Origin of the sequence: Candidatus Methylomirabilis sp. (assembly GCF_028716865.1) — a bacterium.
Lineage (GTDB): Bacteria > Methylomirabilota > Methylomirabilia > Methylomirabilales > Methylomirabilaceae > Methylomirabilis.
The window spans coordinates 1-52,203 of record NZ_JAQUOY010000019.1 but is presented as its reverse complement, the minus strand read 5'-3'; the positions used below and the strand labels follow the sequence as shown (position 1 = coordinate 52,203).

General features: G+C 59.1%; 52 protein-coding genes and 2 riboswitches. Of the genes, 44 read left to right on the top strand and 8 right to left on the bottom strand.

The window, feature by feature from the left end; genetic code table 11:
• The first annotated feature begins 163 nt into the window (after positions 1 to 163).
• The 8 genes from PHV01_RS08920 to PHV01_RS08885 all read left to right on the top strand — a co-directional run bounded on the left by PHV01_RS08920 (position 164) and on the right by PHV01_RS08885 (position 7,733).
• Positions 164 to 937 (top strand): FtsQ-type POTRA domain-containing protein, encoded by a 774-nt coding sequence (locus PHV01_RS08920; RefSeq protein WP_337290808.1) that lies wholly within the window; start codon positions 164 to 166, stop codon positions 935 to 937.
• The gene (gene ftsA, locus PHV01_RS08915) at positions 934 to 2,169 is read left to right on the top strand and encodes a cell division protein FtsA (RefSeq protein WP_337290807.1); all 1,236 of its coding nucleotides are present in this window, start codon (positions 934 to 936) and stop codon (positions 2,167 to 2,169) included. The genes PHV01_RS08920 and ftsA overlap by 4 nt, the downstream gene beginning before the upstream one ends.
• A 39-nt stretch (positions 2,170 to 2,208) precedes the next feature.
• Positions 2,209 to 3,384, top strand: coding sequence for a cell division protein FtsZ (gene ftsZ / locus PHV01_RS08910; protein WP_337290806.1), 1,176 nt, complete (start codon positions 2,209 to 2,211; stop codon positions 3,382 to 3,384).
• Between the two features lie 279 nt (positions 3,385 to 3,663).
• Positions 3,664 to 4,362 (top strand): YggS family pyridoxal phosphate-dependent enzyme, encoded by a 699-nt coding sequence (locus PHV01_RS08905; RefSeq protein WP_337290805.1) that lies wholly within the window; start codon positions 3,664 to 3,666, stop codon positions 4,360 to 4,362.
• Between the two features lie 148 nt (positions 4,363 to 4,510).
• Positions 4,511 to 5,320 carry an IclR family transcriptional regulator gene (locus tag PHV01_RS08900; protein ID WP_337290804.1) on the top strand — a complete coding sequence of 270 codons (810 nt, stop codon included), beginning with the start codon at positions 4,511 to 4,513 and terminating at the stop codon, positions 5,318 to 5,320.
• A gap of 96 nt (positions 5,321 to 5,416) precedes the next feature.
• Positions 5,417 to 7,087 (top strand): acyl-CoA synthetase, encoded by a 1,671-nt coding sequence (locus PHV01_RS08895; protein WP_337290803.1) that lies wholly within the window; start codon positions 5,417 to 5,419, stop codon positions 7,085 to 7,087.
• A gap of 47 nt (positions 7,088 to 7,134) precedes the next feature.
• Positions 7,135 to 7,371 carry a DUF433 domain-containing protein gene (locus tag PHV01_RS08890; RefSeq protein ID WP_337290802.1) on the top strand — a complete coding sequence of 79 codons (237 nt, stop codon included), beginning with the start codon at positions 7,135 to 7,137 and terminating at the stop codon, positions 7,369 to 7,371.
• An 8-nt stretch (positions 7,372 to 7,379) separates the two neighbouring features.
• A complete protein-coding gene (locus PHV01_RS08885) occupies positions 7,380 to 7,733 on the top strand; it encodes a DUF5615 family PIN-like protein (protein WP_337290801.1) in 354 nt (117 codons plus the stop codon).
• Here the strand turns inward: PHV01_RS08885 and PHV01_RS08880 are convergent.
• The gene (locus tag PHV01_RS08880; RefSeq protein ID WP_337290800.1) at positions 7,723 to 7,908 is read right to left on the bottom strand and encodes a hypothetical protein; all 186 of its coding nucleotides are present in this window, start codon (positions 7,906 to 7,908) and stop codon (positions 7,723 to 7,725) included. The genes PHV01_RS08885 and PHV01_RS08880 overlap by 11 nt on opposite strands.
• Positions 7,909 to 8,013: 105 nt before the next feature.
• Between PHV01_RS08880 and PHV01_RS08875 the strand changes: the two genes are divergently transcribed.
• The gene (locus tag PHV01_RS08875; RefSeq protein ID WP_337290799.1) at positions 8,014 to 8,268 is read left to right on the top strand and encodes a type II toxin-antitoxin system HicA family toxin; all 255 of its coding nucleotides are present in this window, start codon (positions 8,014 to 8,016) and stop codon (positions 8,266 to 8,268) included.
• Complete coding sequence (locus PHV01_RS08870) at positions 8,265 to 8,477, top strand: type II toxin-antitoxin system HicB family antitoxin (RefSeq protein WP_337290798.1); 213 nt, start codon at positions 8,265 to 8,267, stop codon at positions 8,475 to 8,477. The genes PHV01_RS08875 and PHV01_RS08870 overlap by 4 nt, the downstream gene beginning before the upstream one ends.
• Before the next feature lie 261 nt (positions 8,478 to 8,738).
• On the opposite strand, the gene PHV01_RS08865 is transcribed toward PHV01_RS08870, so the two are convergent.
• Positions 8,739 to 9,149 (bottom strand): hypothetical protein, encoded by a 411-nt coding sequence (locus PHV01_RS08865; RefSeq protein ID WP_337290797.1) that lies wholly within the window; start codon positions 9,147 to 9,149, stop codon positions 8,739 to 8,741.
• 391 nt (positions 9,150 to 9,540) lie between these two features.
• Here PHV01_RS08865 and PHV01_RS08860 point away from each other — a divergent pair, with 391 nt between their 5' ends.
• From PHV01_RS08860 to PHV01_RS08820, 9 genes are all read left to right on the top strand, one after another.
• Positions 9,541 to 10,143 carry a toll/interleukin-1 receptor domain-containing protein gene (locus PHV01_RS08860; protein WP_337290796.1) on the top strand — a complete coding sequence of 201 codons (603 nt, stop codon included), beginning with the start codon at positions 9,541 to 9,543 and terminating at the stop codon, positions 10,141 to 10,143.
• 113 nt (positions 10,144 to 10,256) lie between these two features.
• Positions 10,257 to 10,538 carry a hypothetical protein gene (locus PHV01_RS08855; RefSeq protein ID WP_337290795.1) on the top strand — a complete coding sequence of 94 codons (282 nt, stop codon included), beginning with the start codon at positions 10,257 to 10,259 and terminating at the stop codon, positions 10,536 to 10,538.
• 386 nt (positions 10,539 to 10,924) lie between these two features.
• Positions 10,925 to 11,206 carry a type II toxin-antitoxin system RelE/ParE family toxin gene (locus PHV01_RS08850; protein WP_337290794.1) on the top strand — a complete coding sequence of 94 codons (282 nt, stop codon included), beginning with the start codon at positions 10,925 to 10,927 and terminating at the stop codon, positions 11,204 to 11,206.
• A 20-nt stretch (positions 11,207 to 11,226) separates the two neighbouring features.
• Positions 11,227 to 11,541, top strand: coding sequence for a HigA family addiction module antitoxin (locus tag PHV01_RS08845; RefSeq protein ID WP_337290793.1), 315 nt, complete (start codon positions 11,227 to 11,229; stop codon positions 11,539 to 11,541).
• A 162-nt stretch (positions 11,542 to 11,703) separates the two neighbouring features.
• Complete coding sequence (locus tag PHV01_RS08840; RefSeq protein WP_337290792.1) at positions 11,704 to 12,525, top strand: formate/nitrite transporter family protein; 822 nt, start codon at positions 11,704 to 11,706, stop codon at positions 12,523 to 12,525.
• Complete coding sequence (locus PHV01_RS08835) at positions 12,512 to 15,214, top strand: cation-translocating P-type ATPase (RefSeq protein ID WP_337290791.1); 2,703 nt, start codon at positions 12,512 to 12,514, stop codon at positions 15,212 to 15,214. Before PHV01_RS08840 ends, PHV01_RS08835 begins: the two co-directional genes overlap by 14 nt.
• Before the next feature lie 10 nt (positions 15,215 to 15,224).
• Positions 15,225 to 16,157, top strand: coding sequence for a peptidase U32 family protein (locus PHV01_RS08830; RefSeq protein WP_337290790.1), 933 nt, complete (start codon positions 15,225 to 15,227; stop codon positions 16,155 to 16,157).
• A gap of 41 nt (positions 16,158 to 16,198) precedes the next feature.
• Positions 16,199 to 17,158 carry a peptidase U32 family protein gene (locus PHV01_RS08825; protein WP_337290789.1) on the top strand — a complete coding sequence of 320 codons (960 nt, stop codon included), beginning with the start codon at positions 16,199 to 16,201 and terminating at the stop codon, positions 17,156 to 17,158.
• Positions 17,155 to 18,126: a peptidase U32 family protein gene (locus tag PHV01_RS08820; protein WP_337290788.1), complete on the top strand. Its 972-nt coding sequence runs from the start codon at positions 17,155 to 17,157 to the stop codon at positions 18,124 to 18,126. Before PHV01_RS08825 ends, PHV01_RS08820 begins: the two co-directional genes overlap by 4 nt.
• Positions 18,127 to 18,270: 144 nt before the next feature.
• Here PHV01_RS08820 and PHV01_RS08815 read toward each other — a convergent pair whose 3' ends face one another.
• Positions 18,271 to 18,609, bottom strand: a complete 339-nt coding sequence (locus PHV01_RS08815) for a hypothetical protein (RefSeq protein ID WP_337290787.1) — start codon at positions 18,607 to 18,609, stop codon at positions 18,271 to 18,273.
• A 227-nt stretch (positions 18,610 to 18,836) separates the two neighbouring features.
• Here PHV01_RS08815 and PHV01_RS08810 point away from each other — a divergent pair, with 227 nt between their 5' ends.
• The 7 genes from PHV01_RS08810 (at position 18,837) to PHV01_RS08780 (ending at position 26,115) form a co-directional block, all read left to right on the top strand.
• Complete coding sequence (locus PHV01_RS08810) at positions 18,837 to 19,895, top strand: HlyD family efflux transporter periplasmic adaptor subunit (RefSeq protein ID WP_337290786.1); 1,059 nt, start codon at positions 18,837 to 18,839, stop codon at positions 19,893 to 19,895.
• The gene (locus PHV01_RS08805) at positions 19,888 to 20,880 is read left to right on the top strand and encodes an ABC transporter ATP-binding protein (RefSeq protein WP_337290785.1); all 993 of its coding nucleotides are present in this window, start codon (positions 19,888 to 19,890) and stop codon (positions 20,878 to 20,880) included. The genes PHV01_RS08810 and PHV01_RS08805 overlap by 8 nt, the downstream gene beginning before the upstream one ends.
• Positions 20,877 to 22,007 (top strand): ABC transporter permease, encoded by a 1,131-nt coding sequence (locus tag PHV01_RS08800; protein ID WP_337290784.1) that lies wholly within the window; start codon positions 20,877 to 20,879, stop codon positions 22,005 to 22,007. Before PHV01_RS08805 ends, PHV01_RS08800 begins: the two co-directional genes overlap by 4 nt.
• Before the next feature lie 254 nt (positions 22,008 to 22,261).
• Entirely contained in the window at positions 22,262 to 22,747 is a 486-nt protein-coding gene (locus PHV01_RS08795; RefSeq protein WP_337290783.1) for a tetratricopeptide repeat protein, read from the top strand.
• A 31-nt stretch (positions 22,748 to 22,778) separates the two neighbouring features.
• Positions 22,779 to 24,050 (top strand): M48 family metallopeptidase, encoded by a 1,272-nt coding sequence (locus tag PHV01_RS08790; RefSeq protein WP_337290782.1) that lies wholly within the window; start codon positions 22,779 to 22,781, stop codon positions 24,048 to 24,050.
• Positions 24,051 to 24,063: 13 nt separating this feature from the next.
• Positions 24,064 to 24,954 (top strand): isoaspartyl peptidase/L-asparaginase, encoded by an 891-nt coding sequence (locus tag PHV01_RS08785; RefSeq protein ID WP_337290781.1) that lies wholly within the window; start codon positions 24,064 to 24,066, stop codon positions 24,952 to 24,954.
• A gap of 27 nt (positions 24,955 to 24,981) precedes the next feature.
• A complete protein-coding gene (locus PHV01_RS08780; protein WP_337290780.1) occupies positions 24,982 to 26,115 on the top strand; it encodes an AI-2E family transporter in 1,134 nt (377 codons plus the stop codon).
• 129 nt (positions 26,116 to 26,244) lie between these two features.
• On the opposite strand, the gene PHV01_RS08775 is transcribed toward PHV01_RS08780, so the two are convergent.
• Positions 26,245 to 26,604, bottom strand: a complete 360-nt coding sequence (locus PHV01_RS08775; RefSeq protein WP_337290779.1) for an RNA-binding protein — start codon at positions 26,602 to 26,604, stop codon at positions 26,245 to 26,247.
• Positions 26,605 to 26,723: 119 nt separating this feature from the next.
• Positions 26,724 to 27,005 carry a 30S ribosomal protein S21 gene (gene rpsU / locus PHV01_RS08770; protein ID WP_337290778.1) on the bottom strand — a complete coding sequence of 94 codons (282 nt, stop codon included), beginning with the start codon at positions 27,003 to 27,005 and terminating at the stop codon, positions 26,724 to 26,726.
• Positions 27,006 to 27,312: 307 nt separating this feature from the next.
• On the opposite strand from rpsU, the gene PHV01_RS08765 reads away from it, so the two are divergent.
• Positions 27,313 to 28,008: a chlorite dismutase family protein gene (locus PHV01_RS08765; RefSeq protein WP_337290777.1), complete on the top strand. Its 696-nt coding sequence runs from the start codon at positions 27,313 to 27,315 to the stop codon at positions 28,006 to 28,008.
• A gap of 14 nt (positions 28,009 to 28,022) precedes the next feature.
• Positions 28,023 to 28,862 carry an MqnA/MqnD/SBP family protein gene (locus tag PHV01_RS08760; RefSeq protein ID WP_337290776.1) on the top strand — a complete coding sequence of 280 codons (840 nt, stop codon included), beginning with the start codon at positions 28,023 to 28,025 and terminating at the stop codon, positions 28,860 to 28,862.
• A gap of 156 nt (positions 28,863 to 29,018) precedes the next feature.
• On the opposite strand, the gene PHV01_RS08755 is transcribed toward PHV01_RS08760, so the two are convergent.
• The 3 genes from PHV01_RS08755 to PHV01_RS08745 are packed head-to-tail and all read right to left on the bottom strand — an operon-like array spanning position 29,019 to position 31,447.
• A complete protein-coding gene (locus PHV01_RS08755) occupies positions 29,019 to 30,185 on the bottom strand; it encodes an MFS transporter (protein WP_337290775.1) in 1,167 nt (388 codons plus the stop codon).
• A 13-nt stretch (positions 30,186 to 30,198) separates the two neighbouring features.
• A complete protein-coding gene (locus PHV01_RS08750; protein ID WP_337290774.1) occupies positions 30,199 to 30,705 on the bottom strand; it encodes an inorganic diphosphatase in 507 nt (168 codons plus the stop codon).
• Positions 30,706 to 30,742: 37 nt separating this feature from the next.
• Positions 30,743 to 31,447, bottom strand: coding sequence for a metallophosphoesterase family protein (locus PHV01_RS08745; RefSeq protein WP_337290773.1), 705 nt, complete (start codon positions 31,445 to 31,447; stop codon positions 30,743 to 30,745).
• Between the two features lie 399 nt (positions 31,448 to 31,846).
• Between PHV01_RS08745 and PHV01_RS08740 the strand changes: the two genes are divergently transcribed.
• From PHV01_RS08740 to PHV01_RS08665, 16 genes are all read left to right on the top strand, one after another.
• On the top strand, positions 31,847 to 32,551 hold the full coding sequence (locus PHV01_RS08740) for a helix-turn-helix transcriptional regulator (RefSeq protein ID WP_337290772.1): 705 nt from the start codon (positions 31,847 to 31,849) through the stop codon (positions 32,549 to 32,551).
• 321 nt (positions 32,552 to 32,872) lie between these two features.
• Positions 32,873 to 35,002, top strand: a complete 2,130-nt coding sequence (locus PHV01_RS08735) for a GAF domain-containing sensor histidine kinase (RefSeq protein WP_337290771.1) — start codon at positions 32,873 to 32,875, stop codon at positions 35,000 to 35,002.
• Positions 34,999 to 35,370, top strand: a complete 372-nt coding sequence (locus PHV01_RS08730) for a response regulator (RefSeq protein WP_337290770.1) — start codon at positions 34,999 to 35,001, stop codon at positions 35,368 to 35,370. Before PHV01_RS08735 ends, PHV01_RS08730 begins: the two co-directional genes overlap by 4 nt.
• 290 nt (positions 35,371 to 35,660) lie before the next feature.
• The gene (locus tag PHV01_RS08725) at positions 35,661 to 36,494 is read left to right on the top strand and encodes a LuxR C-terminal-related transcriptional regulator (RefSeq protein ID WP_337290769.1); all 834 of its coding nucleotides are present in this window, start codon (positions 35,661 to 35,663) and stop codon (positions 36,492 to 36,494) included.
• Positions 36,495 to 36,707: 213 nt separating this feature from the next.
• Positions 36,708 to 39,311 (top strand): TIGR03960 family B12-binding radical SAM protein, encoded by a 2,604-nt coding sequence (locus PHV01_RS08720; protein WP_337290768.1) that lies wholly within the window; start codon positions 36,708 to 36,710, stop codon positions 39,309 to 39,311.
• On the top strand, positions 39,308 to 40,840 hold the full coding sequence (locus PHV01_RS08715) for an Rne/Rng family ribonuclease (RefSeq protein ID WP_337290767.1): 1,533 nt from the start codon (positions 39,308 to 39,310) through the stop codon (positions 40,838 to 40,840). Before PHV01_RS08720 ends, PHV01_RS08715 begins: the two co-directional genes overlap by 4 nt.
• Before the next feature lie 68 nt (positions 40,841 to 40,908).
• Entirely contained in the window at positions 40,909 to 41,604 is a 696-nt protein-coding gene (locus tag PHV01_RS08710; protein WP_337290766.1) for a PD-(D/E)XK nuclease family protein, read from the top strand.
• Between the two features lie 54 nt (positions 41,605 to 41,658).
• On the top strand, positions 41,659 to 41,898 hold the full coding sequence (locus PHV01_RS08705; RefSeq protein WP_337290765.1) for a DsrE family protein: 240 nt from the start codon (positions 41,659 to 41,661) through the stop codon (positions 41,896 to 41,898).
• Positions 41,899 to 42,165: 267 nt separating this feature from the next.
• Positions 42,166 to 43,134 (top strand): quinone oxidoreductase, encoded by a 969-nt coding sequence (locus tag PHV01_RS08700; RefSeq protein ID WP_337290764.1) that lies wholly within the window; start codon positions 42,166 to 42,168, stop codon positions 43,132 to 43,134.
• 428 nt (positions 43,135 to 43,562) lie between these two features.
• Complete coding sequence (locus tag PHV01_RS08695; RefSeq protein WP_337290763.1) at positions 43,563 to 44,333, top strand: VacJ family lipoprotein; 771 nt, start codon at positions 43,563 to 43,565, stop codon at positions 44,331 to 44,333.
• Positions 44,334 to 44,996: 663 nt separating this feature from the next.
• Positions 44,997 to 47,000, top strand: coding sequence for a PBP1A family penicillin-binding protein (locus PHV01_RS08690; protein WP_337290762.1), 2,004 nt, complete (start codon positions 44,997 to 44,999; stop codon positions 46,998 to 47,000).
• Between the two features lie 352 nt (positions 47,001 to 47,352).
• Positions 47,353 to 47,607, top strand: coding sequence for a histone (locus PHV01_RS08685; protein WP_337290761.1), 255 nt, complete (start codon positions 47,353 to 47,355; stop codon positions 47,605 to 47,607).
• Positions 47,608 to 47,662: 55 nt separating this feature from the next.
• Positions 47,663 to 47,911 carry a histone gene (locus PHV01_RS08680; RefSeq protein ID WP_337290760.1) on the top strand — a complete coding sequence of 83 codons (249 nt, stop codon included), beginning with the start codon at positions 47,663 to 47,665 and terminating at the stop codon, positions 47,909 to 47,911.
• 116 nt (positions 47,912 to 48,027) lie between these two features.
• A riboswitch (cobalamin riboswitch) is annotated at positions 48,028 to 48,273 on the top strand.
• A gap of 213 nt (positions 48,274 to 48,486) precedes the next feature.
• A riboswitch (cobalamin riboswitch) is annotated at positions 48,487 to 48,688 on the top strand.
• Positions 48,689 to 48,718: 30 nt separating this feature from the next.
• Positions 48,719 to 50,770, top strand: coding sequence for a TonB-dependent receptor (locus PHV01_RS08675; RefSeq protein WP_337290759.1), 2,052 nt, complete (start codon positions 48,719 to 48,721; stop codon positions 50,768 to 50,770).
• Positions 50,767 to 51,660 (top strand): ABC transporter substrate-binding protein, encoded by an 894-nt coding sequence (locus PHV01_RS08670; protein ID WP_337290758.1) that lies wholly within the window; start codon positions 50,767 to 50,769, stop codon positions 51,658 to 51,660. The genes PHV01_RS08675 and PHV01_RS08670 overlap by 4 nt, the downstream gene beginning before the upstream one ends.
• The coding region (locus PHV01_RS08665) for an iron chelate uptake ABC transporter family permease subunit (RefSeq protein WP_337290757.1) at positions 51,657 to 52,203 on the top strand (547 nt) is incomplete at its 3' end. The genes PHV01_RS08670 and PHV01_RS08665, both read left to right, overlap by 4 nt.

The window sequence follows — 52,203 nt, the reverse complement described above, 5'->3', positions numbered from 1 at the left end:
AGAGCCCTAGTGATGGTCAAGACAGGAGTGGCGCTTGAACTGGAGATCCAGATTGTCGGATCGCCCATCGCGAGATGAGGATAGTGTTGGGTTTCGCCCAAATCGGCGCTTCCTGAGGTTGGAATCGGCGAAGTCGGGATGGCGACGGAGGGGTGTGACCCGCATGGGGCTACGGCTTGGTCCGCGCCTCAGACGGGGTGTGAAAGTGGCCGCCCTCTCTGCGTCGCTGATCGTGCTGGGATGGCTGGCTTGGCAGCAGGTTTCGCTCTCTACGCCCCTGCGCTATTTTCAGATCAGCAATCTCATCGTTGAAGGCAACGGACGAGTGCCTACAGCGGCAATTATCGACAGCCTGGCCCTACCCTCCAATGCGAGCCTCTTGCAGGTCGACTTGAAGGAGTTGGCGGCGGCCGTCTTGCGTAATCCCTGGATCAAAACGGCCAGGGTGAGCAGACGCCTCCCAACAACATTGTTGGTTTACGTGTCAGAGCATGTGCCGCACACGATTGTCGTGGCCGATCGCCCCTACCTCGTCAGTGAGGACGGGCTGATCCTGCAGGAGGCGTCACCGGCGGAGATATCCGATCTTCCGCTCCTGAGGCTCCACACCGACCACCCGTTCGGGACGGGGGAGCGGATCGATCCCGCTCGCATTGAACAGGGGGCGCGTCTGTGGCAGCGGTTTCATCAGGGCACATTAGGACCGGATGTGCAGGCGAGGGAGATCCGTCTGGAAGGCGACGGGAGCTATACCGTCTCACTGGGCTCCGGGTTGCCGTACCTGCGTTTCAGGGAGGAAGATGGCTTGCAGTGGCGGTTGGATCGGTTGGCGCGGGTGCTGAAGATGCGTGGAACCACCCTGCGCGAGTTGGAATATGCCGATCTTCGATTCGCTGATAAGGTCATTGTGAAGCCGCTTCCGAAGGGGGGCGCATGACCCGAAAGGGCGAGATCGTGACAGGACTCGATATCGGTACGACGAAGATCTGCGTCATCGTCGCTGAACTGACGGAGAATGGGATCGAAATCATCGGATGCGGGACCAGTCCCTCGCAGGGTCTGAAGAAGGGTGTTGTCGTCAACATCGATGTGACCGTTGAATCAATCAGACAAGCGGTCGAGGCAGCAGAGGAGATGGCGGGAGTCGCTCTGGATTCTGCATTTGTGGGAATCGCCGGAGGCCACATCAAGGGGATTAACAGCCGGGGGGTCATCGCCATTTCCGGCAAGAACCAGGAGGTCACGCAGACCGATGTAGATCGGGTCATCGAGGCGGCTAAGGCCATCACGCTACCCGCCGATCGCCGGGTGATTCACGTCATCCCCCAGGAGTTCATTATCGACGATCAGGGGGGAGTGAAGGAGCCGGTCGGGATGAGCGGCTGCCGGCTTGAGGCTGAGGTCCATATCGTGACAGGCGCCATTGCCTCGGCAGAAAATATCATCAAGTGTGCGACCAGGGCCGGGCTGGAGGTGCGGGACATCGTGTTGCAGCCGCTGGCCTCTAGTGAAGCGACGCTGACCGCGGATGAGAAAGAGCTGGGGGTAATTCTGATCGATATCGGTGGGGGGACCTCGGACATTGCCGTCTTCGTGGATGGGAGCATTCGCCACACCGCGGTGCTGCCGCTGGGCGGCGATCATCTGACCCATGACATTGCCATTGGACTCAGGACGCCCCCCCAGTGCGCCGAGGAGATCAAACGCCGGTACGGTTGCGCCCTGGCCTCGCTCGCGGGGGGTGAGGAGGCGGTAGAGGTCCCAAGCGTTGGCGGCCGTAAACCTCGCCTGCTCTCGCGGCAGATGTTATGCGAGATCGTTCAGCCAAGGGCGGAGGAGATCTTCACGCATGCAGGCCTGGAAGTGCGACGGGTCGGGTTGATGCAACAGGTAGCCGCTGGGATTGTGGTAACAGGCGGATCCTCGTCGATGGAGGGTATGCCGGAGCTGGCCGAGCAGCTCTTCGACCTGCCGGTGCGACTGGGGATCCCGTCGGGCGTCGGCGGTTTGAAGGAAGTGGTCAGCTCGCCGATGTATGCGACCGGCGTGGGCCTGGTGCTGTACGGCGCGGCGCATCTGGACCAGCATCAATTCAGCAGATCATCGGAGCGAAGCCTGATGGACAAGGTCATCAAGCGGATGAGGCAATGGTTCAGCGATTTCCTGTGAGATCCAACATCCAATAACCGCTTTTGAGAGGAGGTGGAGATGCCATTCGCGCTGGAGATCGATGCCGAGCACGCAGCCAAGATCAAGGTCATCGGAATTGGGGGCGGGGGGTCTAACGCAGTCAATCGGATGTCGACATCGGATTTCACCGGGGTTGAATTTTTTATCGTCAATACTGACACCCAGGCGCTTAGAATGTCTCCAGTGGACACCAAGCTTCAGATCGGCGCCAACATCACGGGGGGTCGGGGGGCAGGGGCAAACCCGGAGATCGGGCGACAAGCGGCGCTTGAGGATACCGACAAGATCCTGGCCCTCCTGGAAGGCGCGGATATGGTATTTATCACCGCCGGGTTGGGAGGAGGGACGGGAACAGGGGCTGCGCCTATCATCGCGAATCTTGCCAAGGAGTTGGGTATCCTGACGGTTGGGGTGGTGACTAAGCCGTTCGGCTTCGAGGGTAAGGTTAGAGAGGTTCATGCAGCCCGTGGGCTTGCTGCGCTGTGCGAGAGTGTCGATGCTTTGATCACTATCCCGAATCAGCGGCTGCTACAGGTGGTGGAGCGACAGACCTCCCTGACCGATGCCTTCAAGGTCGTCGATGACGTGTTGCGCCAGGCGGTGCAGGGGATTGCGGATCTTATCGTGGTGCCGGGTCTGATCAATCTGGACTTTGCCGATGTCAAGACCATTATGTCGGAGCGTGGAATTGCCATGATGGGCATCGGGGTTGCGTCAGGCGAGAGCGCCGCCTCCGAAGCGGCCATCAAGGCTATCAACAGTCCACTCCTGGAAAACGTCTCTATCGAGGGCGCCAGGGGCGTCCTCATTAACATCACCGGCGGTCCGGCGCTCTCGCTGTACGAGGTGAACGAGGCCAGCTCCACGATCTGTAAGTCGGCCCATCAAGACGCGAATATCATCTTTGGAGCGGTCATCGATGAATCGCTCAAAGATGATGTTTGCGTGACGGTGATTGCTACCGGGTTCGAGGCCGCTGCCCCGGTGAGAGAGGAGACGTCCTCAAACATGGTCGAAATGAAGGCGTACGCAGCCAAAGCTGCGGAGCGCGGGGGCTTTCTCAGGAAGCGCGTGGCGCAGGGGATTGAGACCTCCGATGAGCAATTCAATCTCCATGGCCTAGAGATCAGACCCCAGGACCTCGATGGGGACGAGTTGGATATCCCGACCTTTTTGCGGCGTCAAGCTGATTAACGATCACGGGAAAGCTCCTTATCGAGGCGTGCCAGGGAAGGGAGAATGTGTCATGAGACGACTCAGCACCCTATTCCGGCTGTTTGTATTTTCAAACAGATCGATGGCTGCGACTTGCCCACACTGCCTGTTGCCGATCGGCGAATCGGAGAATGTCTGCCCGAACTGTCGTCGGCTGTTGCGGTTTGAGGGAATTGCGGAGCTCCGGGCGAAGCGCCATCCTGATGGATCACGCCTTGCAGCGTTCCATGTAGGGGCAGGAGGCGAAAAAGGGCAAGCTTGGCGGAACGGGTAAAAGATCGGGTTGAGCAGGTATGGAAGCGGATGGCCGCGGCGGCCCGCCGCGGCGGTCGCGACCCTGGTGAAGTAGAACTGGTTGCCGTCACCAAGACCGTACCGGTTCCCCGTATTCGAGAGGCGGTCGATGCCGGCGTAACGACACTGGGTGAGAACCGGGTCCAAGAGGCGTCGGATAAGATTGCCCTCCTGAGTCCGCTCCCGGTCACATGGCATTTGATCGGTCACTTACAGACAAACAAGAGTCGGTCTGCCGCTGAGCTGTTTGACCTGATCCATTCGCTTGATTCTGTGAAGCTGGCTGCTGCGCTGGACCGACATGGGGCCGCTTTAGGGAAGCAGATACGGGTTCTCGTGGAGGTCAACCTCGGTGGCGAACCGAGCAAGACCGGTGTTCTCGAACACGACCTATTACCGTTACTTCATGCCTGCCGGCAGTTTACGCATCTGGCTATCGAAGGCCTGATGGCCATCCCACCGTATCGCAAGAATCCTCAGGATGTCCGCCCTTTTTTCCGAAGACTTAGGCAGTTACGAGATCAGGCGGCCAAGGCCTGTTTCGACTACCCTCTTCGTCACCTCTCAATGGGGATGAGTCACGATTACGAGATCGCCATCGAAGAGGGGGCCACGCTGATACGGGTCGGCACGGCGATCTTTGAGGAAAGACCGGTACTTTAGGCTGATAATTTTCCGTTGACAAAAATAGAACACCCTTCTATAGTCACACCAATTTTCCTTTCATCTTACATCGAATCCCAGGCAAAGTGATGCGAACGTGTACTGAGAAGGCGTTACCTTGCTTTGCCAAAGGGTGTGTGAGGGGTGTATGGACCATCAAAAGAAAGAAAAGGCTGATTATCTCGTCCAGTCCGTCGATCGAGCGCTTGATGTCCTGGAGTCGTTCGATTATCAGACAGGGGAGTTAGGCGTCACGGAACTCGCCGAAAAGCTTCATCTACCCAAAAACAACATCTTCCGACTTCTGGCCACCCTTGAGGTTCGGGGTTATATCGAGCAGGACAAAAAGACAGCCAACTACCGCTTGGGGATCAAGCCGTTCGAGGTCGCCAATGTCTTCCTCCATCATCTGGGCTTTCGGCGCCAGGCCAGGCCGATCATCGAAGAGTTGGTGGATCAGTGCGATGAAACGGCCTATCTTGCCGTTCTGGACGGATCGGAGGTCATCTACGTTCTCGTTCAGGACACTACTCAGATGGTTCGGGTCGCATCGTTTCCTGGACGACGTCTCCCGGTTCACTGCACTGCCGCAGGAAAGGCGCAACTGGCCTACGAGTCGGCCGACCGGTTAGACAGCATCCTTCAACATCAACCGATGCGCAAACTGACCGAGCATACGATTACTGACCCCCAGGCATTTCGAGAACACCTTCGTGAGGTGGCCAAGCTCGGGTTCGCTGTTGATGATGAAGAGTATGAGCCGTGGGTACGGTGTATTGCCGCTCCCGTGAGAGACTATTCTGGAAAGGTGGTGGCCAGCATCGGTCTGTCCGGCCCCATCTCCCGGTTCTCCCTTGAGCGGATCAAACATAAACTCGCTCCGCTTGTCAAGACAGCGACGATGAAACTCTCCGAACGACTCGGCTACGAAGCGAGAACAGTGCCGGCCGATCAGTAAAACATAGTTTGATTCTCTGACCATCACCATGTCTCATCTGCCCGCTTCGTTCTCCGAGAGGACATAGCGGGCGCTTCTGAATATATAGGAAGAGAGATGGGTCAGATTCCTACCGAATACCTGCCTCCAAAAGATCTCTGGCCACAGCGCATCTACACGCTTCCGGAGTTCGCGCACCTCCCTCAGCGGTTCAACAGCACAGAGGAATTACTGGATAAGACCGTTGCCGCAGGGAGGGGTGACCGAACGGCGCTCTACTTCGAGGACAAACAGATCCCGTACAAGGCACTCTTGGGCCAGGTCAACAGGCTCGGGAGCGCGCTCACGCGGCTGGGGATCAAGGAAGCGGATCGGGTGGTATTGCGCCTGCCGAATACCCCGCCGGCGATCGTGGCGAACTTTGCGGTCCTGAAGATCGGCGCAGTGATCGTTCCGACATCCGTCCTCTTTTCTAGGGCCGAGATTGCGCACATCTGCAACAGTACGGAGGCCAAGGCGATCATCGTTGCCGCCCCACTGCTGGAGGAGTTCGAGCAGGCCCGGCCCCTGCTTCACACGGTCAGCCATGTCATTGTCGTCGGTGGGGAGGGAGACGAGATCAAGCGGAAGGGATATCTAAGTTATCAGGAGCTGCTTGATGGGGGCGATCCGACGTGCGATCCGGTGCGGCGGGATCGGTTGGACGTCTCGGTCCTCCTCTTCACCTCCGGAACGACGGGGCCGCCGAAGGGGACGGTCCACTTCATGGAAGAGGCGTTGATCGTCCCCGACAGCTTCGGCAAATACTGCTGGCGCGTGACGGAAGAGGATGTCCTCCTCAGCCCGGCACCCCTGGCAATGGCGGCCGGTTACTCCGTTGCGGCTGCCATCCCGTATCGATTCGGGGCAGCCCTCTCCTTGTTACCGCGTTTTACGCCGGAGGCGGCATTCGAGACGATCGAACACCACAAGGTCACCATCCTCTCGGCCCTCCCAACCGCCTACCGCAAGATGCTCCAGGTGCCGGATACCCGGACGCGCTATAACCTGAGTTCGCTCAAGTTGTGTACAGGCGGCGGCGAATCCTTGACCGCACAGACCTACTTCGACTGGAAGGCGACGTTCGGCCTCGAGATCTTCGAGGGACTCGGGACGACAGAGCTGATGTTCGTGTTCGCCAGCTCAGCCGGGCCGAGAAAGGTCAAGCCGGGATCGATCGGCCCTGCCGTGCCCGGCTACCAACTCAGGGTAGTCAACGAAGAGGGAAGGGATTGCCGTCCCGGCAAAACCGGCGAGTTGCTGGTTAAGGGTCCAACGGGGACCGTCTACTGGCGCGACCCGGACGCGCAACGGCGTGTCGTGACGGAAGGCTGGAGTCGCGCCGGCGATATGGTCGGCATGGACGAAGAGGGCTATATTACCTTTCTCACGCGCGAGGACGACCTGATCAAGAGCTCCGGATACCGGATCGGTCCTGAAGAAATCGAAGATGTCCTGTTGACCCATCCGGCGGTAGCCGATGTCGGTGTAGTCGGCCTGCCCGACCCTATCATGGGCCAGCGGACGAAGGCGTTTGTCGCGCTCAAATCTGGCCAGCAGCCTTTCGAAGCCCTCAAGGTAGAGCTGATCGAGTTCTGCACGGGAAAGCTTGCCGTGTACAAACTGCCGCGAGAGGTAGAGTTCGTGGATCGGATGCCGCGCGCCACGGGGCCCGGCGGCCCCGGCACCGGCAAGCTCCTCCGTCGCCTCCTCCGCCAGCGGGAGCAGGACAAGGCGAAGGCGCCCTAATAAAATGTGTAGTGTGTGCTGAGAGAGGATAAACGGGAGGGCTGAAGATGGCAGCACAAAATTGGCTCGACTTCATCGTTGCGGATCCGGAGATATGCCATGGGCAGCCGTGCATCAAGGGCACACGGATCATGGTATCGGTAGTGCTCGACAACCTCGCAGCCGGTGTAACAGTTGAGGAGCTACTGAGGAGCTACCCATCTCTCAGTCGCGAGGCTGTTCAGGCGGCGGTCGCCTATGCCGCTGACCTGGCACGCGAACGGATTGTTCCAATGCCGGCATAGGGTGGCCGATGAAGGTGAAGATCGATGAGAATCTGCCTCGTGAGGTAGCCGACCTTTTCCGGCAGGCTGGCCATGACGCCGTGACGGTGGACGAAGAGGGGCTTGGCGGAAAGCCAGACACGACGGTCGCGTTGTTCGTCAAGCGAGAGGAGCGACTGCTCGTAACCCTTGATCTGGACTTTTCCGATATCCGGGCCTATCCGCCAGCACACTACGGCGGGCTGGTGGTCCTGCGGCTGAACAGTCAGGACAAACTGCACGTGCTAAGGATGGTCGGGCGGCTGATCCCCCTGTTTAGCAGGGAGGAACCAAGAGGGCATTTGTGGATCGTTGAAGAGGACCGGGTACGGATCAGGCCATGAAGATGTCGAAGCGGTCCTGTCCTGCCAGGGGAAGCTTGCCATGTACAAGCTGCCGCGAGAAGTGGAGTTCGTAGTTCGGATGCCCCGCCTCACCGGGCCCGGCAGCCCTGGCACAGGCAAGCTGCTCCGGTGACTTCTCCGCCAGCGGGAGCAGGTAGACTAGCGCTGTTTTCATCTGAGGCTGTACTGTACAGGTGGCTCGTGCGTAGCATATCATCATCCCGTTAGCCTTGCGGCCAGACGGGTTCACATGTAACCTCAGTTCGCGTAGAATGTGGGCATGACCAGGGAGAAGATCCTCCGATGTGTGCTGAGTGGCGCTTCTGACACGAACATCCAGTTCGACGATCTGTGCCACTTGCTCAGCAGCCTCGGGTTTGCCATGAGAGTGAAAGGGGGTCACCATATCTTTCGCAAGGCTGGGATCGAGGAGAAGCTTAATCTCCAGCGCGAAGGAAGTGAAGCAAAACCTTACCAAGTGCGCCAGGTCCGTGCCGTAATCCTCAAGTATCGACTGGGGGGTGAGGAGCCGTGAACAAATACGAGGTCATCATTTACTGGAGTGAGGAAGATCAGGTCTATATCGCGGAGGTCCCCGAACTGCCCGGTTGTCTCGCGCATGGGGTAACTCAGGAAGCCGCCTTGACAAGCGTCCAAGAGGCTATCGCACTATGGATCGAGACGGCTAAGGAGTTCGGCGATCCGATCCCAGTACCCAAGGGCAGACGTCTCATTTATGCTTGACGCGACAATCCCATTCGGCCCGTGCGACCCAGTGGTCCCCGGTACCGGCAAGTTCCTCCTCCAGCGAACGCCGAACCAGGCGAAGGCAAAGTAGTGTCCCGAGTCAGGTATTCACATATGAAGGTCGACCAGTATTTTTCGGCTGGGAAGTGTTCGAAAACTGTTTGACAAGTACCGGGCAAGCAAAGAGAATCCGCTCGGTCTTCAGAAATTCCCTGACCGTAATAGGCTGGTCGGTATATGTAATGGTTTGGCAAGCGCCTAGCGCGCCTCTGGGGGGGAGGCCTGACGATGTGGAGAGTCGTCGAAAAAATCGAGGAGGGCCGATGCTTCCCCGGCCTTCACCCGTACGGGTGGGAGAGGGTCATGTCGATTCGGCTCGATTGTGGGCACACTTACATCTTCCAGCCAGACGAACCGGCTTTCACGAACGCGCAGTTCGGGCCTCGCATTGGTGGGGATATTGACTGCATCTGGTGTGACTCCTGGCTCACCCGGGCTAGGAAGCGCCTTGCAGGTCATTACCTCGTCGGGCGTTATTTCGACGAGCGTAACGGGCGGCTGCGGTGACGAGATGCTGGTAGTCGGGTGCTTTCTAGCCTTCGTCGCCTCGGGCGTCAGGACCTGGGGCGCGTTGAACCACCAAAGGTCCCCTACCGAGCGCGCCCCCATATTCTGGAGTGTGTTCTTTGGAATGCTCGTCGCCCTTGGATCCGGGGCGCTGGGTATCGTTGGGTCAGTGCTAATCGGGATTTCCACAAGCGCGGTTATCGGCCTTGTCGCCTCCGTCGTCTTTTGGTTCTCGCCGCGGCTACTGGCACCGATTCTTGAGGCGCTAGGATTCTGAGTCGATAATGTTCACATCGCTATCCCTCCATATGCAGCTTTTGGGGGGCTCCCACTTCCCGGTACTGGCCGACGGCATTCTCCAGCGCTTATGGGACTGCTCTTTGAGCAGTGCGGAACAGTGCGATCGAGCGGACCGCGCAAGGGCGCGGCCGCTGATCGCTGGCGTTCGCCGGATACGGAGAGACTCACCGGAACCGCGGCGTGACGGCAAGAGATGCATTGCTTTCTGAGCTACAACAAAGCAGACAAGGAGGTAGCCCGTTCTATCGGAGCCCACATGTCTCTCACCGGGATCGACTTCTGGTTCGATCAGTGGGAGATCCAAGCCGGTGACTCTATCCCCGGCAAGCTCAGTGAAGGCTTGGAGGCGTTTGACGCATTCGTGCTGCTTTGGTCCGCCGACGCCAATCGATCCAACTGGGTGCGCCAGGAGCTGCATACCGCCATTATCCGAGCCGTCAAGGATGGTTCCGCGAAGATCATCCCATGTCTGCTCGACGAGACTCCGTTACCTCCCCTCATTTGTGATCGTCGCGGTATCGACTTCAGTGACGTACACCAAGGGATCGAGGATCTGCTGGGAGACCTCACGGGCTCACGCACACGCCGTCAGCGTCTACTGGCGATACAGGCTGCACTGCAGGAAATGGATGTAAGCTGGATCACGCACCCTGCGCTCCCCCCAATGGTCTGCTGTCCCACCTGTGGTGAGACAGACACCCTCATAGGCTGGGAACAGACCGACCGTGAGGGAGATGACGTCTACGCGGGTATGCGTTGCACAAACTGCGGTTGGTCCGATGGTGGCGAGATATAGCCTGAAAGGCGCAACATGGGACGGCTGCCGAACAAAGCGCTCAGCGGCCGGGCTTCGCCGGCCGCTGAAGCCGAGGGACCTCAGCGAGGCGATGGCTAGCATGAGAGGCTGCGATGACCGACGACTGGTCGAGCGGTTGGCTATGCAAGGGGTGCGGTCAATCCTTGGGTAGGCCGGTAAGCTTGCGTGGGCACTGGGAACCCGACGAACCACAGCAGATCCTTGAAAGCCGTGCCGATAAGGATGGCGCCTTTATCCGCTGCCTGCACTGCGGTGGGAAGCATTACTACTTACTGGACGAGAAGGGCGTAGCGACGTTTAAGCGCTTTACCCCTGGGACCCGCCTCTTCTATAGGCTCAGGAGAAAGCTGGGTCTCCTGGGACCGGATGACTGAGGGCAGTGACTCAGCGGAAGTTAACGAACCGCGTCCAGCCGCAACGACGGCACGTGATCTCGTCCCAGGTTCGGTGACCAGCCAGAACGTGAACGCTCCAGACCATGCGGTGATCGCAAGTAGTCTTATTCATGGCTTCATGATCCCTTCTCTCAAGAGAGAAATCAATACGATCTGCTATCGACCACGGTGTACAGCTAACCCCAAATTGCAGTTGCCCGGAACTCACTCTGCTCGCAGTTGGCCGCCTGCGAGGGCCGAACTGCTCGCTGGACCGAACTCGCTCAAGTGAGTACGCTAGCCCAGCAGCGAGTCAGCTCGCGGCTCTATTAGACGATGGGATAGTAACGCTTGACGACAATAACGACTAGCGTTATGCTACCTACGTGATCCGTAACTGTGCCGACCGAGACACCGAAAGACTATTCCGCCGGGAGGTCGTTCGGCGATGGTCCACTGATCTCCAACGCGCCGCCCTGCGAAAGCTCCTCGTTCTCGATGCGGCCGAAGCATTGGATGACCTTCGAATCCCGCCAGGGAATCGACTTGAGAAGCTGTTGGGCGACCGTGTCGGGCAATACAGCATTCGGATCAACGATCAGTGGCGTATCTGCTTTCGGTGGCGCGACGACGACGCCTACGACGTTGAGATTACGGATTATCACTAAGTGTGGTAGGAGGGGTTTTCATGGCCGCTAGAAAATTGTCGCCTGTTCATCCTGGTGAAGTGCTTCAGGAAGAATTCCTGAAACCTCTAGAGATCTCCCAATACCGGCTGGCGAAAGAGATCAGCGTGCCCGCGCGGCGCGTGAACGAGATCGTGCACGGCAATCGCGCCATTACAGCCGACACGGCGTTGCGGCTCGCTCGCTACTTCGGCACTACCGATCGGTTCTGGCTAAATCTTCAGACGCGGTACGACCTGGAGGTCGAGCGGGATCGACTGGGTTCGAGGCTGGAGCGCGAAGTCTCCGTATTGGTCGGTTCCGCCCGTGCCGTCTAATAAGCGGCTGAACGCGTCGACTCGCTTCGCGCCGGGTTCCCGACGAACTCGTTGCGCATTCCTGTTCTGCGGCCCGCGGATTAGTCACAATGTCATTGGGTAGCAGCACATCCTCAGGTTCCTCGATGTGGCGGCGTTGCTCCGTTAGCAGGGGCTAAGCGGATGGACAACGATCTACACTTTGGTGACGCCTATCCGCCGCGGGAGATTGCGCGGAAAGTCGAGGGCCTCGGTGTGGCGAAGGCACGCACCGATTCCCTCACACTACTCGTGCTGGCCGTGCTGGCAGGCGCCTTCATCTCGCTGGGGGCTCTCTTTTTCATCGTCGTGGTGACCAAATCCTCCCTTGGCTTCGGCATGACGCGGTTGGTCGGGGGCTTAAGCTTCTGCCTCGGGCTGATCCTCGTCGTGGTCGCGGGCGCCGAGCTGTTCACCGGGAATAACCTCATCGCCATGGCCTGGGCGAGCAAACTGATCGGCACTCGAGAGGTCATGCGTAACTGGGTCCTGGCCTATCTGGGCAATGTGGGCGGTTGCCTAGCCACGGTTCTGCTCGTTGTGTGGGCCGACGTTGCCGGTCTGGGCGGGGGCGCTGTCGGCGAGGCGGCCCTCAACATCGCTCGCACGAAGGCCGATCTCTCTATGACCGAAGCCTTTGCGCGCGGTGTGCTGTGCAACGCGCTGGTCTGTCTGGCGGTATGGCTCGCCATGGGCGGGCGCAGCATGACGGACAAGATTTTGGCAATTCTTTTTCCCATTACCGCATTCGTGGCCATGGGCTTCGAGCATTCGATTGCAAACTGGTTCTTCCTACCCTTCGGGCTTGCGCTGGATAGGGAAGGCGCGGTGTCGGTCGTTGGGGCCACGAGAAACATTGTCGCCGTGACCGCCGGCAACGTGGTCGGTGGAACTCTGCTGGTCGCCGGCGTGTACTGGGTGGCCTACCTACGAGGCGAGCGTCAGCCGAACGATGGGGCTTCCTGAATCCCGAGGAGGGTTCGACCCTTCTCTCTGGCATACCCTCTCCAGCGAAACCGTCTTCGCTCACCTGAAATCCACACCTACCGGTCTGACAGAAGTTGAGGCAGCCCAACGTTTGGCAGAATATGGGCCGAATGAACTGAAAGCTGCCCACCGCATCTCGCTGTGGACGATTCTCTTTGAGCAGTTCAAGAATGTGCTGATCGTCATTCTGCTTGTGGCGACTGCTCTCTCCGCCTTTCTTGGGCACGGGATTGAAGCCATCGCCATTGTCGTCATTGTGTTGTTTGCGGTGCTCTTGGGTTTTGCGCAGGAATACCGGGCCGAACGCGCGACCGAGGCATTGCGCCAAATGACTGCGCCGACTGCCACCGCCCTCCGCGATAGGGAGGAGGTTGAAATCCCGGCGCGCGCCCTCGTGCCGGGCGATGTCGTCCTGGTACGAGCCGGCGACAAAATCTCAGCCGATGTCAGATTGATTGAGGCCGTGAATTTGCAAGTCGAAGAAGCCGCGCTGACGGGCGAGTCGGTTTCGGTGGACAAACACGCCGCGCCGCTCACAAATGGTGAATTGGCCTTAGGTGACCGCAAAAATATGGCCTACGCCGGCACCGCCGCGACCTATGGCCGGGGTCGCGCGGTTGTCGTGGCGACAGGCATGCATACCGAATTTGGCAAGATCGCCCAAATGCTCCAGACGGTCGAAACCGGGCGGACCCCGTTGCAAGACAACCTGGATAAGGTCGGTCGCGTGCTGGCGTGGGCCGCCTGCGTGGTGGTAGCTGCCATCGTTGCCATCGGCCTGTATCGTGGACAACCCTTCATTGAGATGTTGATTTTCGGTATTGCGCTGGCGGTTGCCGTTGTCCCGGAGGCCCTGCCTGCTGTGGTCACGATCTCGCTCGCGATCGGCGTGCAGAGGATGGTCAAGCGCCATGCGCTGATGCGCCGCCTCCCGGCAGTCGAAACGCTCGGCAGCACGTCGGTGATCTGCTCCGATAAGACCGGCACACTGACGAAAGACGAGATGACAGTCCGTAAGATCTTTGTGGCCGGGCAAATGTTGGACGTCTTCGGGGCAGGCTATGAGCCGTACGGCCGGTTCTCGCACGATGGCCTCATCATTGAACCCTCCGGTCCGCTGATCCTGCTCCTGCGCGCTGCTGTGCTGGCCTCTGATGCGCATATCGTTCACAGCGAAGCCAATGGCCGCTGGCATGTCAAAGGCGACCCGACGGAGGGCGCATTGATTGCCGCCGCCGCCAAAGCTGGGTTGAATAAGGCCGAGCTTGACTCACAATCCCCTCGCGTGAATGAAATTCCCTTCACCTCCGAAACCAAACGCATGACCACGCTGCACAGGGAGCCGGAGGGCGTCGTGGCTTATGCCAAAGGCGCGCCGGAAGTTATCCTTGATTCGTGCGTCCGGCGCATGACGGCAGATGGAGAAACAGCTCTTGACACCGAGAGTCGGGAGATGATTGTGGAAACAGCCCGCCGGATGGCAAGCGAGGCATTGCGGGTGCTGGCGATAGCGTATAAACTACACGCAACACGAGAAAACGCCGAATGCGGCATGACATTTCTTGGTTTGGTGGGCATGATCGACCCGCCACGTCCTGAGGCGAAAGCTGCGATTGAAACGTGCGAACAGGCTGGGATTAAGCCGGTCATGATCACCGGCGACCACCCACTGACCGCGCAAGCCGTCGCGCGCGAATTGGGATTGCTCAAGACGGGCCGCATCGTGACCGGCGCAGAACTGGAGGCGATGAGCGAGGCCGAGTTTGAGCGTGAGGTCGAGAAGATCGATGTCTACGCTCGCGTGTCTCCGGCGCATAAGTTGCGTGTGGTCATGGCGTTGCAAAAGAAAGGTCACGTTGCCGCGATGACGGGTGACGGGATCAATGACGCGCCCGCGCTCAAGAAGGCCGACATCGGCATCGCGATGGGCATCACCGGCACGGACGTGACCAAAGAGGCCGCCGCCATGACACTTACCGACGACAACTTTGCGTCCATCGTTGCGGCGGTGGAGGAGGGTCGGGGTATCTTCGACAACATCAAGAAATATTTGATGTACCTGCTCTCGTGCAATATCGGCGAAATAGTCCTGATGGCCGGGGCGACTCTGCTGGGCCTGCCCCTGCCGTTGACGGCCGTACAAATCCTGTACGTCAATCTCGCCACGGATGGCTTGCCCGCATTGGCGTTGGCCGTAGACCCACCCGAACCCGACCTCATGCGCCGCAAGCCGCGTAACCCACGCACCGGTATCTTTACTCGGCCTGTCGTCACGGTGATGATGGTGGGTGGATTCTGGTCGGCGGCAGTCAACCTTGGCCTCTTTGCCTGGGTGCTCCACTCCGACCGAAGCATCGAAAAAGCCATGACGATGACGTTCGTTTCACTGGTGCTGATTGAGTGCGTCAAGGCCTACAATTTCCGCTCCGATCGCCATTCAGTGTTGAATCAGCCCTTTGCGAATAGGTGGCTGAATCTGGCGATTGTATGGGGGTTAGTGCCGTTAGTTATAATTGTTTATGCACCTTTCCTGCATGAGCCGTTTAGCACGGTTAGCCTGCCACTCGTGGATTGGGCTATCGTCGTCGTATTGGCTTCTACGGTTTCGCCCGTGCTAGAATTGGCAAAGTGGATGGAGCGACGCGGATGGTTCGGGGAAATGTGTTAGGAGTATTTCTGTGTCGACCGCCTATCGGGCCACTAAGCCCATTCTCCTGGCGCCGGCGGGCAGTCTGACGGCTGCGTGGGCGGCGTTAGGCGCCGGTGCCGACGCGATCTACGTCGGCCTCGAAGGCTTCAGTCGTGGCGGACCCAGGAACGAACTGGCCTCCCAAGCGCTTCGGGACGTATTGACGGCGGCTCATGCGCAGAGCCGCCATGTGCAGGTCGCGCTCAATACCATCCCACGCCAGGCCGAACGGCGAGACCTCGCGGAAAAGGTCGAGGAGTTGCTTGGGTGGGGAATCAATGGGGTTATCGTGAACGACGCCGGCCTTTTAGCTGAGCTCCGCAGCCGCTACCCCCGGCTTGGCATTACCGCCAGCATTGGTTGCGCCGTCATGAACGAGGCTGATGTCGCCTTCTACCGCGACCTTGGGGCCGATGCGGTCGTGCTCCCCGGCACCCTGACGCCTGATGAGATCGTCGCCTTCACGCAGGTTCCCGATGTGCAAATCGAGGTGATGGTTCATATGGTGCAAGAGTTCATCCTGTTGGGCAGATGCTGGATGCCGAGCTATTACCGGCTGCATTCGACTCCGCTGGCATCTCAGTGTGAGGATGTCAGTCGCCTGATAGGGAGCGTGAAGCGGGGAGGCGCCGGGATCTGCTTTAAACTCTGCGAGCAGCCATGGGAGCTGTACCGGAGCGAGCGATGCGTGGCCACACGGCTCCTGCCGAGCCGTCAGATCAGCGCGATCAATTACCTGGCCGATCTCCTTAATGCCGGCGTCGATGTTGTCAAGCTCCAAGGCAGAGGTCTCGCAGCCGACCTGCTCGCCCCGCTCGTGCAGCGCTATCGTCTGGCGATCGATGCCTGGATGGCGGGAGAGCCCTTGCCGGCCTTCGCAGAGCCTTGTCTGGAACCATCCTGGACGGTGATGCGCCGGTGACCTGTCTGCCGTCAGGCAGGGGTCAGGATGAAGGAGAGGCAGTGGCGCAGGCGTTTGAACTGAACACGACCATCTCGAATCTGCGGGATCTGACCGAGTCGGATCTGAGCCCCTATGATGCCGTCTACCTTGGCAACATCACCTGTCGGCTGTACGAGGGCAACCTGCTGGAGCGTCTCGATGACCTGCGGGAGGCGATCGCGATCGTGAAGGGCCGAGGGCAGAAGGCATACGTCACTACGTATGCCGCACCGCGCAACGACAGCCTGTCGCAACTCCGAAAGGTTGTGGCAGTAGCCGTAGAGACCGGGGCAGATGCCGTGGAGGTCCATAACCTCGGGGTCTTGAAGATCATCCACGAGGCGCACCCCGATCTTGTTGTCCATATCGGCGGCTTCGCGAATGTCTATACCGATGTTGGCGCTGCCGTCCTGAAACGATACGGGGCCGTTTGCATCACGCCAAACTACGAGCTGAGCCTGGAGGAGATCGGTGAGATCCATCGCCAGGTTGAGCTGCCGATGGAACTGCTGGTTCATGGCAAGATGCCGCTTGGTATGTCAGACGATTGCTTTCTGCTGGAGTATGAGCAGGCCTGGGGAGTGACATGCCCGACCCTGTGCCGGCAGGACCTGTTTCTGAAGCAGGGCGATTGGGCGATGAAGTCAATCGGGAAAGGGGTCATGAGCGGGAAGGATGTCTGCCTGCTGGAGCACCTGCAGCGATTGATGACCGAGGGGCATTCCTGCTTTCGGGTCGAGGCGGCTTCAGAGAGTCCGGCCTACCGACTGGAGATCGGCCAGGTCTACCGTGAGGCTCTGGAAGCTGCCCTGGCGGGGAGCGACGGCTTGGAAGAGCGGTGGTGGGACACGATCAAACGTCATGCGCGAATCGGCCTGTGTAACGGCTTCTATTTCGGCAGATCGGGCATGGCCTACCATGGCGTGCGGCACCCAGGCGCGGACACGGCGGAGGCAAGGCGGAGCAGGGTGGGGCAATGATTGAACTGCTCGCGCCCGCAGGCAATCTGGAGATGGCGGCGGAGGTCACGCGGGCTGGGGCGAACGCCATCTATGTGGGACCGCGAGGCTGGAGCCGACGTCGTGATGCCTTTGAGATGGACGATGGCGCCGTCCGTGAGGCGATGCGGCTCGCCCATGATGGCGGCGCCAAGCTTCGGGTGGCATGCAATACGCACATGCAATCCAAAGAGATCCCGGCGCTGCTCAGCCGAATGGAGCGCTTCGTCATGGACGGTGTTGATGGAGCCATTATGGCCGATATCGGTGCCATCGCGGCGGTGCATCAGAGCTTTCCTGATCTGCCCCTCCATGCGAGCATCGGGGCCAATATCCTCAATGACGCTGACGTGGCCTTCTACCGGGAGATCGGCGTCCGTCAAGTCGTGGCCGATACCAAGCTGACCGTGAGGGAGCTTCTCTCCAGAAAGGCGCACCTGGACGTCGGGATCGAGATCCTGATCCATGCGAACACCTGCTATACCTATTTGGGTAAGTGCTGGATGTCGCCGTACGTTCGACTGGAGCGAACGATCGACGAGGCGGGCAAGGACCTCTTTAAGGGGAGTCCGAACCGGGGCGGTCTTGACTATCGCGTCTGTCTTGAGGCCTGGCAGCTTTATAGCGGCGACGTCAAGCGGGAGGACCGCGTGGCGCTCAGGAACGAGGCGTTCTTCCTGCTGGAGGATATCCCATGCCTGATCGATCTGGGCGTCCGCTGTCTGAAGATCCAGGGCCGCGAGTACACCACGGCGCTCGTGGGGCGCATCGTCAGGTTCTATCGTGAGATGCTAGATGCTTATGCCGCCAACACGCCGGGTGAGCCGTTTGATCTGAATCCCTGGAAGGCGCGCTTAACCACGATCCAGGTCGAGCGGGATAGGCAGCGGCATGCGGGGACCCTGGCCTTACTGGCCGAGGCCAAGGTGCCGGTCGCTACCGCTCACTAATACGTAGTACAGCCTTTCAGTATTACGATGACGTGAGCCCTCTCGTTCGTGGTGAGCTTGTCGAGCCATGAACGTTCGCACTTCGACAAGCTCAACGTGAACGGTAATGCCCACTGAACACACCGTATTTATGGTTAGGAATACTTAGCCGGCAGTAGTTGGTGCTATGGCAGGGGCCGGCGCTACGGCAGGAGTGGAGGCCGCGGCAGGGGTCGGCGCAGCGGCAGGCGGCTTTTCTTCCACAGGCACAGGTGTGGCCTTTTTGACCGACAGTTGCCACCGAGGCAACCCATCCAGGATCTTCTTTGGGGCGGCAACGGTAAAGCCCTCGCTGGTGGCCCACTGCTGTATCTCGCCGGCCAGCGATTGCTCGGGTACGACGATTACCAGCTCGTCGTCTGCTGCCAACTCCTGCAGCGCAAGTTTAGCCTGGGGCAATCGGTAGTGACTCATCTCTCCTAACAACTGCAAGAATCGCTTCATCGCTGTAAGTATCCTCCTTGGCGTTCCATTGAGACGGTAGCACACTGCTCAGAGACTACCAAAAAGTGCAAGCGTGAGTCAACGCAGCATTTTCGATTTAAGTAGAGTTATCATGCCCCTATTTTTGTCTTGACAATGGGGAGCACCATAACCCAACCTACAAAAACTGGTTGGCCGAGGAACAGAATTGAGAAAGTAAATATTGTCATAAACCCGCGAGAGAGTGCATGACGGAACAGAAGCGGAAGATAGGGCTGCTTATAGCGTTACTGGTCATGGCTGGCGCTGCACTTATCGTCGGCTGGGGGCTGGTCCGCGAAAAGGGGGACGGCGATAAACTCGTGGCGAACGGGACGATTGAGGCCACCGAGGTCGAGGTCAGCTCGAAGCTGCCGGGCCGTCTCGCCCAGCTCCTGGTGAAGGAAGGGGACCAGGTCCAGGCCAATCAGGTCATCGCTCGCCTCGACACCTCGGAGATCGAGGCAGACGTAGCGCAGCAGCAGGCGGCACTGGCCAGGGCCGAGGCCCAACTCAAAGAGCAGCTCGCCGGCTCGCGCCTTCAGGAGATCGAGGAGGCGCGCGCCAATCTGCAGCAGGCACAGGATAACCTGAAGCTGGCGAGGGACGATTGGGACCGGTTCGATAACCTCTTCAAGGAGGGCGCCATCTCGGCGCAGGAGCGAGATCGAGCCAAAAACAGGATCGAGATTGCGCAGAGCCAGCTCAAGGCGGCGCAAGAACGCTTTGCGCTGGTGAGGATCGGGCCTCGATCGGAGGTGATCGAGGCGGCCCGTCACGAACGCGATCGAGCGAAGGCGGCGCTTGGCATGGCCCAGGTCCGACTTCGTGACAGCACGATCCTGGCGCCCCTCACGGCCATCGTCTTGACTAAGCGGGCTGAGCAAGGGGAAGTCGTCAATCCCGGCTTTCCCATCCTGATCCTCATCGATCCTGATGATCTGTGGCTTCGCGTCTACATCCCGGAGTCGGAGATCGGATTGGTGAGCATCGGCCAGGCCGCGGCGGTCACCGTCGATTCATTTCCGGATCGGCGCTTCGAAGGGAAGGTGGTCGAGATCAGCTCGAAGGCCGAATTTACCCCCCGCACGGTCCAGACCAAGAAGGAGCGCGTCAATCTGGTCTTCGGGGTCAAGATCAGCCTGGACAACCGCGAGCGCCTGCTGAAGCCGGGGATGCCGGCCGATGCCGAGATCAAGATGGGAGGTGGAGGGACAGGGCGAACCAGTCGTCGCCCGCCTGCCCGTTGGAGTGGTCTCAATGGCTGAGCTCGACCTCGACAGCTACGCCGTCATCACCGAAGGGCTGACGAAGCGATTCGGCAAGATCGTCGCCGTGGACCATGTGGATTTGAGGATTAAGCGAGGCGAGATCTACGGGTTCCTCGGCCCCAACGGGGCCGGGAAGTCCACCACCATCCGGATGCTCTGTGGGCTGCTGGACCCGACCGAGGGGTCAGGGTATGTACTGGGCCACAATATTGCCACGGAGCCGGAGCGGATCAAGGAAAAGATCGGCTATATGTCCCAACGGTTCAGTCTGTACGAGGATCTGACCGTCCGGGAAAACCTCGACTTCTACGCCAGTCTCTACTCGGTTCCGAATGGGATCAAGCGGGCCCGAATCGAGCAGATGATCCAGATGGCCGACCTGACCGGACGCGAGGGCGCGCTGGCGGCCCACCTGTCAGGCGGCTGGAAGCAACGCCTGGCCTTGGGGTGCAGCATCATTCATAAGCCGGAGCTGCTTTTTCTGGATGAGCCGACCGCAGGGGTCGATCCGGTTTCTCGCCGTAACTTTTGGGACCTGATCTACCGACTGTCCGAGGAAGGAATCACCATCGTGGCCACCACCCACTACATGGATGAGGCGGAGCACTGCGACAGTCTGGGATTTATCTATCAGGGTCGGATCACGGCCCAAGGGAGTCGTGAGGAGATCAAGGTGAACGCCCTCAAAGGCCAGGTCATCGAAATCGAGTGCCAGCCGATGCGGGAGGCCACGATATTTCTTGAAACGCTTCCTGGCGTGGCGGAGGTGGTCCGATTCGGGAATACCATCCACGTGGTCACCGAGGACAGGAGCCTATCACCCACCGAGGTGGAGGCTCGCCTGACTGCCGAGCAACTCAAGGTCAACCGGGTTGAGGCGGCGATCCCGTCGATCGAGGATATCTTTGTCTCCTTTGTCGGTCTGGTCGATCGGCGCTCCCTCCGGGCGCAACTGAAGCGAATGCGGGAAGGTGGGCTATGAGGTCACGCCTGCTCGGTATGATCCGCAAAGAGTTCATCCAGATGTGGCGCGACCGCTTTACGCTGGGGATGATGCTGTTTATGCCGATGATGATCCTCGGCATCATCGGGTGGGCCGTCAATACCGACGTCAAGCATATGCCGACCGCTGTCCTCGATCAGTCCAGGACGCCTGAGAGTCGAGATCTCCTCCATGCGTTTACCAACTCTCAGTATTTCAACCTCAACTATCACGTGGAAAGCTATGAACGGATCACATACCTCATCGACAGCGGCAAAGCGAAGGTGGGGATCATCTTTCCACCCGACTATGCCCGCTCGCTCAAGCAGCAGCGTATCACTCAGATCCAGGTGATCGTGGACGCCTCGGACCCGCTGGTGGCGACATCGGCCATCAATGCGGCCAACGCCATCGGTCAGGTGGGCTCGCTCCGGATCGCGTCGGAGATGCTGCAGCGGAGCGCCGGTCGAGCCGCACCTACCACCCCCCTGGATGTCCGGGTCCGGGCCTGGTACAATCCCGACCTTGTTAGCGCCATCTTCATCATCCCAGGCCTGCTGGGCTTCATCCTGATGCAGACCACCATCACCATCATCGCCATGGTGGTGGTGCGGGAACGAGAGCGTGGAACGCTTGAGGCGCTGATCGTGAGCCCTTTGCGCCGCTGGGAGTTGATGATCGGAAAGATCGTTCCGAATGTCCTGATCGCCTATGCGCAAATGACATTCGCCCTCGTGTTCGGCGTCTGGATCTTTGACATTCCGATACGTGGGAGCCTGCCCCTCCTGTATTTCCTGTCCCTGTTCTTCATCATGGGGACTCTGGGTCTCGGCATCCTGTTATCCACCATCGCCAGGACCCAGCAGCAGGCCATGCAGTTATCGTATTTCATCTTCATCCCGTCGGTCTACCTCTCCGGCGTGCTCTTCCCGATCGAGGCGATGCCGCCCCTGGCCAAAACCGTCGCATACATGATCCCTCTCACCTATTACGTGGAGATTTTCCGCGGGATCATCCTGAAGGGTATCGGGATGTCCTATCTTTGGACTCATCTGTTTGTTCTCATCGCTATCGGGACTATCCTGATCACAACCAGCATTCTCCGCTTCCACAAGAAGCTCGGCTGAGCACAGGCCTTTTTCAGCACGTCACAGGGCCCGTTCACGTGGTAGAATGAAGTCGTCCAGCATAGAAGTCTGTCCCGCAAACCTCCGTTCATGCTTCGACAGGCTCAGCACGAACGGAAAAAGGTCAATATGTTCAATGCCCATTCCGTTCACCCTGAGCGCGTCGAAGGGTACATAAGGATTTGCAGGACAGGCTCATAGAGTAAGACTGATCCTCGCTGTGCCTGCGAATACGGTCACGATAGGTGAAGATCATGCCTGATCCGGGAAGACTTGAGTTGGCGGAATTCTATTGCAAAGAAGGATACCGACTACAGACGAGTGGGGATCTGGAAGGCGCAATCACGGCTTACACCCGGTCCATCGAACTCTACCCGACGGCCGAAGCTCATACCTTCCTGGGGTGGGCATACAGCTTTCAGGGAAAGATCGACGAGGCTATCAAGGAGTGCGAGGCCGCCATCCAGGTTGACCCTGATTTCGGTAATCCGTACAACGACATCGGTGTCTACCTGATTGAGAAGGGGCAGTACGATGAGGCGGTCCCGTGGCTCGAGCGGGCCATGGTGGCTAAGCGGTACGAGCCTCGCCATTACCCCCACATGAATATGGGCCGAGTCCTTGTGCGAAAGGGGAGGTACGAAGAGGCGATTAAAGAACTCAAAACGGCCCTGGACATCGAGCCGAATTATGTTGCGGCCCGCCTCGAGTTGCACAAGGTCTTAGGACTGTTAAATTGATCGGCTGATCCCTTTTCGAGGCCCACACTATATGTCACCACAATGGTCCATCCTCGTATTCTTGCTGGCGCTTGCCGCCGGGGCAACGATCTCGCTTGAAAGGCAGGCGCTTGGGGACGGCGCTCCACCTTCAGATCTGCGCACCTCATTCGGCGATAGGGCCCGACAGTACTTTACCGCTGAGGAGTTGGTCAGGGGGCGGGCATACGCACGAGGGCGATATCTGTTGTATGGCGTGCGAATGGCGTTGACCCTTGGCCTCTTTGGACTCCTGACCATGAGCCCACTGTCTGCGAGAATTCGCGATCTCAGCGTCTCGGTTGCAAGCGGACGTGTGTGGCTGACCATTGCGGTCTTCGGCCTTTTAGTGACTCTGCTGTACTATGCGGTTACGTTCCCCGTCAGCCTCTACGGGGGCTTCCTGCGTGAGCATACATTTGGCCTCTCCCACCAGTCGTTCGCCTCGTGGGCATGGGATTATACAAAAGGAGCGCTGATCAACGCGGGGATGATGCTCCCGCTGCTGATTCTGCTCTATACTTTCATCCGATGGGATCCCGTCCGTTGGTATCTGCCGGCATGGGTGATCCTTGTCCTTGTGATGAGCCTGATCGCTGAGCTGTCCCCGATCCTCCTCGATCCGCTGTTTCACACATTCCGACCGGTGCAGGATCAAGGGCTGATAGAGCGGATCCGTACGTTAACTGATCGGGCGGGTCTTACGGTGGGGCCGATCCTGGAGATGGATGCCAGCCAAAAGACCGCGAAGACCAATGCCTACTTCGCGGGGCTTGGCCGATCCAGACGCATCGTCCTGTACGATACGCTGATCGCCGGCTCTACCCCTGAGGAGATAGAACTGGTTGTGGCGCATGAGCTGGGCCACTGGAGACACCATCACATCTGGAAGGGGATGGCCATTGGCGCGGCTTCGGCGCTCGCGGCCATGTGGCTGATCGCCCGCCTCCTGAATGCCGCTGCCGACTCCGGACGCTTCGGCTTTATTCATCCGGCTGACCCCAGGTCGCTACCGTTGCTGCTGCTCCTCTTCCTCGCCCTCACCAGTCTGACGACGCCGATCCAGTCGGCCATTTCACGGTCCTTCGAACGAGAAGCCGACCTCGAATCGCTCCGCCTCAGCGCGAATCCCGGGGCCTTCATTGCCGCAGAGGTCAAACTTGCGAGGGCGAATCTCGCAGATATCGAGCCGCCGCGAGCGATAGTCTGGCTCTTGTACACCCACCCTCCGGTTCTGGAACGGATCGCCATGGCTGAGGCATTCCGAGGGAAACAGGGACAGTGAAGAGACAGCATTGATGAGTGCGAGATCGTTCGGTCCTGTTATTCTGGTCCATGGAGGCGCAGGAAAGGTAGCCCCGGACCTGGTTGAGGTGCGGCGCGCGGGTATTCGGGCGGCCGCGGAAAAGGGATGGCAGACACTCACAGCGGGAGGCTCCGCGGTGGAGGCCGTCGAGCAGGCAGTCAAGATCCTGGAGGATGATCCGGCCTTCAATGCCGGCCGAGGCGCCTGCCTCAATCGGGATGGAGAGATAGAGCTTGACGCCTCGATCATGGACGGCCGGGACCTGGCGGCCGGGGCCATCGGGGCCGTCAAGCGAATCGCCAATCCCGTGACACTTGCGAGAGCCGTGATGGGGGCGGGCGGGCCAATCCTGCTTGTGGGCGATGGGGCCCGGCAGTTCGCCGCAACGGTTGGGATCACGGAGTGCGTGGCCGAGGCGCTGTTGACAGAACGACAGCGTACCCGATGGGCTATCCTGCGAGAAGAAGACGCTGAGAATGTCGGCACCGTCGGCGCCGTCGCTCTCGACCAGGCGGGGCACCTGGCCGCAGCCACCTCGACGGGCGGCCTTCCGCTCAAGGCGCCAGGCCGCGTGGGCGACTCGGCGCTGATCGGCTGCGGGACCTATGCCGACGATCAGCTTGGCGCGGCCAGTTGCACCGGCAATGGGGAGGCGATCATCAAGCTGGTGCTCGCAAAGACTGCTGTCGAGTTTCTCCGGATGGGCGAAGAGCCAATGGAGGCAGCCAGGCGTGCCGTCAGGGAACTTACAGCTCGGACCGGCGCCGAGGTCGGCATCATCCTGCTCGATTCATACGGCCGAATCGGCGTTGCGAGAAACACTGCACAAATGGCCTGCGCCTGTATCCTGGAGGGTAACACAGAACCAGAGATCTTTGATTGAGCCGACTGAACAGAGAGGGTGGAGGGAATGAGCGACACGAAACATGAGGGGAGACCCTCCAGATGGAGCGGGAACGGAACCGGTGTTTCCGTCGCGTTCTTCTACGGGTCTCTGCTCCTGCTCTTCTACCTGACCTACCTGATCCTGATTCCCTTCGCGTCCCCAATTCTCTGGGCGGTCGTACTGGTCATTGTCTTTCAACCGGTCTATCGCCGGTTGCTGCAGTGGCTCGTCGGCAAGTCCGGGCTGGCGGCCCTTTTACTGACGATCACTGTGATTGTGGCCGTGATGGTCCCGGCCATCCTGTGCGGGTGGGTGCTGACGCGCGAAGCCGCCGGCTTCTATCAGGCAACAGAGCGCCTCTATCAGCAGCAGGGACTGGAGGGGATTGCGTCCCACCCGGTCGTGATGGCCGGCCGGGTCTTTTGGGACCGCGTGAGCCTACTCTTCAAGCCTCTGGGCTTCGATCTGAACGCGCTGCTGCTGGACGGTCTGGGCGCCATCAGCAGTTTTATTGTCGACAACCTCAAGGGGATCGCCCTCAACCTGTTGAGCTTTACGGTCAATTTCTTTCTCGCCGCCTTTACTTTCTTCTTCTTGCTCCGAGACGGTGAGGCGATCGTCCGCAGTCTCCAGACGTTCTTACCGCTTGAACGAAGGCATGCCGAGGTACTCTTTTCTCGCCTCTACGACGCTGTGTCGGCCGTTGTCCGCGGCACGCTTGTGACGGCCCTGGCGCAGGGCGTCCTTGGAGGAGTAGGGTACTGGAGCTTCGGTGTCCCGTACCCGGTCTTTCTCGGGCTGGCCACCGCCCTCTTCTCATTACTCCCGGTTGGCGGGTCGGGGTTAATCTGGATCCCGGCAGCTATTTATCTGTTTCTGGAGGGAAGCTGGATTCGCGGCATCTTGTTGCTCGCCTGGTCGACGGTAGTCGTCAGCACGGCTGATAATGTGCTGAAACCGGCTCTCATCTCAGGCGGGACCAATCTGCCGACGCTCTTCCTGTTTTTCGGCATGCTTGGCGGTCTTCAGGTATTCGGTATCCTCGGGTTTATCCTGGGGCCCGTGCTTCTCGTGACGCTCTCGACTTTTCTTGAAATCTATGTGGAGTTATCGTCAGCCCCGGCCGATCAGCCTATCGGAGGCGAGCAGGGCAAATGATGATCAGGCAAGGACCTTTCAGATTTTATGAAAAGGGGTAAAGGGTCTCAGGACCTCAGTAGGCTAGAGTAAATCAAGCAGGTTTTATCCCGTCTGGACCTGCTCCGTGGAGATTGTGCACCACCACCGTTAATAGCCGCCTCTGCGACCACCGCCACCGCCACCACCACTGCGATATCCGCCACCGCCACCACCACTGCGATATCCACCGCGACCGCCACCGCCACCACCGCGAGGGGCCTGTTCCTTTGCCTCATTGACCGTCAGTGCCCGGCCACCAAGCTCTCGCCCGTTTAAGGCCTGGATGGCGGCCTGGGCGTCGCTCTGGTTCTCCATTTCGACGAAGGCAAAGCCCCGGGGTCGTCCGGTATCCCGATCGGTAATGATCTTCACATCGGTAACCACGCGACCACCCTCTTCAAAGAGGGCGCGGAGCGCAGATGCATCCGTATCAAACGGGAGATTGCCTACATACACTCGTGTCCCCATACTCTCGGAACTCCTTTCGTCGGCCTGCGGCCGACTTCTCACGGGTAATTCGATTGGTGCCATCGCCATGGCCCCGCCTTCCACGGCTGGCTTCATCCACCCGGACCCTTCCGGGGGACTTAGAATTCCGACTGGTCGCGGCGAACTGCGCGAGCCGCCTGGCGGCGAAGTCTGCGTGCGGCCTCACGAACCTTTCGGCGACGCTTCTCCCCCGGCTTCTCGTAGTGCGCTCTTCGTTTCAGTTCCTTCAAGATCCCATCGCGCAAGATGAGCTTCTTGAAGAGTCGAATAGCTGATTCGACCCCTCGACCGTCTACTTTGACCTCGAGAGGGCGATGCCGAGTTCCTTTATCGAACCTCGAACCCCCGCTCGTTTCCTCAATGCTATCGTCAGGAGCCATTATCCCTCTTCATCACAGCGTCGTTTCCCGCTGACATGATTCACGGTCTTAGAAACGAAAATACCGCGAGCCCATGGTCCTCGCGGTGTTTTCTGTAAACGTAAACGCAGCCCTCAGACCAAAAATCGATTAAGCATAAACATCCCTAGCGAATTTGTCAAGGATAATTAGCTGAAACCCTATCGACGCCTCAACCAGTCCTTGCGCCCACCCTAATCCTGATGTATAAGAGAGGTGGCGAAGGAAAAACGGATGGGGCTGCGTAAGCGGCAGCCCAGCTCGAAGTAGGAAGCAGGACGAAGATGATATGCCGACTTCAGTCCAAGAACAATACGTAAATTTTGCTTTTTACAAGGTTGACTTGGCCTGGCGACGCCTTCCGAAAGAGGAGCGCGAGACAAGTAAAAAGGAGTTCAGCGCCGCGGTGGAGCAGTGGCGTGAACGGATGCTGCTGATCCCGTACTCCACCGTAGGGCTGCGGCCGGACACCGACTTTATGCTCTGGCGGATCGGTGACTCGCTGAGGCTGTTTCAGGAAATGTCACGACAGATGAACGGGACGGTGCTTGGCGCCTACTTGACGACACCCTACTCATTCGTTGCCATGGCTCGGCGCTCGATCTATGTTACTAAGCATCTCCATCCAGGCCAGGAGGGCCGTCGATCGACAATCATCCCCGGTGAACATCAATACCTGTTCGTCTATCCGTTCGTCAAACAACGGGACTGGTACCTGCTGCCGCTCGATCGGCGTCAGGAGATGATGAATGTCCATATCAAGGTGGGCCACAAGTTTCCATCGGTGAAACTGAACACCACCTACTCATTCGGCCTCGATGATCAGGAGTTTGTGGTCGCGTTTGAGAGCGATCAGCCGGCTGATTTTGTGGAGCTTATCATGGCGCTCCGCGAGACCGAAGCCAGCCGTTTTACCCTTCGCGATACGCCGATCTTTACCTGCATTCAAAAGACCATTCACGAGACCCTGGACGACCTGGGCTAGAGAGCGGACAGCGCATGGAGACATCTCTCATCCGGATCGGACATAGTCCGGACCCGGATGATGCATTCATGTTTTACGCCCTGGCGAAGGAGCGACTTCACGCGGGCCGGTTTCGCTTCCAGCATATCCTCGAAGCGATCGAAGTCCTGAACAGTTGGGCGATGGAAGGCAGGCTGGAGGTGACGGCGCTTTCGGTCCATGCGTATGTGTATGTGGCTGACCGCTACATCCTGCTACCGCATGGCGCCAGCATCGGACGGAACTACGGGCCGATCCTCGTAGCGAAGCCAGGGCTCGATCTCGCCGAACTCCGCGGTAAGCGAATTGCCATCCCCGGTAGACTCACGACGGCTTTCCTCGTACTGCGGCTGTACCTGGATGAGTTTCAGGCCGTGTCTGTTCCCTTCGAGCGGGTCTTCGACGCGGTCGAAAGCGGCGAGGCGGATGCTGCTCTTGTCATCCACGAAGGACAGCTCACCTTCGGCGCCCGCGGTTTCATCAAGTTGGTGGATCTTGGCGCCTGGTGGTACGAGCGGACCGCGCTGCCGCTGCCGCTTGGAGCCAACGCCATCCGTAAGGATCTGGGTGAGTCATGTTGCCTGGAAGTCTCGAAATACCTTCAGGCCAGCATCGACTATGGCCTGGCTCACCGACAGGAGGCGCTCCAGTACGCCCTGCAGTTTGGCCGCGGTATGGAGGAGGCTCTGGCTGATCGATTCGTCGGCATGTATGTGAACGAGGATACTCGCGTTTGGAATCAGGAATGCAGACGGGGCCTCGAACATCTATTGAATTTGGCATGGGAGCAGGGCGTGATCACCAAACGAATCCACCCGGAGTTCCTCCCGGATTAAGTCCCCTCTTCCTCGTTGTGTCACACCCTCGATCTAAGCCACAACTCCCAGCAAGTCCTACTCCTCAGTAACGCATCTCATCAGTAGTCCATTACTTCCCATGCTGCTGCAGCTAACCCAGCCAGAGGTGCGAAGGCGCCGGCGTCCCACGCTCATTCAGGTCTGAGGGGACGAAGGCCGGAGCAGGATGAGGAGTAGGAAAGCTGAAAGGCCGGCCAGGGCGGCGCCGACGGTGAACGCCGGCCCGGCGCCAAAGTGCTGGTAGAGGTACCCCATCAGCAGACTGCTAGGCAGGGCGGCGATCCCGATGCAGAAGTGAAAGAGGCCAAAGGCGGAGGCTTGGCGGTCCGGGGAGACCAGATCGACGATCAGCGCGCGCTCTCCTCCTTCGGTGAGTCCGAAATACAGGCCATAGAAACCGATGAGCACCCAGATATGCCAGGGCTGACTGGCGGCGCCGAAACCCAGGTAGGCGAGGGCGTACACCAGCCATCCGGCGATGATTGCGCCTCGCCTGCCCCTGAGGTCGGAGAGTATTCCGCCCGGCATCCCCGTCACCGCCTTGACCAGGCTGAAGACCATCCAGAGCAGCGGCAGGTGGGCAACGGCGATGCCGACTTCCTGCGCTCGCAGCAGCAGGAAGGCATCGCTGGAGTTGCCCAGAGTAAACAGCGTTACGACGAGGAGGAAGCGAGTCAGTTGTGGATCCATGCGACTGGCGCTTGGTGTCGCTTTATGGGCTGCTGTGGGATTGACCTGGATCTCGCTTACCTTCAGGACGAGAATAAGAATCGAGAAGACGCCAGGGATCGCCGCGAGCAGGAAAAGGGTCCTGAGCCGACCACCCATGAGCAGGAGGAGCACATAAGCCAGGGCCGGCCCGGCCACGGCCCCCAGGTGGTCCATCGAGCGATGGAACCCGTAGGCCTTTCCCCTGATGGCCAAGTCGGTAGAGCCGGCGATCAGGGCATCCCTCGGGGAGGTGCGCAGCCCTTTGCCAAGACGGTCCGCAAACCGCACCATCAGGACGTGCCAGGGGGCGAGGGCGAGGGCGACGAGGGGGCGGGCGACTGTGGACAGGGTATAGCCGACGACCACCAGGCCTTTTCGCCGGCCAAGCCGATCGGAAAGCCACCCGGAGAATAGCTTGGTTAGGCTGGCCGCGCTCTCGGCGATCCCTTCCACCAGGCCGATGAAGGTCTGGCCCGCTCCGAGCACGGTGGTCAGAAACAGCGGCAGGAGCGGGTAGATCATCTCCGCGCTGACGTCGGTGAGCAGGCTGACCAGCCCGAGCGCCACTACGTTCCGGCTGAGGCCGAACATGCGAACCCCCTGACTACCTGACGCGGTAGGTCTCTATACGCTCATGCGCAGCGCCCCGACCCAGCCAACCGGATGTCAGGCTCGTTCGCCCTTCCAAGTTTTTGTAGACGTTAAAAAAATGCTCGATTTCTTTTAGTACGTGAGGCTCCACGCTCACGAGATCCTCGATCCGCTGATAGCGCGGATCGCCGTGGGCCACGGCGAGGATCTTCTCATCGATCCCCTTCTCATCGACCATGTCCAGCATCCCAACGGGTCGGGCTTCGACCAGACAACCGGGGAACGTGGGCTGTGAGATAAGGATCAGGATGTCGAGCGGGTCCCCATCTTGACCGAGCGTGCCCGGGATAAATCCGTAGTCAGCCGGATAATGCACCGGAGAGTACAACACACGGTCCAGCCGAAACACGCCCAGGCTCATGTCATACTCGTACTTGTTGCTGGAGCCCGAAGGGATTTCCACGACGGCGTTGACAATGACCGGGGCGCTATTGCCAATCGGCAGGCTTTTGAAGTTCACCGTCGAATCCTCCTCAATTGACGTACAACAGTGACAATCATTTGAGTGTGCCCTGCTCAAGGATAGAGGTCAGTTGATCGATCAGCTCAGCGCTGAGCGGCAGCTTGCGCAGAGCATCCACGGTTCCGGGCAGATCGTACTTGGCGCGCCTCAGCTCAACAACGCCGTCTTCGATGATGGCGTAACTCGTCTCAGGGTTGCCATCTTTTGGCTGACCCACACTGCCGGGATTGACGACGATCCGCGAGCCGATCCCCCGCACCATCGGCAGGTGCGTATGTCCCAGGAGGATAAAGTCAGCCTTGATCCCTTCGATCTGTTCGCGGAGCTGATCGTCGGGCAGCTCCGGCGTGATCTCATATCCGTACAGCGGGTCGTGAGGTGTCGCATGGAAGGCGGCAAAGCGGTACCCGTCGAGCGTAAACTCAACCGAGTTGGGTAGTGCCCGTAACCAGTCAAGCTCCTCGCTGTTCAAGAGGCTGCGATGGCAAGCGAGGGTCGATTCCGCCAACGCCTTCAGATCCGGCGAGCAACGGCACTCGACGTCAAGCGCCAGGGCATTGTCGTGATTGCCACGGATGGTCGCGAAGGCGTGTTCTCTGATGAACCTGATGACCTCGCTTGGGGAGGGTCCATAGCCGACAAGATCGCCAAGACAGATCAAGCGGTCGAACCTCTCCGCTGTGACGGCTTCCAGCGCCGCCGGATTCGCGTGCAGATCGGAAAGCAGCAGTATTCTCATGAAGTGGTTACCTCGGGATGTGCTGCATTATCTCACGATGGAGCCTGTCTCGAAAGAACTTCGTGACGCGGCTCACGGTTTCGGTTTCGGTTCTTCCGACAGTAGCGTTGGTACGAGGAAGATCGGCCTTCCCGCCAGGGGAGAAAGCCGTTTCTGTGCTCCTCCTCCTTATTTTAAGGTGGCCGTGCGTTTGAATCACCAGCAGCGGGTGGGTGGACCTACGGGAGTTGTCCGAGAAAAATACGTAGTTATACGCATCCTATCTACGTAAATATACGCTTGCATGTGTTAGGTGCTCACCTCCATAATAAAATCAGAATTGTGGGTCTATCCGGCCTGAGGATCATTCTGGAGCGCCGTGAAGTGTGAAAACGAGACGAAACAGAAAAGGGACATGTCGTGAAGCATCGGGTTGACAATAAGAGCCATCAGCGAACAGACTGCCCGCAGGCGCTGCTGACGAAGATGCTGGCTGGCGTAATTCATAGGGTCGCCAGGCAGATCCACCCATCGGTGTTCCAAGATATCGTTCGCGGTATAGGGACGGAGCATGGTCGGCTGGCGGCTTCCGAATGGCGGCTGACGCATGGCGTGGAGAGACGATGTGACCGTCGAACGTCCGCCCAGTGCCTGGAGGCGGTAGGGCAGCAATGTGGGTGGAACCTTCAAGCGACGGTCGAGTCGGCTGACACACTTCGCGTCAACGTGCTGGAGTGCCGGTTCACGGAACCGCGTGAGTATGGATTCTACCTGTGTGACCTGGCCGCGGGGCTCTGTGCCGGGGTTGTGGCGGAGACGCTCGGCTACGCAAAGATCTATGCCGACCAATGTCCAGAGACACCGCCGCTTCACTGCGTCTTCACGATCTACCTCGACGAGTCCGAGGATCACCTCGCCACACCCGACATCATCCATCCGCACACGGAACAAGGGTCGGTTCTGGTCGCCGAAGGGTCGCTGGAGAGTGTACAAGACCAGCGTCTGACCCCGCGCGAGGTGCAGGTCCTCCGGCTCATTGCTCAGGGCCTTTCCGATAAGAAAATCGCCGCAACGCTCCGGCTGTCGGTTCGGACCGTCGAGAACCATACCGCGCGGATCCGTTAGAAACTGTGTATCGATAGCCGCACCGGGCTGGTCCGATTTGCGTATCGCACGCATCTGATCGAGCCCTGAAGACGCCGCGAGAAAGCTGCGGAGGGCTCAACACACCGAGTTCTCTGCCCATGGGTGCGCCGCATCGGTACAATTCATGAGTTTTCAACGACATTAAGTAGTTGTACTCTTGCATTAGGAAGAGTATTACTATAAAAGTAACACTCGGAGTAAAGAATAGTAAACAACAGTATGTCATAGCACGCTATGAGTGTTCAGCCTGATTCACGTCAGCTTCCATCACGGTTGCGGTGGATTTCACGCATCGCAAGCGTGAGCGCGGTCCTGGTCGCCGGCCTGGTCCTAGTCGGCTGGTGGTTTGACGTGGATATCCTCAAGAACCCGGCGCCGCAATTTCCTACCATGAAGGCCAACACGGCGCTCGCCTTTGTCCTGGCCGGTCTCGCTCTCTGGTTGTCACGCGCAGCGTCCACTAATAGATGGAGTCGACGGGTCGCGCAGATCCCTGCATCGATCGTCGTGCTGATCGGTCTGCTCGCACTCAGCGAATACCTGTACGAATATCTGTTTGGGCAGGACCTGGGAATCGACGGACTGCTGTTGCAGGAACGCAGGAACCTGGTACCGCATCTGAATCCAGGCCGGATGGCGTTTACGAGCGCACTGAGCTTTCTGCTGCTCGGCAGCGCCCTCCTGCTGCTGGATGTGAAGACTCGCAGCGGCTATTGGCCTGCTGAGCACGTGGCCGTTGCGGTCTCCTCGGTGGCGTTCTTGACCCTCGTGGCCTACCTCTACGGCGGGGTCGCGATCCATCAGGTTTATCCTTTCGCGACAGTCGCCCCGCCCACGGCATTGCTGTTCCTCGCGCTGTCCATCGGTGTCGTGTTCGCTCGAGCGCAACACAGGATTGTAGGCGTTATGACGAGCGATGCGGCTGCTGCCGCCGCGATGCGGCGGCTGCTGGTTGTCGCAATCCTTCTTCCGATCTTGGCGGGTTGGATACGGTTAAAGGGGCAGCAGTTCGGCTTCTTCAACACTGAGTTCGGACTGGCGATTATCGTAGTGTTCGCGATCGTCGCGTTGACAGGAAGCATCTACTGGCAAGCGACGTCGCTGATTCAGGCGGAAGAGTATCAGCGTGGGATCAATAAGGTGTCCGCGCTCTTAAGCCAGTCGTTCATGCTGGAAGATGTCTTTCCCGGCGTTGCGACAGTCATCACAACACTGGTTCCCTGCGATCGGATCTGCGTCGTGGTCCGGGAAGGGGAGAAGCTGGTCGCGACGCTGTCGTTCGCCGAGCCTTCTCTAAAGTGTTTCCACGGGAAGACATGGCATTCGTCGGGCAAGACAGCCGTCGAGTGGGTTATGGACCACAAAATACCTCGGCTGATTCGGGATCTGCAGCATGAGCAGACCTTTGCCGATGAGGTATTCGTCGCGCGGGAGGGGATCCGTTCGACCATGATCCTGCCCTTGCTGGTCGGTGGGGAGGCGGTCGGATCCATCACGCTGGACAGCCGGATGCCCGGCGCCTACACGCAGGATCATGTCACGATACTGAGTAATTTCATGGAACCGCTCGCCTCAGCCGTCCGGAATGTCCAGCTCTACGCGCAGGTGGTAGGCTACTCCCAGAATTTGGAGGACCTGGTTCAGGAGAGAACGCGAGAGTTGCAGGCGGCCAACGGCCACCTGGCGGATGCCTCCCGCCACAAGTCCAACTTCCTGGCCAACATGTCCCACGAACTGCGGACCCCCCTCAACGCCATCCTGGGCTTTGCCGACCTACTGTGCGACCAGACCGTCGGGCCGCTGACCCCCAAGCAGGCCCGTTACGCCAACCACATCCAGACCAGCGGCCGCCACCTGCTCGCGCTGATCAACGACCTGCTGGATCTGTCCAAGGTCGAGGCGGGCAAACTGACCCTGCGTCTCGAGTCGCTCGCGCTCTCCGAGGCACTCGCCGCCACCGTCTACGAGATCCGGCCTGTTGCTGATGCCAAGCGCCTCACTATCGTGTCGGATATTGACAGTGCGCCGATCACCCTCACCGCCGACCCGGTTCGGTTTAAGCAGATCGTCCTTAACCTCCTGTCGAATGCCATCAAGTTTACCCCAGAGGGCGGCCGGGTTACGGTCACCGCCCGCACCCCAACCCCCAGCTTCTCGAAATCTCCTGATTATGCGGAGATTTCGGTCGCGGACACCGGCATCGGGATCGCGGCGGAGGATCTCCCTCGCCTCTTTGAGCGCTTTCGGCAGCTTGAGACCACTCAGCAGTCCCAGGGGAGCGGGTTGGGCCTTGCGTTGACCAAGCAGTTGGTCGAACTGCACGGAGGGACGATGGCGGCCGCGTCGGCCGGCCCAGGCCATGGGAGCACCTTCACGGTGTGGCTGCCGCTGACGCCGCCCGCGAGCCGGGACATGGGGGAAGAACGATGACACCGGCCGTAATTTTGATCGTGGAGGATGATCCGGCGGGCCGAGAGCTGGCGAAGGAGGTTCTCGACGCCGCGGGATATACCGTCCTGTCGGCGGAAGATGGCCGTGGCCTGCTGGAACGGGTCAAAATCGAGCGGCCGGATCTCATCCTCATGGACCTGCAACTCCCGGGTATCGACGGTTTGACGCTCATCCGTCAGCTCAAGGCTGATGACGAGACGCGACAGATCCCGATCGTGATAACGACCGCCTATGTCCATCCGGAACCATATGCAAAGGCCCTGGAGGCCGGTTGCGTCGCCTACCTCACCAAACCCCTCAATTCCCGGATCCTGTTACAGACCGTCGCTACCCTGCTGAGACGCTGAGTCGCGGACACCCATGCGCAGATTCGAGCCAATGAGTCATCCCGCGCAGGTCCGCAGCGCGCTTGGGATCGGCAGCCGCACGGCGCTGGTCCGGTTTGCGCTTCGCGCTCCGGTAGTCGATACGCCGTAAACCCGTGCGGAGGAGTAAACTTGGGCTGGTAGAATTACCCTTGTCGCACTATACTGATTGTAAATTTACCAATTACTGTGTGCCCAGGTATGGTTCTATGGGAGGATGTCTTATCTTGATATCCTCTTGCAGGACACAAGGGCGTGGCGGGGGAGTGTGTATGGCGCGTGAAGCTCGTGACAAGAGTAGGCAGCGCCAGAACTCTGAGCGGACACTGGGAGCCAATGCGCTGTCCGGACTCATCCAGGCCGTCGCGAGACACCTCGACCCTGTGGTGCTTCAAGAGATGATGCGCGGTGTCGGAGCGCAGTTGGGACGTCAGGCGTTGTTGGAGTACTGCCAGACGCGTCACGTGCGTGGACGCCCGAATAGCTATACCTGGGCCGAGTGCCTGAAAAAGCTGGGGGACCAGTTCGGATGGACGCTTCGAGTCGCGGTCGAGTCGGAAGGCGTGATTCGGGTCACCGTGCTGGGGTGCCGGTTAGCGGAGTCGAGTGAATCCGAATCGTACCTGTGCGAGTTCGGGTCCGGGCTCTTTGGCGGGGCCATGGCGGAGGCGATCGGCGACGTCAAGGTCTGTATGAGCGAATGCTCGGGGACGCCGTCGCTCAATTGCGCCTATGTCATCTACTATCGAACATCTCCGGAGAGTCTGGCGACGCCCGGTATTGTCTATTCACAGATTGGAGATCGGGTGGCCCAGCGTGCGCAGGGGCAGCCGGATTGCGTCCAGGGTACGCGTTTGACGGCTCGTGAGACCCAGGTGCTTCAGCATATCGCGCAGGGTTTACCCGACAAGAAGATCGCCGCAGCGCTTCAACTGTCCGTGCGGACCGTCGAGAACCACGCCGCGCGAATCCGCAAGAAGCTTGACATCGGAGGTGGCCGCACCGCGCTGGTCCGGTTTGCCTTTCAGAATCGTCTGATCGATCTATTCTTTACTTACTTCCCTGTCATCCCTCTCATCTCCACACTCGCCATTCCATTGTCCTAAGATTGCCTTTGCGGTGGCCATAGAGCCTGTTCTGTAGACTCATAATTACCCTTCGACACGCTCAGGGTGAACGGTATGGGCATTGAAAACATTGAGGTTATTCCGTTCGTGCTGAGCCTGTCGAAGCATAAAAAGAGGTTTGCGGGACAGTCTCCATAGTGTATGATTTCGCCAGAACGGTAAAAGTCTGCGTTAAAACAAGGAGGCGCATAATTGCGCAGCTTTCAGCAAGCGATAGTAAATGAAATTCTCCCTACGGTCAGCAAGCCGTCTCGCTATATCGGCATGGAGTGGAACGCCGTCAAGAAGGACCCCGCCGCAACATCTGTCAAGATTGCCCTCGCCTTCCCCGATACCTACGAAATCGGCATGTCCCATGTCGGCCTGAAGATTCTGTACCAGATCTTGAACCGACGGCCGGAGTTTATGGCGGAACGGGTCTATGCGCCCTGGACCGATGCGGAGGCGCTGCTGCGGCGGGGGCGGATTCCGCTCTGTACCCTTGAGTCCGGTTACAGCCTGGCCGATTTCGATCTGATCGGCTTCACGCTGCAGTACGAACTGTCCTACACTACCATCCTGAACATGCTGGACCTGGCCGGCGTCCCCTTGGGGAGCGCTGAGCGACGGGAAGGCGATCCGTTTGTGATTGCTGGCGGGTCCGTCGGCTTCAACCCCGAGCCGATCGCGGAGTTCATCGATCTGTTCGTTCTGGGCGACGGCGAAGAGGTCGTCCTCGAGGTCTGCGAGGCGACAGCCGCGTGGAAAGCCTCAGGCGGGCGGCGTGACGCGCTGCTTGAGGCATGGGCCAGGATCCCTGGCTGCTACGTCCCGGCGTTCCACCAGGGCGAGACCATCCGCAAGCGGACGGCAATCCATCTGGACGGGATCGATTACGGCGCCTTCCCGGTCCCCTTCATGGAGATCGTCCACGACCGCGTGAGTATCGAGGTGATGCGGGGCTGTACCCAGGGGTGCCGGTTTTGCCAGGCAGGCTACCTGTACCGACCGCTCCGGGAACGATCGAGCGAGGAGATTCAGCAATTGGCTATGCATGCAGTCCGGCAGACGGGATACGAAGAGGTCTCGCTCGCCTCGTTGAGCATCGCCGATCTGACGGTCCTGCCCGACGTGGTGCCCGCATTGATGGACCGGCTCCTGCCGGAAAAGATCTCACTGTCGCTTCCCTCTCTCCGGGTCGAAACGCTGAACCGGTTTCCGCAGGTGGCCGAGGAGATCAGCCGGGTTCGGAAGACCGGCTTCACCATCGCGCCGGAGGCCGGCAGCAGTCGGCTTCGGAAGGTGATCAACAAGGAGGGGTTCGACGAGGAGCAGATCTTTACGGCCGTGCGGAACGCTGCTAAGGCGGGTTGGGAGTCGGTCAAGTTTTACTTTATCATCGGACTGCCGACCGAGACGCAGGAGGACCTGGATGACATCGTCCGGATCACGCGGGAATCGGCGAGGATCGCGCGGGCCGAGTCGGCGAGAGGCTTTGGGCTGACGGTCAGTACCTCCTCGTTCGTACCGAAACCGCATACGCCCTTCCAGTGGTGTGCCCAGGAGCCGATGGAGGTACTCAAGGACAAGCAGGACTTCCTGAGACGAAGGTTGCGGGAACTCAGGGTGTCGTATAAGTGGCATAACGTCCAGTCCTCGTTTCTGGAGGCGGTCTTCTCGCTGGGCGACCGTTCACTTGGCCGCGTCGTCCGGCGCGGCTACGAGCTGGGGTGTCGGTTGGACGGCTGGACCGAACACCTGAAGTTCGACCGGTGGATGCAGGCCTTCGACGAGACGGGGATCGATCCGAGGGCGTTTGCGAATCGGCCGCGTAACGTGGATGAGCCGTTGCCGTGGGATCATATCGACTCCGGCGTCAACAAAGCGTTCCTGCAGCGGGAGTACAAGAAGGCTATGGAGGTTCGCGGGACGCCCGATTGCCATACGGCCGCCTGTACGGCTTGCGGCGAGATCTGCATGCCCAACTGGCCGACCTGGGCAGAAGAGGTCGGGATGGAGGTGTCGAGTGTCGATCGTCGAGCGTCGAGTTCACATTGTGAGATTCCCGACTCAACGCTCAACGCTCAACGCTCAACACTGCGCGAGCCGAGCGAAGCGCCGGTACAGCGCATTCGGTTTATGTTCCAGAAGATCGGGATGCTCCGGTTTCTGTCGCATCTGGAGTTGATGCGGGCGCTGGGCCGAGCGCTGCGTCGGGCCGGGGTCGCCGTAGCCTACTCGCAGGGGTTTAACCCTCAGCCGAAGCTGTCGTGCGCCCTCGCGCTTCCGGTGGGGGTTGAGGGGCGGCAGGAATTGGCGGACATCGAGCTTCGTGCGGCCATGGCACCGGAGGAGTTGGTGGCGCAGGTCAATCGTTGCCTCGCGGCCGAACTGCAGTTGCTTCGCGCCTGGGAGGTCCCATTGACGGCGCCATCGCTGACGACGTTGGTACGGGAGGCCGCCTATCGCGTGTCGTTGCCGCTGAACGGCTGTGCCCAAGAGATCGGCGAGCGGCTTCGCGCTCAGGCGCTCTGCGATGAGTGGCTCGATCGACCCAGCATTCTGGTGAGCGTAGAGCGGAAGGAGAAGCGGATCGAGGTAGACGCCCGTCCGCAGATCCGGGAGTTGGTAGTCTTGGGGGAGGAAGAAGGCGCGCTTCGCTGGGACATCCGGCTGAGCACGGGTCAGGGTGGTGGTGTACGACCGCACGTGATTATGGCTCACCTTTTGAAGGAAACCCTCAACGGCCGGTATGATGGGTGGGAGACAAAATTGCGCGTGGCGAGAACAGCCCTGATCCTGGACGGCGACCAATGAAACGCGAGATCATCGTCAACTCTTCTATCGTGGAAACCCGGGTAGCCGTCCTGGAGGACGGCGTGCTGGTCGAACTACTGATCGATGACTCGAAGAACAAGAGCATCGCCGGAAACATCTACAAAGGGCGTGTCCTGAAGATCCTTCCCGGGATGCAGGCGGCCTTCGTGGATTTGGGCCTGGCGAAGGATGCCTTTTTGTACGTCCGGGACATCTTCGAGGACGTGGAAGAGTATGAGCAGTTACTCACCATCGGGGAGGAAGGCGAGCCGACAGAACCCCTCTCCGAGGAGCCGAGATCCGGCTTCCCTCGAGGTCGTCGCCCACAGGCCAGCATCGAGGAGCTCCTGAAGGAGGGCCAGGAGATTGTCGCACAGGTGGCTCGCGAGCCGCTTGGGACCAAGGGCGCTCGTATCACCTCTCACATCACCCTGCCAGGCCGCCACTTGGTCTATATGCCGACCGAGCAGCACGTCGGGGTCTCGCGGAAGATCGAGGACGAGGCGGAACGATCCCGGCTGAAGCAGATCATCGAAGAGATCAACCCTCAACGGGAGGGGGTCATCGTCAGGACTGCCGGGATCGGCAAGGGGAAAGCGGAGATCGAGGCCGATCTCGAGTTTCTCCGATCCCTCTGGAAAAAGATCAAAGGCAAGGCCGAAGCGCTCGCTGCCCCGTCATTGGTCCAGAAGGACCTGGACCTGATCTTCCGGATCTTCCGCGACCTCTTCACGAAAGAGGTGGTCCGCCTAGTCGTGGACAGTCCGACGGAGTACGAGCGATGCCTGGAGTATGCCGAATCGCTGCATCCCGATCTGAAGTCGCATCTGTTTCTGTACACCGAGGACGAGCCGATCTTCAAGTCGTTCGGTATTGAACGGGAGGTCGAGAAGGCGCTGCGACATAAGGCGTGGCTTAAATCAGGGGGCTATATCGTGTTGGAGGAGACGGAGGCGCTCGTCTCCATCGATGTCAACACCGGAAAGTACGTCGGCAAGCACGATTTTGAAGAGACGGTCCTCAAGACCAATCTGGAGGCGGCTCTAGAGATCGCGCGCCAGGTGCGCTTACGAGACCTGGGTGGGATCATTATCATCGATTTTATCGATATGGCTCGGCAGGAGAGTCGGGATCGTGTGGTCCAGGAGTTGAAGGAGGCGCTGAAGCCCGACCGCTCCCCCACCAACGTCTCGCTCCTATCAGAGCTTGGCCTGGTCGAGATGACGCGGAAGCGAGTCCGCCAAGGCTTGAACAAGGCCTTGAGCGCGTCCTGCCCCGCGTGCGGCGGTCTTGGCTACATCCGCTCAACCCCCTCCATCGCCCATCAAGTCCTCCGAGAGGTCGAGTGGCGGCTGTCCCGCAAGCAGATCCCCCTGGTCCGGATCCGGGCCCACCCCGATCTGATCGGCTGGTTCCAGGCGGAAGACGGCGAGGAGATCGAAGCGCTCCAGCAGGCCTATGGCGGGGAGATCATCCTGGTTCCGGAAGAATCGTTGGCCCCCGGAAAATACCAGTTGCTGGAGGGATAGCGTAGAGCCGGACCTCATTCTCGGCCGTAAGAACCTTCACCGCTTGACAGACGCGCCATGACGACAACATGAAGCGCCTCACCTTATCCAACAGCCGCCTGGGATTGTATACCGAGTGCCCCCGCTGCTTCTGGCTGGAGATCAACGCCGGGATTAAGCGCCCCGAGACTATCTTCCCGAGCCTCCCTGGTGGGCTAGACCTGCAGTTCAAGCGATACTTTGATCAGTTCAGGGATCGTAGCGAGCTGCCTCCTGAAGTGAAAGGAAAGCTCCCGGGTCGACTGCTATCCGACACGCAGACGATCGACCGATGGCGTGACTGGAGACGTGGGATCCGCTATACGCCGGCCTGGGCTGACGTTGAAGTGATGGGGGCGTTGGACGAGTGCCTTGTGGATGAGGCCGACTTCTACTACCCGCTGGACTACAAGACCCGGGGGTATGCCCCGAAAGCCGACACCCATGCATTCTATCAGAATCAGATGAACCTCTACACACTGCTGCTGGAAGGTAACGGCCACAAGACCAAGCGTCTCGCGTATCTGATCTACTATCATCCGATCGAGGTGAAAGCGCACGGTCTCATTCAGTTCCAGGTCGACGTCCACGAGGTGCCGACCGACCCTGCGGCCGCCGAATCGCTCGTCAAGGACGCCGTGGCGATTCTTCACGGCCCTGCCCCGGTCAGTTCATTCTCATGTGGATTTTGCCGATGGAACAGCGCAGTCCAGGAGTGGGAATCCACCCCACGACTCAACATTTGAGGTATTTTAGGCTTCTGTATGAACAGAGCGTTAAGGAGAAAGAGGGAGGGGACGATGGCAAAGTTATTGATCACAGCGACCCACGGGTACGATAACTCAACGCGGGCGGCGATGCCGTTCTTTGTGGCGAAGGGGGCGAAGGAATCGGGGATCGATGTCGGCATTGTGTTGGCGCTCGATGCCACGGTCCTGATCAAGCCGGAGTTGCGGCAGCATGTAAAACCGTACGGGCTGCCGCCACTCGAAGAGTTATTTCAGTTCGCCGTAGATCACCAGATCCCGGTCTATCTCTGAGGGGGGTGAGCCCAGACCCGGGGGGTCTTGGACGAAGACCTCAAGCGTGTACCAGGCGTCGAGAAGATCGACATCAAACGATACGCCCAACTGCTCATGGAGTATGATCGATCGGTTACTTACTAAGGAGCTTGTTAGCGATTAGCCGTCAGTTCTATCCAAGGCCGAAGGCGGAAGAGCTTTTAGACTACTTCAGTCTTCGGTCTTCAGCCTCAATACCTGGCAGACGGCTGACCCCTGATCGCTTTTCCAGAGGGAGACAACAGTATGCGCGCGATTCGCATGCATGAGTATGGCGGCCCTGAAGTGCTTCGTTACGAAGAGGTGTCGCTTCCCGAACCCGGTGTGGGCGAAGCGCGGGTCAAGGTTGAGGCAGTGGGGGTCAACTATATCGATATCTATCAGCGAAAGGGCCAGTACCCTGACCCGCTGCCGGTGATCCCCGGCCGAGAGGCGGCCGGCGTGGTGGATGCCGTCGGCCCCGGCGTGTCGGACCTTATACCGGGAACTCGCGTCGTCTACGCCATGCATGTCGGCTCCTACGCGGAGTATGCGGTAGTCCCGGCGCGGAGACTGGTGCCGATCCCGGACGCAATTGATGTGCGACTTGCGGCGGCGGCGATGTTACAGGGGCTGACCGCACACTATCTGACCTGCAGTACCTATCCGCTGCAGCCGGGCGACAGGGCGCTGATTCATGCGGCCGCGGGTGGTGTTGGCCTGCTCCTGATCCAGATGGCCAAGCGGCGGGGAGCCTGGGTCATCGGAACCGTCTCGACCGAGCAGAAGGCAGATTTGGCGAGACAGGCCGGCGCCGATGAGGTAATCCTCTACACGCAGACTGACTTCGAAACGGAAACCAGGCGCCTGACCGATAGCCAAGGCGTCAACGTAGTCTACGACTCGGTCGGGCAGACCACCTTCGATAAGAGTCTGAACTGCCTCATGCCTCGCGGTTACCTCGTGCTGTACGGCCAGTCCAGCGGGCCGGTGCCGCCGCTGAACCCCCAGGTGCTCAGCGCCAAAGGGTCCCTGTATCTGACCCGTCCCAACCTGATGCACTATACGCTCGATCGAGCGGAACTGCTGAAGCGGGCATCGGATCTGTTCGACTGGATCAGCGCCGGGACCCTCACCGTGCGGATTGATACGACTTTGCCGCTTGCCGAGGCGGCACTCGCCCATCGCAACCTTGAAGCGCGTAAGACCACAGGGAAGGTCGTACTGATCCCCTGATGCGCGGTCTTCGACTCGGTTGCCCTTACTCGTGTTGCTGACCGGATCGGTATCTTGCGGCCGAGTAAACAGCGCACAGGCGTTACCGCTCCACCAGATCAGACTGCCGCCAGGGTTTGAGATCGGCATCTACGCGAATCATGTCCCCAACGCCCGTTCAATGGCCCTCGGCCCAAACGGCGCGATGCTGGTTTCGGACGATGAGGTAGATGTGATTTATCAAATTAGCTACAGAAAATAACCTTGTTAATATTTTAGCAAGAAAGGCTTTAAGACGTAGTATGGGTTACACATTTTGCGCGACAAGAAAGAAAATTCGTGGTAAAGATGATAGGCTTTTTTGACGAATAGAGAGAGTGAGACATTAGGAGAGGCGCGAGGATAAGCAATCGAGAACATCGGCTTTGACTAAGGGAAGGAGGGAAAGGGTGGGACACAGGGCCAGGAAATTCTTGCCGTGGATGGGTGCATTGGCTGTCGTTGTGACAATTACAGGTTTAATGGGCGCGTCGAGCGTTATGGCGGCCGATCCGCAATCGACCGATGAAGGCGCTGTTCGACAGATGGAAGGCGCAGTGTCGCTGGAGAAGGAGCAGATTGAGGAGTACGACCCCTGGGAGCCGTATAATGAAAAGATGTTCAGCTTCAATCACGATAAGGTTGATCGGTATGTCCTGAAACCTGTAGCGACTGTGTGGGATTATCTGCCGGACCCTGTGCAGGAGCACCTCGGTAACGCTTTTGATAACGTCGCCATGCCTCGTCGCGTAGTCAACAACCTGCTGCAGGCGAAATTTAAGGGGGCCGGTACCGAACTGGCTCGCTTCGGCATCAACACAACGGTCGGCGTCGTCGGCTTCTTCGATGTCGCCAAGAAGTGGGGACTTGAACAGAGCGATGCGGACACCGGCCAAACGCTGGGTAAATGGGGGATAGGTCCCGGTCCCTATTTCATCTTCCCCTTCTTACCCCCGCTGACGGTCCGTGATGCCTTTGGTCTTGTGGGGGACGTGGCGATGGACCCGATCAATTATTTTGCTCCATTAGCCGCATCGTTCGGGAGGAGAGGCGGAGACGTCGTCAATGCCCGGTCGCAGAACCTGGAATTGTACGAGAGTGTTGAAGAGTCGACCGTTGACTTGTACAGTGCGGTACGAAATGCTTATCTGCAGCGGAGACAGAAGGCCATCGAGAAGTAATCGTATATTCTTCGCCGTACGCCTTGTGACGCGAAGCGGCTGTCAATACCCTGACTCTCCCGGACCGTGTGGGGTGAACGAAATCGTTGATGCGTTCCCGAATACCTGCCTGTCGACAGGTAGGTAGCGGGAAGCTGCTGCTTCTGCGGCTCTCGGAGCGACCATTCTGGCTCTGTCGGGTGGAAGTCTTCGGAAACTTCCTTACAAGCTCAGTCAGTTTCCGCATGCCTTCCTGGTAGAGATTCTGTGGGTCCTCGCTCCTCCGGTGAAGCCTATGCTGAGCTTTGAGAAGTATCCGTTCCGCCTCCTACCTGCTTATGCCTGTACTGGAGGATCTATGCAACAACTGTAAGAGCCTCTCTTTTTAGGACTCCCTCCTCGACCTCCGACAGACACGGGTCGCACCTCCCGCCCTATTTGCATTGACTGCCATGCAGTTTTCTCGTTGAACAGCGAGAAAAATTTACCCTCCTCGCACGCAATTTCAACGCCCGGAGATCGAACCGCCCCGAGTACGACACGGTCAACCATGTGTCGTGCGAGCGCTTTTCACGGCATCGTATGCCAGCGCTCAACATGGCACGATAGTTGCCCTTGATATGAGTATGACACGCGCCTCCCTTCCTACAGTCGGATTCGATTTCGAAGGCCATGAGTGGACAGATGTTATCCTTTGATCGATCGTCGATTCGCCTGAGCTACGCCCTGGTACTTGCGGTGGGGTTGATCGGTGTCTGGGTAGCGTGGGGACTGATTGCCGGCCATCTACTGCAAAGCAGGCTGATGATCTATGCCGACGGGGCGGATGAGCCGATGGCAATCTTCCGGGGCGCTTCCTACGTGCTTAGCGAAGAGCGTCCCCTGAGTGCCTACCCTCCTCTCTTGATCGATGCGGTGCTGCTCATGGAAGATCGCCGCTTCTATCAACATCATGGGGTAGACCTGCGCGCGGTCATAAGGGCCGCATGGGCGAACGCGCAGCACGGGTCTATCGTCCAGGGGGGTAGCACCTTGACCCAGCAACTCGCCCGGTCGCGGTACCTCACCCATGAACGCTCGTTCTCGCGAAAGATTAAAGAATCCGTCCTCGCCCTCGGCCTGGAAACAACCCTGTCGAAGCCAGAAATTCTTGAGCGATACCTCAATGATGTCTATCTCGGCCAACGCGGGGCTTACGAGGTGCGTGGAATTACGGCCGCCTCGCGCCATTACCTGGGCAAAGAACCTGATGCCCTTCACCCGGCTGAGGTGGCCTTGTTAGTCGGCCTGATCCGGTCGCCCAACACGGCTTCTCCCCTCGTTTCGTTGCGGCGTGCCCGCGAGCGCCGGGACCTGGTCCTTCGCCGCCTGCTGGAGGAGCGGAAGCTGAGCGACGCGGACTATCGCCGCGCCCTGAAGGAACCAGTCCGAGTCGTACGGGACTCGACTGTGGAAGCGACGCATTTCCTGGATTTCGTTCGGAAAGAACTTGAAGCCAAGCTTTCAGGCGCCTCGAAGGGCAAGACGCTGAAGGTCTTTACCACCCTTGATATAGCGACGCAACAGGCGGCTCATCAGGCCGTTGTACAAGGGCTATCGAAGCTTGACGGTCGGCGAAAGAGGACGCCAGGAAATGCCGTGGAGGGCGCACTGGTAGCGCTGGACGTAGAAGCGGGGGCCATCAAAGCGATGGTGGGAGGGAGGGACTATTACCGCAGCCAGTTTAACCGCGCCGTCCAGGCTAAACGACAGCCAGGCTCGCTCTTCAAGCCATTCATCTATCTGGCGGCTTTTGAAGCGGGACACGTCGATGGGCGCGAAGCGCTTACGCCTGCGACTATCGTGGAAGATCGTCCGCTTGCGCCAGATGTGGAGAATGGGCGATGGAGGCCGAGGAACTTCAACGATCGTTACTACGGCAAAGTTCGGCTACGCGAGGCGCTTGAGCGATCCCTCAACGCTGCCACTATCACAATTGGCGAGCAAGTCGGATTGGGTCGTGTGATCGATCAAGCGAAGGCTTCCGGCATCGAAAGTCGGCTTCGACCTGACCCGGCAACGCTCCTGGGCGCCTCCGAGGTCAGCGTACTGGAGATCACTGCGGCGTACGGTACGCTTGCCAGGGGAGGGACGTGGATCAAACCTTACACGATCAAAAAGGTGGAGGATGGACAAGGACATGTGCTGTTTGAAGGGGGACGAGAGGCGCGGCGAGCAGTCTCGTCTCAGGCAGCTTTTTTGGTAACGTCGATCCTGCAGGGCACCATCGAACGGGGCACTGCTGCCTCGGCTCGCGCCCTCGGGCTCACCAGGAACGCGGCCGGCAAGACCGGGACAAGCAACGACCTGCGGGATGCCTGGTTTGTCGGCTACACGCCAGACTTGGTCGCTGGCGTATGGGTAGGTGTCGATTCCGGGGCGTCACTTCAGTTGACAGGGGCTCAGGCTGCGCTGCCGATCTGGACGCAGTTTATTAAGCAAGCGTCTGTTCACCATCCGTCTCGAAGCTTTGAGCCTCCGCCAGGGATCGTCACAGCCAAGATCGATCCTTCGTCCGGCCTCCGCCTGACCCCCGGCTGTTCAGGCGGCGTAGACGAGGTTTTCATCCAAGGGACGGAACCGAGGGCAACCTGCTCCCAAGATACGTTCGCTCTCTGGCATTGGATTCGTCACGTTTTTTCTCGCTAACGACAATACTGTTCACGTAGGCTCCCCCAACTGTTCACCCTGGGCTTATCGAAGGGTCATCGTGGCTCGACAGGCTCACCACGAGCGGTTGAAGTGAACAGTATTGTTGTGAGGTCTCGTGAACCGTGGCCCACCCCAATTGGGGTAGGCCACGCCCCAAAACGGGTGAGCGGAATGGTGTGGCCCTTCCTTCATCGCCTAGCTCTGGTAGGTATGGTTCGTAACTCATGAGATTTATTGAGGAGAATAATTTGTGGGCGAATTCGAGTCTTGGCACCGTTCCTGCAAAGTGTAACAGTCAAATTCTTCTGATGATGAGATATCAAAACGAGGAAGGAGGTGATTTGAAGCGATGATGAAGAAACTCGGTATCGTAGTGATGGCCGGCCTGTTCAGCGTCTCCGTGGCTGGTCTCAGCTTTGCTGACGAAAAGACGAAGCCAGCGGCTCCCGCCGCGCCTGCAGCGGCCGGTGCTCCAGCCAACCCTTGTGATGGTAGCAAGGACAAGAAGCCCGCGAAGAAGGCGGCCAAGAAGAAGGCTGCGGCTCCTAAGGAGGATGCCAAGCCGGCTGCACCAGCCAAGGCTCCTGAATCAGAGAAGAAGTAACTCCTCTTCTTCTGACGATATGACGTCAAAACTGGAAAGGAGGTGATTTGAAGCGATGATGAAGAAACTCGGTATCGTAGTGATGGCCGGCCTGTTCAGCGTCTCCGTGGCTGGTCTCAGCTTTGCTGACGAAATGAAGAAGCATGATGCCGCGCCTGCTGCTGAGAAGGCGGCTCCGGCTGCTGCTGCTGAGAAGGAAGTGAAGCCGAAGAAGGCTGCCAAGAAGGCTAAGAAGGCGGCCCCGAAGGCGGAGACCGCGCCGGCCGCTGAGAAGGCCCCGGCTGCTGCGCCTGAAAAGAAGTAGCGTTTAGTTATTCTTCGGGCTTTAACGCGAGCCAAAAAGCACCCCGCATTTTGCGGGGTGCTTTTTATTTTCTTGACACTGTGGGTGAGCGTGGGATTAGATAGACCTTGTCCCGCCAAAGTCGGGTGGGGCTGGGTCCGCCGATAGCGGAAACAGGGAAAACGGTGAAGCCTTGTACTCGGAGTGTAGAGGGCCAAGCCGTTGCTGCCCCGCAACTGTAAGCGGCGTTGAAATCTGCTGAACGCCACTGGTGAAAGACCAGGGTTAGGGCGCTTATCCTATCCCTCGTCTTTTCACTGGGAAGGCGCAGAGAGTAAGATAAGCCGCGAGCCAGGAGACCTGCCCAGCCCCGAGGTGCTGATAACCTTCCGAGGGGAAGGGCGGCCTTGTCGCGTACCGGGTTGATCGCGGCGCAGGTTTAACGTTCGGTTTGGGAATGAGAACCCCAATCCTCCTCGGAGGATTGGGGTTTTTTAATTGCGGAGGAGATGTGGGTCGGATCTTTGCTTTGGTAGGGATGGATAGAGTGCCTGAAGGGGGGTGAGAGAAGCCTATACGATCAGGTAACTGTTCGGACGAATTGAACGCCCCTGGATGTAAGGGAAGCTGGTGTGCCGGCCGCTTGCTGCGGCAGGGCAAAGCCAGCACGGTCCCGCCACTGTGAGTGGGGAGTCGCTCTGCATAACGCCACTGTCCTGAGCTTGCCGAAGGATGGGAAGGCGCAGGGTCGGCAACGATCCACGAGTCAGGAGACCTGTCCAGGGGGAGGACAAGAACGCACCACCTTCGCGGATAAGGGGGCGAACGATGAAATGCTGGAGTAGTCTGATCAAGGGGTGGTTGTGGGTGACAGTTCTGTGGGCTTGTGGACTGGGAAGCGCGTCGGGGCAGATGCTCGGACTCACTCCTGAAGAAGCAGTAGAGCTTGGGCCGGTGGTAGTGACGGCGACCAAAACCGAAGTTCCAGTAAAACAGGTTGCTGCATCGGTGACGGTCATTACGAAAAAGGAGATCGAGGCGCGTCAGGTCGATCAGGTATCGGACCTTCTCCGGGATGTCCCGGGCTTGAGCGTCAGGCAACAGAGTAGCCGCGGCAGCATTGTGACTGCGTTTCCAAGAGGCGGCAACTCCAATTTTAATCTGGTGCTGATTGACGGAGTGAAGGTCAACGACGCCGGCGGCTTCTACGATTTCGGCGACCTGAGTACCGACAACATCGAGCGGATCGAGATCGTCCGGGGGCCCCACAGCGCGTTGTACGGCTCCGATGCCATGGGGTCGGTGATTCAGATATTTACGAAGAGAGGAAAGGGGACCCCGCGTGTCGAAGCCTCGTTTGCGGGTGGAAATCTAAAAACCTTTGAGGAGAAATTGAATCTCAGTGGAGGAGCCGGGCAACTTGACTACTTGCTGGGGCTGGGCCGAAGCGACACCGATGGGAGCCTCCCCATCAACAACCACTTCGGCGTCACGACTGTAAGCGGCCGCGTGGGCTTTGCTCTTGAGAAAGCGCTGGATCTGGGTCTTGCCGTCCGTTACAGCGACAGCCACCTCAATTTTCCCACTGAGTTCGAAGGTGATCGGCCACGGGTCCTTCCACGGGATACGCGCAGGCTTGATCCGAACCAATCCAGCGATCAGCAGCGATTGGTTCTCAGCGCGAAAGGCGATCACTCGCTCACCTCCTGGTGGCAGCAGACGGTACAGATCGGCTTCTACCGCCATCAGTCGGTCTTCGACGATCCGTTCGATCCGTTCGATCCCCGCACTGGACAGCCCCTTGATTTCTCCGCCTTCCACAGTACCAATGAGGAGCGCCGCGTCTCCGCAGACTACTTCTGGAATCTTACGACTCCGACCGTTCTCGATCTATCCGGTCTATTCACCGTCGGCTTCGCGTTCGAGCGGGAGTGGTTTGAACAGCGGGCCGCGGCTACAGAGACCGATTTTCCCTCTTTAAGCGCGAACGACGCCCGCCGGGATAATAAGGCCGGCTATCTCCAGGGTCAGTTTGATTGGAAAAAACGGCTGTTCCTAACGGCGGGATTCCGGGTCGATGGAAACAGCACATTCGGGACTGAGGTGACTCCCCGTGTATCGGCGGCGTATCTTATCCCTTTTATAGAGACAAAGCTTAGAGCCGCTTATGGCAAAGGGATCAAGGAGCCGAGCTTCATTGAGAACTTTGGCGACGGGAGTCAGTTTGTCGTCGGTAATCGCAATTTGAGACCGGAACGTACCAGGAGTTGGGAGATTGGCCTTGACCAGCCGGTACTCCATGGGCTGGCCGATTTCTCAGCGACCTACTTTCACAACCATTTTGATGATTTGATCGCCTTTATTTTTAGTCCCACGCCTGGCTGCCCGGCCAGCTTTTGTAATGTTCAGAACGCGCGGGCGGAGGGGGTTGAGCTGGCCACGACAGTACGCCCAGGATTCGGCTTGACGATCGGTGGCACCTACACCTTTCTGGATACCAAAGTGCTCGACGATGGTGGGATCGGGTCCGTCGCCTTGCTGAAGGGCCAGCCGCTGCTCCGTCGCCCCAGACACGCCGGGACGCTCACCATCGACCATGTGTGGCGTCGTCTGCATACGAGCTTGACGGCAACGTTCGTCGGTGATCGGCCGGATATCTTTACCGATCCGGCCACCTTCGAAACTCGACGGGTGACTGCAGAGGGCTATAAGACCGTGGATCTTGCGGCCTCGTATACCTTGTTGAAGGATGCCCGCCATCTGCGGGAACTTACACTGTTCGGAAAGATTCAGAACCTCTTCGATAACGACTTCCAGCAAGTGTATGGCTTTTCGACCCCTGGGATTACGGCCCTGTTTGGTCTCAAGGGTACACTATGAGACGCCGGTTGATCCTGCTGTTCGGGATCGTGCTGTTGTTGTGGGGACCTGCCGAAGCGGCTCCACTCACTGTTGTCGATGATGCCGGGCGGTCCGTCACGCTGGATGGGCCGCCCAAGCGGATTATGACCTTGACGCCGGGCAATACGGAGATCCTATTCGCCCTGGGTGCCGAGGACCGAATCGTAACCGTGGACCAATGGAGCGACGTTCCGCCTGCCGCAAAAGCTAAACCTCGAGTTGCTCCTTTTAATCTTAGTGTGGAGCAGATCGTGCGCTTCAGTCCGGATCTGATTCTTTCGACCTACGGAAGCGCCGAGCCGCTTCTGCCGCTCGAACGGCAGGGGATCAGGGTGATGATCTTCGCGCCACGGACGCTCGACGACATCTACCGAAATATTCTCCTGATGGGGCGGATCGTGGACGCCGAGGCGCGAGCCGAAAGCCTGGTTCGCGCCATGCGGCAGCGTGTAACGGCGGTCGTGGCGAAGGTGGGAGACGCTCCCAAGCCCAAGGTCTTTATCGAGTTTGATGGCAGCGACCCGGGTCGCCCTTTTACAGCCGGTCCAGGCTCCTTTATCGATGTCCTCATTGGCCTCGCGGGTGGGGTCAACGTCGCCGCGCACTCGCGAACGACTTGGCCTCAGTTCAGTCTGGAGGAACTGATCAGTGCCGATCCCGACCTGATCATCCTGAGCGATGCCCTCGCTCCCTTGCATCCTCAAACGCCGGAACTGGTGGCTCAACGTCCCGGTTGGAGCGGCTTGAGGGCGGTGCGCCGTGGAACGATCGTTGCGATCGATGCGAACGTGATCAGTCGTCCTGGGCCCAGGATCGTTGAGGGCCTCGAGCTGTTGGCCAGACTGCTGCACCCGGATCGATTTCGATGATGACCGATTTTTTTCGCTCCCGACCACCCGCCCTTCGTACCTACATCATCCTCTCCGTGGTCCTTTTCCTGGCGCTGTTCATCGGTGTTACGCAGGGCGCCGTCGCGTTATCGCCCCTGACCATCCTCAAGATCCTTCTTCGGTCAGCCGGTATTCCACTCGGCCCGGTGACCTGGCAGGCAGCGGACGAGACGATCCTGCTGGAGCTTCGGCTGCCCAGAGTCCTGGGAGGGGCACTGGTAGGCGCAGCCTTGGCGACTGCCGGCGTCCTGTTCCAGGGATTACTTCGCAACCCGCTCGCCGACCCGTATATCATTGGCACGTCGGCCGGCGCAGGCTTCGCGGCGACGATGGCCATACTTGTCCTGCCCCCGGCCTCCATGCTCGGCTTTGGATCGGTGGCGTTCTCAGCCTTTGTCGGCGGCCTGCTGGCGGTACTCCTGGTCTACCGGCTTGCACGGGTGGATGGGCACAGCTCGCCGGTGACCCTGCTGCTCGCCGGTGTCATTGTCAATGCTGTCCTCGGCTATCTGGGCTCATTGA

What these genes read in the sequence shown, in the direction of transcription:
- ftsZ (WP_337290806.1), top strand. Translation starts at nt 2,209, where the DNA reads ATGCCATTCGCGCTGGAGATCGATGCCGAGCACGCAGCCAAGATCAAG.
- PHV01_RS08920 (WP_337290808.1), top strand. Translation starts at nt 164, where the DNA reads ATGGGGCTACGGCTTGGTCCGCGCCTCAGACGGGGTGTGAAAGTGGCC.
- PHV01_RS08895 (WP_337290803.1), top strand. Translation starts at nt 5,417, where the DNA reads ATGGGTCAGATTCCTACCGAATACCTGCCTCCAAAAGATCTCTGGCCA.
- PHV01_RS08710 (WP_337290766.1), top strand. Translation starts at nt 40,909, where the DNA reads ATGAAGCGCCTCACCTTATCCAACAGCCGCCTGGGATTGTATACCGAG.
- PHV01_RS08785 (WP_337290781.1), top strand. Translation starts at nt 24,064, where the DNA reads ATGAGTGCGAGATCGTTCGGTCCTGTTATTCTGGTCCATGGAGGCGCA.
- PHV01_RS08885 (WP_337290801.1), top strand. Translation starts at nt 7,380, where the DNA reads ATGAAGGTGAAGATCGATGAGAATCTGCCTCGTGAGGTAGCCGACCTT.
- PHV01_RS08890 (WP_337290802.1), top strand. Translation starts at nt 7,135, where the DNA reads ATGGCAGCACAAAATTGGCTCGACTTCATCGTTGCGGATCCGGAGATA.
- PHV01_RS08775 (WP_337290779.1), bottom strand. Translation starts at nt 26,604, where the DNA reads ATGGGGACACGAGTGTATGTAGGCAATCTCCCGTTTGATACGGATGCA.
- PHV01_RS08745 (WP_337290773.1), bottom strand. Translation starts at nt 31,447, where the DNA reads ATGAGAATACTGCTGCTTTCCGATCTGCACGCGAATCCGGCGGCGCTG.
- PHV01_RS08680 (WP_337290760.1), top strand. Translation starts at nt 47,663, where the DNA reads ATGATGAAGAAACTCGGTATCGTAGTGATGGCCGGCCTGTTCAGCGTC.
- PHV01_RS08685 (WP_337290761.1), top strand. Translation starts at nt 47,353, where the DNA reads ATGATGAAGAAACTCGGTATCGTAGTGATGGCCGGCCTGTTCAGCGTC.
- PHV01_RS08765 (WP_337290777.1), top strand. Translation starts at nt 27,313, where the DNA reads ATGCCGACTTCAGTCCAAGAACAATACGTAAATTTTGCTTTTTACAAG.
- PHV01_RS08790 (WP_337290782.1), top strand. Translation starts at nt 22,779, where the DNA reads ATGTCACCACAATGGTCCATCCTCGTATTCTTGCTGGCGCTTGCCGCC.
- PHV01_RS08840 (WP_337290792.1), top strand. Translation starts at nt 11,704, where the DNA reads ATGGACAACGATCTACACTTTGGTGACGCCTATCCGCCGCGGGAGATT.
- PHV01_RS08670 (WP_337290758.1), top strand. Translation starts at nt 50,767, where the DNA reads ATGAGACGCCGGTTGATCCTGCTGTTCGGGATCGTGCTGTTGTTGTGG.
- PHV01_RS08780 (WP_337290780.1), top strand. Translation starts at nt 24,982, where the DNA reads ATGAGCGACACGAAACATGAGGGGAGACCCTCCAGATGGAGCGGGAAC.
- PHV01_RS08810 (WP_337290786.1), top strand. Translation starts at nt 18,837, where the DNA reads ATGACGGAACAGAAGCGGAAGATAGGGCTGCTTATAGCGTTACTGGTC.
- PHV01_RS08815 (WP_337290787.1), bottom strand. Translation starts at nt 18,609, where the DNA reads ATGAAGCGATTCTTGCAGTTGTTAGGAGAGATGAGTCACTACCGATTG.
- PHV01_RS08795 (WP_337290783.1), top strand. Translation starts at nt 22,262, where the DNA reads ATGCCTGATCCGGGAAGACTTGAGTTGGCGGAATTCTATTGCAAAGAA.
- PHV01_RS08860 (WP_337290796.1), top strand. Translation starts at nt 9,541, where the DNA reads ATGCATTGCTTTCTGAGCTACAACAAAGCAGACAAGGAGGTAGCCCGT.
- PHV01_RS08880 (WP_337290800.1), bottom strand. Translation starts at nt 7,908, where the DNA reads ATGAAAACAGCGCTAGTCTACCTGCTCCCGCTGGCGGAGAAGTCACCG.
- PHV01_RS08715 (WP_337290767.1), top strand. Translation starts at nt 39,308, where the DNA reads ATGAAACGCGAGATCATCGTCAACTCTTCTATCGTGGAAACCCGGGTA.
- PHV01_RS08855 (WP_337290795.1), top strand. Translation starts at nt 10,257, where the DNA reads ATGACCGACGACTGGTCGAGCGGTTGGCTATGCAAGGGGTGCGGTCAA.
- PHV01_RS08875 (WP_337290799.1), top strand. Translation starts at nt 8,014, where the DNA reads ATGACCAGGGAGAAGATCCTCCGATGTGTGCTGAGTGGCGCTTCTGAC.
- PHV01_RS08725 (WP_337290769.1), top strand. Translation starts at nt 35,661, where the DNA reads ATGGCGCGTGAAGCTCGTGACAAGAGTAGGCAGCGCCAGAACTCTGAG.
- PHV01_RS08700 (WP_337290764.1), top strand. Translation starts at nt 42,166, where the DNA reads ATGCGCGCGATTCGCATGCATGAGTATGGCGGCCCTGAAGTGCTTCGT.
- PHV01_RS08805 (WP_337290785.1), top strand. Translation starts at nt 19,888, where the DNA reads ATGGCTGAGCTCGACCTCGACAGCTACGCCGTCATCACCGAAGGGCTG.
- PHV01_RS08705 (WP_337290765.1), top strand. Translation starts at nt 41,659, where the DNA reads ATGGCAAAGTTATTGATCACAGCGACCCACGGGTACGATAACTCAACG.
- PHV01_RS08820 (WP_337290788.1), top strand. Translation starts at nt 17,155, where the DNA reads ATGATTGAACTGCTCGCGCCCGCAGGCAATCTGGAGATGGCGGCGGAG.
- PHV01_RS08760 (WP_337290776.1), top strand. Translation starts at nt 28,023, where the DNA reads ATGGAGACATCTCTCATCCGGATCGGACATAGTCCGGACCCGGATGAT.
- PHV01_RS08755 (WP_337290775.1), bottom strand. Translation starts at nt 30,185, where the DNA reads ATGTTCGGCCTCAGCCGGAACGTAGTGGCGCTCGGGCTGGTCAGCCTG.
- PHV01_RS08865 (WP_337290797.1), bottom strand. Translation starts at nt 9,149, where the DNA reads ATGGGGGCGCGCTCGGTAGGGGACCTTTGGTGGTTCAACGCGCCCCAG.
- rpsU (WP_337290778.1), bottom strand. Translation starts at nt 27,005, where the DNA reads ATGGCTCCTGACGATAGCATTGAGGAAACGAGCGGGGGTTCGAGGTTC.
- ftsA (WP_337290807.1), top strand. Translation starts at nt 934, where the DNA reads ATGACCCGAAAGGGCGAGATCGTGACAGGACTCGATATCGGTACGACG.
- PHV01_RS08675 (WP_337290759.1), top strand. Translation starts at nt 48,719, where the DNA reads ATGAAATGCTGGAGTAGTCTGATCAAGGGGTGGTTGTGGGTGACAGTT.
- PHV01_RS08900 (WP_337290804.1), top strand. Translation starts at nt 4,511, where the DNA reads ATGGACCATCAAAAGAAAGAAAAGGCTGATTATCTCGTCCAGTCCGTC.
- PHV01_RS08835 (WP_337290791.1), top strand. Translation starts at nt 12,512, where the DNA reads ATGGGGCTTCCTGAATCCCGAGGAGGGTTCGACCCTTCTCTCTGGCAT.
- PHV01_RS08845 (WP_337290793.1), top strand. Translation starts at nt 11,227, where the DNA reads ATGGCCGCTAGAAAATTGTCGCCTGTTCATCCTGGTGAAGTGCTTCAG.
- PHV01_RS08690 (WP_337290762.1), top strand. Translation starts at nt 44,997, where the DNA reads ATGTTATCCTTTGATCGATCGTCGATTCGCCTGAGCTACGCCCTGGTA.
- PHV01_RS08800 (WP_337290784.1), top strand. Translation starts at nt 20,877, where the DNA reads ATGAGGTCACGCCTGCTCGGTATGATCCGCAAAGAGTTCATCCAGATG.
- PHV01_RS08730 (WP_337290770.1), top strand. Translation starts at nt 34,999, where the DNA reads ATGACACCGGCCGTAATTTTGATCGTGGAGGATGATCCGGCGGGCCGA.